Annotated in this window: 44 protein-coding genes (1 of these 44 only partly in view); 15 read left to right on the forward strand and 29 right to left on the reverse strand. The window is 46.0% G+C overall.

All coding sequences use genetic code 11. The annotated features are described in order from the left end of the window. A protein-coding gene (locus MSG34_RS19560) for a sodium:solute symporter family protein (protein ID WP_017062715.1) crosses the window boundary here: on the reverse strand, positions 1-1,283 show its 5' portion. Its footprint begins 421 nt before the window's first position; only the first 1,283 of its 1,704 coding nucleotides appear in the window; the start codon lies at positions 1,281-1,283; its stop codon lies off the left edge, out of view. A gap of 10 nt (positions 1,284-1,293) precedes the next feature. Then, positions 1,294-1,560 (reverse strand): DUF4212 domain-containing protein, encoded by a 267-nt coding sequence (locus MSG34_RS19565; RefSeq protein ID WP_010435433.1) that lies wholly within the window; start codon positions 1,558-1,560, stop codon positions 1,294-1,296. 413 nt (positions 1,561-1,973) lie between these two features. Here MSG34_RS19565 and MSG34_RS19570 point away from each other — a divergent pair, with 413 nt between their 5' ends. Continuing rightward, a complete protein-coding gene (locus MSG34_RS19570) occupies positions 1,974-3,725 on the forward strand; it encodes a potassium/proton antiporter (RefSeq protein ID WP_248339148.1) in 1,752 nt (583 codons plus the stop codon). Here the strand turns inward: MSG34_RS19570 and MSG34_RS19575 are convergent. The 11 genes from MSG34_RS19575 to aspA form a co-directional block, all read right to left on the reverse strand. After that, positions 3,722-4,351 carry a response regulator transcription factor gene (locus MSG34_RS19575; RefSeq protein WP_048605445.1) on the reverse strand — a complete coding sequence of 210 codons (630 nt, stop codon included), beginning with the start codon at positions 4,349-4,351 and terminating at the stop codon, positions 3,722-3,724. The genes MSG34_RS19570 and MSG34_RS19575 overlap by 4 nt on opposite strands. Positions 4,352-4,563: 212 nt before the next feature. Next, complete coding sequence (locus MSG34_RS19580) at positions 4,564-6,411, reverse strand: protein-disulfide reductase DsbD (RefSeq protein ID WP_061040439.1); 1,848 nt, start codon at positions 6,409-6,411, stop codon at positions 4,564-4,566. A 175-nt stretch (positions 6,412-6,586) separates the two neighbouring features. Beyond that, positions 6,587-7,075: an arginine repressor gene (locus tag MSG34_RS19585; protein WP_017063664.1), complete on the reverse strand. Its 489-nt coding sequence runs from the start codon at positions 7,073-7,075 to the stop codon at positions 6,587-6,589. A 327-nt stretch (positions 7,076-7,402) separates the two neighbouring features. Beyond that, positions 7,403-7,867, reverse strand: coding sequence for an aspartate carbamoyltransferase regulatory subunit (pyrI, locus tag MSG34_RS19590; protein ID WP_050647091.1), 465 nt, complete (start codon positions 7,865-7,867; stop codon positions 7,403-7,405). A gap of 15 nt (positions 7,868-7,882) precedes the next feature. Then, entirely contained in the window at positions 7,883-8,812 is a 930-nt protein-coding gene (gene pyrB / locus MSG34_RS19595; protein ID WP_004729720.1) for an aspartate carbamoyltransferase, read from the reverse strand. 491 nt (positions 8,813-9,303) lie between these two features. Next, on the reverse strand, positions 9,304-10,314 hold the full coding sequence (locus tag MSG34_RS19600; protein ID WP_004729719.1) for an ornithine carbamoyltransferase: 1,011 nt from the start codon (positions 10,312-10,314) through the stop codon (positions 9,304-9,306). A gap of 141 nt (positions 10,315-10,455) precedes the next feature. Next, entirely contained in the window at positions 10,456-11,367 is a 912-nt protein-coding gene (gene arcC, locus MSG34_RS19605) for a carbamate kinase (protein WP_019821541.1), read from the reverse strand. 73 nt (positions 11,368-11,440) lie between these two features. Continuing rightward, positions 11,441-12,664 (reverse strand): arginine deiminase, encoded by a 1,224-nt coding sequence (gene arcA / locus MSG34_RS19610; RefSeq protein WP_050647092.1) that lies wholly within the window; start codon positions 12,662-12,664, stop codon positions 11,441-11,443. Between the two features lie 806 nt (positions 12,665-13,470). Beyond that, entirely contained in the window at positions 13,471-14,919 is a 1,449-nt protein-coding gene (locus tag MSG34_RS19615) for a YfcC family protein (protein WP_052880307.1), read from the reverse strand. A 510-nt stretch (positions 14,920-15,429) separates the two neighbouring features. After that, positions 15,430-16,737 (reverse strand): anaerobic C4-dicarboxylate transporter, encoded by a 1,308-nt coding sequence (locus tag MSG34_RS19620; RefSeq protein ID WP_017061168.1) that lies wholly within the window; start codon positions 16,735-16,737, stop codon positions 15,430-15,432. Positions 16,738-16,917: 180 nt separating this feature from the next. Then, positions 16,918-18,369 (reverse strand): aspartate ammonia-lyase, encoded by a 1,452-nt coding sequence (gene aspA, locus MSG34_RS19625; protein WP_019821539.1) that lies wholly within the window; start codon positions 18,367-18,369, stop codon positions 16,918-16,920. Between the two features lie 284 nt (positions 18,370-18,653). On the opposite strand from aspA, the gene MSG34_RS19630 reads away from it, so the two are divergent. Next, on the forward strand, positions 18,654-19,178 hold the full coding sequence (locus MSG34_RS19630) for an FxsA family protein (RefSeq protein ID WP_012604974.1): 525 nt from the start codon (positions 18,654-18,656) through the stop codon (positions 19,176-19,178). A gap of 174 nt (positions 19,179-19,352) precedes the next feature. On the opposite strand, the gene trmL is transcribed toward MSG34_RS19630, so the two are convergent. The 4 genes from trmL to MSG34_RS19650 all read right to left on the reverse strand — a co-directional run bounded on the left by trmL (position 19,353) and on the right by MSG34_RS19650 (position 22,672). After that, the gene (gene trmL, locus MSG34_RS19635; protein ID WP_248339149.1) at positions 19,353-19,832 is read right to left on the reverse strand and encodes a tRNA (uridine(34)/cytosine(34)/5-carboxymethylaminomethyluridine(34)-2'-O)-methyltransferase TrmL; all 480 of its coding nucleotides are present in this window, start codon (positions 19,830-19,832) and stop codon (positions 19,353-19,355) included. A gap of 77 nt (positions 19,833-19,909) precedes the next feature. Next, entirely contained in the window at positions 19,910-20,527 is a 618-nt protein-coding gene (locus tag MSG34_RS19640; protein WP_248339150.1) for a superoxide dismutase, read from the reverse strand. A gap of 76 nt (positions 20,528-20,603) precedes the next feature. Continuing rightward, the gene (cpxA, locus tag MSG34_RS19645; RefSeq protein ID WP_050652559.1) at positions 20,604-21,983 is read right to left on the reverse strand and encodes an envelope stress sensor histidine kinase CpxA; all 1,380 of its coding nucleotides are present in this window, start codon (positions 21,981-21,983) and stop codon (positions 20,604-20,606) included. Continuing rightward, a complete protein-coding gene (locus MSG34_RS19650; protein ID WP_248339151.1) occupies positions 21,983-22,672 on the reverse strand; it encodes a response regulator in 690 nt (229 codons plus the stop codon). The genes cpxA and MSG34_RS19650 overlap by 1 nt, the downstream gene beginning before the upstream one ends. A gap of 447 nt (positions 22,673-23,119) precedes the next feature. Between MSG34_RS19650 and MSG34_RS19655 the strand changes: the two genes are divergently transcribed. The 3 genes from MSG34_RS19655 (at position 23,120) to pfkA (ending at position 25,982) form a co-directional block, all read left to right on the forward strand. Then, a complete protein-coding gene (locus tag MSG34_RS19655; RefSeq protein WP_017061162.1) occupies positions 23,120-23,629 on the forward strand; it encodes a CpxP family protein in 510 nt (169 codons plus the stop codon). A 164-nt stretch (positions 23,630-23,793) separates the two neighbouring features. Further along, entirely contained in the window at positions 23,794-24,702 is a 909-nt protein-coding gene (gene fieF / locus MSG34_RS19660; RefSeq protein WP_029235400.1) for a CDF family cation-efflux transporter FieF, read from the forward strand. Positions 24,703-25,019: 317 nt separating this feature from the next. After that, on the forward strand, positions 25,020-25,982 hold the full coding sequence (gene pfkA / locus MSG34_RS19665; RefSeq protein WP_017630912.1) for a 6-phosphofructokinase: 963 nt from the start codon (positions 25,020-25,022) through the stop codon (positions 25,980-25,982). Positions 25,983-26,132: 150 nt separating this feature from the next. Here the strand turns inward: pfkA and tpiA are convergent, their stop codons facing one another. Beyond that, positions 26,133-26,903 carry a triose-phosphate isomerase gene (gene tpiA, locus MSG34_RS19670; RefSeq protein WP_086715832.1) on the reverse strand — a complete coding sequence of 257 codons (771 nt, stop codon included), beginning with the start codon at positions 26,901-26,903 and terminating at the stop codon, positions 26,133-26,135. Between the two features lie 249 nt (positions 26,904-27,152). Here tpiA and MSG34_RS19675 point away from each other — a divergent pair, with 249 nt between their 5' ends. Both MSG34_RS19675 and MSG34_RS19680 read left to right on the forward strand, forming a co-directional pair. After that, a complete protein-coding gene (locus MSG34_RS19675) occupies positions 27,153-27,500 on the forward strand; it encodes a 5-carboxymethyl-2-hydroxymuconate isomerase (protein ID WP_176680545.1) in 348 nt (115 codons plus the stop codon). Positions 27,501-27,595: 95 nt separating this feature from the next. Next, complete coding sequence (locus MSG34_RS19680) at positions 27,596-28,018, forward strand: DUF805 domain-containing protein (protein ID WP_017630914.1); 423 nt, start codon at positions 27,596-27,598, stop codon at positions 28,016-28,018. 99 nt (positions 28,019-28,117) lie between these two features. Here MSG34_RS19680 and MSG34_RS19685 read toward each other — a convergent pair whose 3' ends face one another. Next, positions 28,118-28,465, reverse strand: a complete 348-nt coding sequence (locus MSG34_RS19685) for a DUF3135 domain-containing protein (RefSeq protein ID WP_017630915.1) — start codon at positions 28,463-28,465, stop codon at positions 28,118-28,120. Positions 28,466-28,602: 137 nt separating this feature from the next. After that, positions 28,603-29,229: a metalloregulator ArsR/SmtB family transcription factor gene (locus tag MSG34_RS19690; protein ID WP_017630916.1), complete on the reverse strand. Its 627-nt coding sequence runs from the start codon at positions 29,227-29,229 to the stop codon at positions 28,603-28,605. A gap of 182 nt (positions 29,230-29,411) precedes the next feature. Here MSG34_RS19690 and MSG34_RS19695 point away from each other — a divergent pair, with 182 nt between their 5' ends. Together MSG34_RS19695 and MSG34_RS19700 are read left to right on the forward strand one after the other, a co-directional pair. After that, entirely contained in the window at positions 29,412-30,059 is a 648-nt protein-coding gene (locus tag MSG34_RS19695) for an AcfA family outer membrane beta-barrel protein (protein WP_248339152.1), read from the forward strand. An 18-nt stretch (positions 30,060-30,077) separates the two neighbouring features. Then, entirely contained in the window at positions 30,078-30,413 is a 336-nt protein-coding gene (locus tag MSG34_RS19700) for a NirD/YgiW/YdeI family stress tolerance protein (RefSeq protein ID WP_248339153.1), read from the forward strand. 120 nt (positions 30,414-30,533) lie between these two features. Here MSG34_RS19700 and glpX read toward each other — a convergent pair whose 3' ends face one another. Then, entirely contained in the window at positions 30,534-31,541 is a 1,008-nt protein-coding gene (gene glpX, locus MSG34_RS19705) for a class II fructose-bisphosphatase (protein ID WP_017630917.1), read from the reverse strand. A gap of 324 nt (positions 31,542-31,865) precedes the next feature. On the opposite strand from glpX, the gene zapB reads away from it, so the two are divergent. Next, the gene (zapB, locus tag MSG34_RS19710; protein ID WP_008219652.1) at positions 31,866-32,108 is read left to right on the forward strand and encodes a cell division protein ZapB; all 243 of its coding nucleotides are present in this window, start codon (positions 31,866-31,868) and stop codon (positions 32,106-32,108) included. A 94-nt stretch (positions 32,109-32,202) separates the two neighbouring features. Here zapB and rraA read toward each other — a convergent pair whose 3' ends face one another. The 7 genes from rraA to priA form a co-directional block, all read right to left on the reverse strand. After that, the gene (gene rraA / locus MSG34_RS19715) at positions 32,203-32,718 is read right to left on the reverse strand and encodes a ribonuclease E activity regulator RraA (RefSeq protein WP_176680544.1); all 516 of its coding nucleotides are present in this window, start codon (positions 32,716-32,718) and stop codon (positions 32,203-32,205) included. A 73-nt stretch (positions 32,719-32,791) separates the two neighbouring features. Further along, positions 32,792-33,709, reverse strand: a complete 918-nt coding sequence (locus MSG34_RS19720; protein WP_248339154.1) for a 1,4-dihydroxy-2-naphthoate polyprenyltransferase — start codon at positions 33,707-33,709, stop codon at positions 32,792-32,794. Positions 33,710-33,864: 155 nt separating this feature from the next. Beyond that, positions 33,865-35,205, reverse strand: a complete 1,341-nt coding sequence (hslU, locus tag MSG34_RS19725; protein ID WP_176680542.1) for an HslU--HslV peptidase ATPase subunit — start codon at positions 35,203-35,205, stop codon at positions 33,865-33,867. A 57-nt stretch (positions 35,206-35,262) separates the two neighbouring features. Further along, entirely contained in the window at positions 35,263-35,811 is a 549-nt protein-coding gene (hslV, locus tag MSG34_RS19730; protein ID WP_017630920.1) for an ATP-dependent protease subunit HslV, read from the reverse strand. Between the two features lie 218 nt (positions 35,812-36,029). Beyond that, positions 36,030-36,569 (reverse strand): cell division protein FtsN, encoded by a 540-nt coding sequence (gene ftsN, locus MSG34_RS19735; protein WP_017630921.1) that lies wholly within the window; start codon positions 36,567-36,569, stop codon positions 36,030-36,032. Between the two features lie 122 nt (positions 36,570-36,691). Continuing rightward, positions 36,692-37,696, reverse strand: a complete 1,005-nt coding sequence (gene cytR / locus MSG34_RS19740) for a DNA-binding transcriptional regulator CytR (protein ID WP_017630922.1) — start codon at positions 37,694-37,696, stop codon at positions 36,692-36,694. A 240-nt stretch (positions 37,697-37,936) separates the two neighbouring features. Continuing rightward, the gene (gene priA / locus MSG34_RS19745) at positions 37,937-40,138 is read right to left on the reverse strand and encodes a primosomal protein N' (RefSeq protein WP_248339155.1); all 2,202 of its coding nucleotides are present in this window, start codon (positions 40,136-40,138) and stop codon (positions 37,937-37,939) included. 344 nt (positions 40,139-40,482) lie between these two features. Between priA and rpmE the strand changes: the two genes are divergently transcribed. Next, a complete protein-coding gene (gene rpmE, locus MSG34_RS19750) occupies positions 40,483-40,701 on the forward strand; it encodes a 50S ribosomal protein L31 (RefSeq protein ID WP_004737142.1) in 219 nt (72 codons plus the stop codon). Positions 40,702-41,034: 333 nt separating this feature from the next. Further along, complete coding sequence (locus MSG34_RS19755; RefSeq protein WP_048663011.1) at positions 41,035-42,324, forward strand: malic enzyme-like NAD(P)-binding protein; 1,290 nt, start codon at positions 41,035-41,037, stop codon at positions 42,322-42,324. Positions 42,325-42,507: 183 nt separating this feature from the next. On the opposite strand, the gene metJ is transcribed toward MSG34_RS19755, so the two are convergent. Further along, positions 42,508-42,828, reverse strand: coding sequence for a met regulon transcriptional regulator MetJ (metJ, locus tag MSG34_RS19760; RefSeq protein WP_004415993.1), 321 nt, complete (start codon positions 42,826-42,828; stop codon positions 42,508-42,510). Positions 42,829-43,036: 208 nt separating this feature from the next. Between metJ and MSG34_RS19765 the strand changes: the two genes are divergently transcribed. From MSG34_RS19765 to metF, 3 genes are all read left to right on the forward strand, one after another. Continuing rightward, complete coding sequence (locus MSG34_RS19765) at positions 43,037-44,218, forward strand: O-succinylhomoserine (thiol)-lyase (protein ID WP_017632080.1); 1,182 nt, start codon at positions 43,037-43,039, stop codon at positions 44,216-44,218. Positions 44,219-44,220: 2 nt separating this feature from the next. Next, complete coding sequence (locus MSG34_RS19770; RefSeq protein WP_248339156.1) at positions 44,221-46,632, forward strand: bifunctional aspartate kinase/homoserine dehydrogenase II; 2,412 nt, start codon at positions 44,221-44,223, stop codon at positions 46,630-46,632. Positions 46,633-46,929: 297 nt separating this feature from the next. Beyond that, a complete protein-coding gene (gene metF / locus MSG34_RS19775) occupies positions 46,930-47,829 on the forward strand; it encodes a methylenetetrahydrofolate reductase (RefSeq protein ID WP_004729683.1) in 900 nt (299 codons plus the stop codon). The last annotated feature ends 113 nt before the right edge of the window (positions 47,830-47,942 follow it).

Here is a 47,942-nt window from a genome sequence, read left to right on the forward strand (position 1 = left end):
CGAGCGGCTAACAGCTCCTGCTTGTCGGTCATGTTTGGTCTGAAGCCTTTCTTCAACAAGTCATGTGAAATCGACGTTGAGATTACCAATAGTAGACCCGCGGCTGTTGATAGTGCGGCTGCTAGGCCACCGGCGGCAAGCAGTGCTACAACCCAGTTTGGTAGTTTCGCTAGCTCTGGAGAAGCCAGTACGATGATGTCACGGTTAATCTTCATCTCGTTGCGCTCATCGCCCGAGTAGAACATTTTGCCATCGCCGTTCTTATCTTCCCAACCTACTAGGCCAGTGCTTTCCCAGTTTTTGTACCAGCTTGGTGCGTCTGCTGCTGCGACACCTTGCATGTCAGGGCCGTTGATTGTTTCGATCATGTTTACACGAGCGAATGCTGCAACGCCTGGTGCTGTTGTGTATAGCAATGAGATGAACAGTAGTGCCCAACCCGCTGAGATACGAGCATCACGTACTTTTGGTACCGTGAAGAAACGAATGATTACGTGTGGAAGACCCGCAGTACCGACCATTAGAGCCGCACAGATGAAGAATACATCTACCATGCTCTTGTTACCTTCGGTATAGGCGGTAAATCCGAGTTCTTCGGTCAGTCCATCCAGTTTATCGAGAAGGTAAACATCCGTGCCTGATAGCGTAGAGCCCATACCAACTTGTGGAAGTGGGTTACCTGTCATCATGATTGAGGTAAAGATTGCTGGAACAAGGAAGGCGAAAATGAGGACACAGAATTGAGCTACCTGCGTATAAGTGATGCCTTTCATGCCACCTAGTACTGCGTAGAAGAACACAATACCCATACCAATGATGATGCCTAGGTTAATATCAACTTCTAGGAAACGAGAGAATACAACGCCCACACCACGCATCTGGCCTGCAACGTACGTAAACGATACGAAGATTGCACAGAATACCGCTACCATACGTGCCGTTTTCGAGTAGTAACGCTCACCGATGAAATCAGGAACCGTAAACTGACCGAACTTACGTAGGTAAGGTGCTAAACATAGCGCAAGTAGTACATAACCACCTGTCCAACCCATTAGGTAAACCGCACCGTCGTAACCAACGAATGAGATGATACCTGCCATTGAGATGAATGATGCTGCCGACATCCAGTCAGCGGCGGTCGCCATGCCGTTTGCTACTGGGTGTACACCACCGCCAGCAACGTAGAACTCACTAGTAGACCCTGCACGAGCCCAGATTGCGATGCCGATATATACTGCGAAAGTAATACCGACGAGAATAAACGTCCAAGTTTGAATATCCATGTTCTAGCCTCTAGTCTTCCTGTACGTTGTATTTTTTGTCGAGCGCATTCATGCGGACAACGTAAATAAATATCAGCGCCACGAAGGTGTATATCGAACCTTGCTGAGCGAACCAAAATCCTAGCTTGAACCCGCCAAACTGAACGGTATTGAGGGCATCCACAAATAAGATGCCAGCGCCGTAAGACACTGCAAACCAAACCGCGAGCAGTGTTCCCATAATTCCCAAGTTTTCCTTCCAGTAGGCTTGAGCATGTTCCGTAGATTCGAACGCCATTGCCTTCTCCTTTATTCCGTTTTCGTAGAAACCGTTTTTGTAAATGGCTGTGTTAACGTAATGTTACGATTTAGAATGTAGCAAGGATAAGTAAAGGGATCTGTGCAACTTTAGTCGGGACACTATTAGCGCTAATTCACTGAAATATGGGCGTTGGAAGGAATAACCATAGAAAAATGTGATGTTACAATGTTGTTAAATTAGCCTAAGGTCTAACAAAAACGCATGAATTAGACTGCGAGTCATAAAATTTAACAACTAAATGACTGAGAAACGGTATTTAGTCCTGCATATGACACGAAGCGAAACATAAGTTTGTTATAGTATCAGCGGCACTTTTACCGACCGTGCCTTGCTTAACGGCAGAAGATCAACATGCTTAAAGCTCGGGTTTTATTCTTTGGGGGGACGAATTGGACGCAATAACTATTAACCACTTATTTTTAACTGGTGCGGTGCTCATCGCTATCAGTGTGCTTTTTTCGCAAGTGTCCTCTCGCTTGGGCGTTCCTATTCTTTTGATCTTCCTTTTCGTTGGCATGCTAGCCGGTGAAGATGGACCCGGTGGCATTAATTTTGATGATTACTCACTCACTTACTTGGTGAGTAACCTTGCGCTTGCTGTGATCTTGCTTGATGGCGGTATGCGAACCAAGGTTGCGAGTTTCAAGGTCGCATTTTGGCCGTCGCTCTCGCTCGCGACAATAGGCGTGGCATGTACCGCGACTCTTACTGGTTTGATGGCTGCGTGGCTGTTCGACTTATCATTGATGCAAGGCATCTTGGTTGGCGCGATTGTCGGCTCGACCGATGCGGCTGCGGTATTTTCTCTGCTGAAAGGGCAGAGCCTCAATGAGCGTGTTGGCTCAACCCTAGAAATTGAATCCGGTACCAACGACCCAATGGCGGTGTTCCTGACGGTAACCTTAATTGCGCTGTTGGGCACGCCTGATGCTGAAATGGGGATGAACTTCCTACTGAAAAGTTTCGCGATGCAGTTTGGTATCGGCACCCTTGTCGGCATTGGTGGTGGTTGGCTTCTATGGAGTCTTATCAATAGAGTACAACTAGCTGACGGCCTTTACTCTATTTTGGTGCTCAGTGGTGGTGTGGCGCTGTTTGCGTTCTCCAACATGCTTGGCGGCAGCGGTATCTTATCGATCTACCTTGTAGGCCTGTTCATTGGTAATCGTCCGACGCGCTCTCGACACTCTATTCTTAATGTTCTTGATGGTATGACGTGGCTAAGCCAGATCGTGATGTTCTTGGTATTGGGTTTATTGGTGACGCCATCAACGTTGATGGACATTGCTCTGCCTGCGCTAGCACTGGCCTTCGGTATGATTTTGTTTGCTCGTCCGCTGTCGGTTTGGTTGGGTTTACTGCCGTTCAGAAGCTTTACCACCAAAGAACGCTGGTTTGTTTCTTGGGTAGGTTTGCGTGGTGCAGTACCGATCATTTTAGCGGTATTCCCGATGATGGCTGGCCTGCCTAATGCTCAGCTGTATTTCAATATCGCCTTCTTCGTGGTTATGGTTTCGCTGATTGTTCAAGGTGGTAGCTTGATGAAAGTCGCAAGACTCGCTCAAGTGACTTTACCACCGACGCCAACACCGATTTCTCGTACCGGTATGGAGATTTATCCGACCAGTGAGTGGGAGATGTTTGTCTACAAATTGAAAGACGAGAAGTGGTGTGTCGGCGAGCCGCTTAAACGCTTATCTATACCAGAAGGGACGCGCATTACGGCACTGTTTCGACAAGATGCGATGCTTCACCCATCAGGCAGCACCGTGTTAGAGGCGAACGATATCTTATGTGTGCTTGGTCAAGACAAAGATTTGGACAGCTTAAGTTCGTTGTTCAGTGAGGCGCCTCTAGCAGAAGAAGCGGCACGATTCTTTGGTGACTTCTTCTTGGATGTTGAACTATCAGTTGCGGCAGTGAGTGATTGTTATGGTATTGAACTTGGCTCGGAAGAAGAGCGAGAAATGACGCTAAAACAATTGGTTGCTCAAGAGCTTGGTGCACACTCTGTATTGGGTGATAGCTTCGAGTGGCATGACATCACTTGGGTGGTTGCAGAGATAGATGATCATAAAGTCGTCAGGTTGGGTTTATGTTTACCTAAGACGACTTTAGAAGAGGATATCAGTGAAGCTTAATTGTGGACTTCTTGTAGCAAGATAACCGCTTGAGTACGATTTTTCACATCCAGTTTACGGAAGATGGCCGTCATATGTGCTTTGATGGTCGCTTCCGAAACATTCAATTCATACGCGATTTGCTTGTTCAGCAAGCCGTCAGAAAGCATCCCTAATACCTTGTATTGCTGAGGCGTCAGTGTGGAAATCTTTTCTGCAAGGTCGCTACACGCTGCATTATTGGTGATAAGCCCTTCAGGGAAGAACGGGTCGCCATTCAGCACTTGATTCAGTGCACTCACCAACTCACGCATATCACTCGACTTAGGAATAAAGCCAAAGGCGCCGTGGCTTTTCACCTGAGTGACCACGCTGGCATCTTCACTGGCAGAGACCACCACTATCGGTAAGTCTGGGTATTCAGCACGCAGTTGAATTAGGCCAGACATGCCGTTTGCACCCGGCATTTTCAGATCGAGCAGTAATAGATCCGGCTCGTCTTCCTTCTTTAGCAGAGTCAGTAAGGCATCGAGAGAATCGGCCTCAAGCAGGTTCGCACCACTGATCGCCATATGAACTGACTGAAACAGGGCGTTGCGAAAGAGAGGGTGGTCATCAGCAATGATGATGGTATAGGTCGAGTCCATGACGTTCATACTTTTAACAATTTAGTTAATATTTATTATCATCCTGATTGAGTGTGTGGACAATATCTATGCATTAAAAGTCTGAACCATATCGACTTTTATCCCCGGAATAAGAAAGCGTTACTCTTAATAGCAAAAAAGCCGCACTGCCATCTCGTTACGGAGGGGCGGTGCGGCTTTCTATTCGGCTTATATTTTAGTGAATATTGCCGTTATAGCTGGTGGTTTTGCATGTGTTTTAAGAATACATCAGCAGGCATAAAACCGGTTACACGAGCATTTGGAACATGGTTACCCTCGCCATCCCAGAACTCAATCGTCGGTAAACCAAGTACCTGTAATTGTTTAAGCAGTTCAATATCTTGAGGCATGTTTCTCGTTACATCGGCTTGTAGCAGTACGAAGTCAGAAAGCTTGTTTTCCACATCAGCTTGATGGAAGGTGTACTTCTCGAACTCTTTACACGCCACACACCAATCGGCGTAGAAGTCGAGCATTACAGGCTTACCGAGTTTCTTGGCTTCAATGAGCTGGATTTCTAGCTCTTCAACCGTGTTGATGCGTGCAAATTGGATGTGCTGTTCTACCGTTACGCTCTTTTCTGCAAACCAGTAATTGAGCGCAGGTTGAGCTGATGCGAACAGGCCAAGCATCGCAATGATGCCAACAGCGCTTTGTTTCCAGCCACCAAATGGCAGTGCATTCTTGCTGTGGTAAAGCCAACCAAAGGCGATAAAGCCAAGACCAGACCAAAGCACGGTTGCCCACAACTCAGGAATGATTCGCTCTAGCAGGAAGATAGGCGCGGCAAGCAAGATAAAGCCGAATACGATCTTCACCTTGTCCATCCAGCTGCCCGCTTTAGGCAGTAGCTTATTACCAAACACTGCCACTAAAATCAGCGGAATACCCATACCCATGGCTAACGCGTACAGAGCGATCGCACCAGTAAATAGGTCGCCACTCTGAGCCACATACAGCAGCGCGCCTGACAATGGCGCCGTGGTACAAGGTGAACACACCAAGCCAGAGATAGCGCCCATTGCGAACACGCCCAAGGTATTACCACCTTGCTGCTTGTTGCTTTGATTGTTGAGCCAAGTTTGAATGCTGCTTGGCAGCTGCAGGTTATAAACGCCAAACATCGACATTGCTAACGCCACGAACAGAACACTCAGCGCGATCAGCACGTAAGGGTGCTGCATAGCGGCTTGGAACTGCATGCCTGCTGAAGCAACCACTAAACCTAATAAGGTGTAGGTTAACGCCATGCCTTGCACGTAAATAAACGACAGCATTAACGCGCGACCTTGGCTGAGCTTGCCACCACCTAAAACGATACCCGTTAGAATCGGATACATCGGCAGCACACACGGCGTAAAGGCTAAACCAACACCGAGTGCTAAGAATAATAGAGGGGTCCACCAACTGTCACCGAGCTTATCGGCTAAGCCTGCTTCTTTTGAAACTGGGGCATTTGGCTGTTGAGTCGTGTTACTTACAACGTCTGCTTTCGGAGACGTTGGTTGCGTAGAAACATCGGTTTCGTTGCTAGCAGAAGATGAAGCTTGTGAGCCACTACCTTGCGAATTAGGAGAACCTGTTGCTGTGAACGGTTCAATGTCGATGACACGAATCTCTGGTGGGTAGCAGAACCCTGCGTCCGCACAGCCTTGATACTTAACGATCAGCTGTGAGCCATCTTGGTAACTCTGCAGAGGGACTTGCACGAATAACGGCTGAGTATAAATGCTCACCTCACCGAAGAATTCATCTTGGTGCGGCTTACCATCTTCTAATTCAACATTACCGATAGCGAGATTTTGCCCGGTGAACGAGAGGCTATGTTGATAGAGGTAGTAGCCCTCTTTTACTTGCCAGTCGAGAAGGACTTTGTCGTCTTGCTGGTAGTAATTGAAAGGGAAAGCTTGGTCTACAGGGACAAAACCATTGTTATTGCCTCCGAAGCTTGGCTCGGCGTTGTCGTTCCCAAATAGCGCCCACGCAGGCTGGGTGAATAGGGAAACACAAACAAAAAGTAATGTGGCAAGTCGTCGCATACTATTTAGTCATCAAAATGGAGTTGAAGGTATCTTAACTCAATCAGACCGTAATAGTTTGCTATTAGTTTCATCGGCAAACAAATATCCCCTAAGGCGGGATAGCGATTTTATTGGGTAATCGAGCGGGGATCTGCAATTCAACTTGAGTGACTTGCCCTTGTAAAAGAGACATTTAGGCAACACCCAAGCGTGCTTTTACGACTTGTTCGCAAGCATCAATATTCATCGTATCTTTTGGAATAATAAGCACAGTATCATTGCCGCCAACGGTGCCGATAATCTCGGTGTGTGGGTCGATGTCAACTAATCTTGCGACTAATTGTGCACAACCTGGATGAGTTTTTACGATGACCATCGCTTGGTTATGAGTGATGAATTCGATTTGCGATGAGATGGATGCATCGACACGAACCGGTGCACTTTCAACCGTGATGCAGTAAACCTTTTTACCGCAAGCATTCTGAATTTTGACAACGCCAAGCTGTGACAAAATACGAGATACGGTCGATTGGCTGATACCGGTATAGCCAATATCGACGAGTTTCTCTCGCAGTTGGTTTTGGGTTGAGAAGCTTTGTTGTTGTAGTAAGCGTTTGCACGCTGCAGTCAGTGTTTTATCTTCAGCTGAATACAAGCAACCGTGCTCAGTGATTGGGTTCATGAACAACTCCTTAAGGTCAACATGTGGTTATCGCTTGTCCATAGCGCCGAGCGTACTCCCAAAGCCGTAGAGTACGATTGTTAAATAGGGCTTACCGATGAATCCCGAAATAAAGAGGGAAGGTATGCGTGATGTATGATCGTCTATCCATTGAGTCTACCACTAAAGGATAGTTATCTTTTTGAAGGGGATCACCAAATAAAATTCTAGTTAATTGCTTTTATTTTGGAGTTTTATTCTTTTGTTAAATGGATATTTATTCCAAGTTTGGCATAAATATCCATCGGTATTAGGGTGCTTTGGAGACCGTGATAATGGCGCTAAGGGTTAGCGAATTTCACTCATGATCTCGCGAGAGAATACTTTTTCACAGTAGTGACATTTTAGCTGCACGTTTTCCTGTTTTAGCTGCACTTTAAAGCTGCTTTCGACTGGCTCACCGTGAGAAATACAGTTGCTATTCGGGCAAGAGTAGACACTGTTGATTTGCTCTGGCAGCACTAATGTTAGCTTGTTGACCACCTTGTACTCTTCAATCTGATTTACTGTCGCTTGCGGGGCGTACAGAGCCAATTGGTTGGCTTGTTCTTTGGTCAGGAAGATGTTCTCAATCTTGATAAGATCTTTATGGCCAAGCGCTGACGATGGCAGATTTAATCCCATGGTGATGCGCTGCTCGGTCTTGTGCAATTTAAACAACTTGAGGATTTTGATCCCAAGGTGAGCAGGGATGTGGTCAATGACGCTGCCGTTACGAATGGCTTCTACTTGTAGCTGAGTTTGTTTAACCATGACTGTTTCTCCTGCTTATAAAGTGTCGTTTAGAACTAGGGCTAATAGGGCTTCGCGAGCATACACACCGTTTTCCGCTTGCTCGAAGTAGTAAGCGTGTGGCGTTTTATCTACGTCGGTTGTGATTTCATCGACACGTGGTAGTGGGTGAAGCACCTTCATGTTTTGGCGTGCATCTTTCAGGGTATCGGCTGTTAGAATGTAAGCCGATTTCATGTGCGCGTATTCTGACGCATCAAAGCGTTCTTTCTGTACGCGAGTCATGTACAAAACATCAAGCTCAGGCACCACTTCTTCAATGCTGCTGTGGGTGCTGTATTGGATGCCCATCTCTTCCAGCTCTTCACAGATGTAATCCGGCATCGCTAACACTTCTGGCGCGATAAAGAAGAAACGCACGTTATTGAATTTTGATAGTGCTTGCGTCAATGAGTGTACGGTACGGCCATATTTTAGGTCGCCAACAAATGCCACATTGAGGTTGTCGAGCGTGCCTTGCGTCTCGTAAATCGAGAACAGATCCAACAAGGTTTGCGTTGGGTGCTGATTGGCACCGTCGCCACCATTCACAATTGGCACACCGTTAGAGAACTCAGAGGCTAAACGTGCTGCGCCTTCTTGTGGGTGGCGCATCACAAAGGCGTCAACGTAAGAAGAGATAACCTGCACTGAATCGGCAAGTGTTTCGCCTTTTTTCGCCAGCGATGTGTTACCGCCATTATCAAAACCGATGACCGTGCCACCTAGGCGTTGAACTGCGGTTTCAAATGAAAGGCGAGTTCGAGTTGACGGCTCAAAGAAGCAGCTCGCCACCACCTTATTTTTCAGCAGCTCTGGATTTGGCTCTGCTTTGAGTCTTGCGGCAGTATCGACAATAAGCTCCAGTTCATCACGAGAGAGTTCTGGAATGGAGATGATGTGCTTGTTAAATAACGAATGCGCCATAACGGGTCTTCCTTTTTCTATGCATACAGTCAAATTGCGGACAAAAAAAAGCCCCCTAAAAATAGGAGGCTTCGAAACGATCAATAGAGCAAAATAAAAATGACACCACCGCCACTCTTTGGCGTGTAGTTTGACAATTATGTGCGACAGAATTGCGGTTCATTTTTTGCTCTCTTTAGACAAATTGCGGAGGATTATACTCAGATAAAAAGGCCATGCAATACTTTCTGTAAAGTATTCATTTAATGGATTTTTATGCGAAATCACATCCATTTCTAGCTTCTATTTAAGCCTTTGTTGGAGCTGCGAATCTCAGGCTTTTTCAGGTAATAATCTTTTCTAGTACGTGAAAAAAAATGCGGGTTTTATCCAAGGTCAAAATCCCAAGAACGCCACCCGCATTTCCCTGTTACTGCACTGAACTTGTCAATATCTTGCGAACAAGTGCGTGCTTAACTTCTTAACTTCTTAACTTCTAACTTTTTAATTTATTAGCTGCCAAGTGTTGCAACCATTACTGCTTTGATGGTGTGCATGCGGTTTTCTGCTTCATCGAACACGATTGAGTATTCAGACTCGACCACTTCATCCGTCACTTCTACGCCATCTTTAAGCTGTGGATATTCAGCAGCAAGCTGTTTGCCGACTGTTGTATCTTCGCCGTGGAAAGCGGGTAGGCAGTGCATGAATTTCACATGTGGGTTGCCTGTTGCCTTGATCATGTCCATATTGACTTGGTAAGGCATCATTAGGTTGATGCGCTCAGCCCATGCTTCTTTCGCTTCGCCCATCGATACCCAAACGTCGGTGTATAGGAAGTCACAACCTTGCACGCCTTCTTGAACATCTTCAGTCAGTGTGATTTTGCCGCCAGTGTGTTCTGCGATTTCACGACATTGAGCCAGTAGCTCTTCTTGTGGCCAGAATTGTTTTGGAGCAACAAGGCGAATGTCCATACCCATTTTCGCAGCGCCAACCATTAGAGAGTTACCCATGTTGTTGCGAGCATCACCTAGGTAAGCAAAGCTGATTTCATGCAGTTGTTTACCACGGCCGTATTCCGTCATGGTTAGGAAGTCAGCTAGGATTTGTGTTGGGTGGAATTCGTCAGTCAGACCATTCCATACTGGAACTCCAGCGTAAGCGCCTAGCTCTTCAACAATCTCTTGACCGAAACCGCGGTATTCAATGCCATCGTACATACGGCCAAGAACGCGAGCGGTATCTTTCATTGATTCTTTGTGGCCAATTTGAGAGCCAGATGGGCCTAAGTAAGACACGCGAGCGCCTTGGTCGAATGCCGCTACTTCGAATGCACAACGAGTACGAGTTGAGGTTTTCTCAAAGATAAGCGCAATGTTTTTGCCAGTCAGTGTTGGCTGTTCGTAACCGTTGTACTTCGCTTTTTTTAGCTCCATAGAAAGATCTAACAAGTGTTGAATTTCGCGTGGAGTGAAATCTAGTAGTTTTAGGAAGTTACGATTGCGTAGGTTAAAAGCCATGATGTATTCCTTCTTAGATTTAGGCGCTTTCTTGTTACAGGGAAAGAAAATTCAAGAAAGCGCGATTCAATTTTTGTGTATTAATTTCAGTTCAAACGGTGATTCAGTTTTCTCGCAAGGTTTGAAAAGCTCGCGAGTAGATTAATCTTTGGTGATGTTGGTGCCCGCCAAGCCTTGCAGGATTTGCAAACCATCTTCGAGTGCGCCAATACCGACGACTTTGCCGCCTTGCTGAATGAACTCGCACGATGCTTCAATTTTTGGCCCCATTGAGCCTGCATCAAATTCGAATTGCGCCAGTTCACTTGGTGTGGTGCTGCGCAGTGCGTGTTGAGTCGGTTTGCCCCAATCAAGGTAAACAGCGTCCGCGTCGGTCAAAATAAGCAGTGCATCCGCATCCAGTTGTTTCGCTAAGAAAGCCGCAGACATGTCTTTGTCGATAACCGCTTCAACACCGACTAATTTTCCGTTCTCTTTTTTCACTGGGATGCCGCCGCCGCCAGTACAAATTACGAGGTGGCCTGCATCGATAAGTTGGGTGATCGCTTCGTGTTCAACAATGCCAGTAGGGCGTGGGCTTGGCACAACGCGACGGAAGTGTTGGCCGTCTGGTTTGACGATCCAGTGGAATTTCTCCGCTAGTTCACGCGCTTCCGCTTCTTCGTAGATCGGGCCAATCGGCTTAGTTGGATCTGCGAATGCAGGATCGTTTGGATCAACCGTCATTTGCGTCAACATGCACGAGATGTTGCGGTTTGGCAGATAGTTCTTGAACTCTTGCATCAGCATGTAGCCGATCATGCCTTGAGTCTCACTGCCCAATACATCTAGCGGATATGGATTTACTTTTTTGTATTCCAAACCTTGCAGAGCCAGTAAACCAACTTGTGGGCCATTACCGTGTACTAGAACCACGTTGTACACTTTCGCGATTTCAGAGATGGTTTTAACCGCTGTTTCAATATTACGGCGTTGAACATCGGCTTCTAACGGTTCACCGCGACGAAGTAGGGCGTTACCGCCGAGTGCAACAACAACAGTTTGCTTAGTCATAATTGTGTTCTCTCATTTTGGCCAAGCTGAGATTATTTAAGATCGTTCAGCTTGGCCGTTTTCGTCTTAGTGATTAGATACCATCACGCTCAATTGGGCAGCTCATGCAGCGTGCGCCACCGCGACCGCGGCCAAGTTCGTCTCCTGGAATCGGAAGAACCGTGATGCCTGCTTTGTCGTATTTTTCATTGGTGTATGTGTTGCCTTCGTAGCCAATCACGACGCCAGGTTTAACCGTTAGAACGTTGTTTGCATCGTTCCACTGCTCACGTTCTGCATGGAAGTTGTCACCACCGGTCGTGATTAGGTTTAGCTTGTCTACGCCAAGTGCTTTTTCGATAGCCGTTACGAAGTAGCCTTCTTCTTTCACTTTTACAGAGCCAGACTCATCGCCAGTTAGGTTCCAGCACTGCACGTCTTTACTCACCACTTCAGGGTAAACAGAGAACGTATCTTCGTTCATGTGCGTCATCACGGTGTCTAAGTGCATGCAAGAGCGGTGTTTTGGTAGCTGCATTGCGATAACTTGTTTCGCTTGACCGTGTTTGAATAGGCTAGATGCTAAGTGCTCAACACCTTGTGCTGTTGTACGCTCAGACATACCGATAAGAACCGTGCCACGACCGATTACAAGAACGTCACCGCCTTCAATCGTTGAGTTGTCATAGCTGATGTTTTCTTCATCGCCGAAGTATTTAATGAAGTCTTGGCCAGCGAATGTTGGGTGCCAGCGGTAAATAGCGCGAACGTGGTTGGTTTCACGTTGACGAGCAGGTTTCGCCATCGGGTTGATGGATACGCCACCGTATACCCAGCAAGATGTATCACGAGTAAATAGGTGGTTTGGTAGCGGTTCAATAATGAAGTCGGTTGGTGCGTGCATGCCTTGCATCATTGAAGATGATTTCATTGGCATTTCAGCGTAAGACAGACCGCCCGTTAGGATTTTTGCTAGCTCTAGGTTTGGTAAATCGCCCAAGTAGCAGCGCACATCGTTAGCAAAAGTTTTGCCTAAGCGGTAATCAGAAACTTGATGATTCAAAAGCCAATCTTTCGCTTCTGGCACTGCTAGCGTGTCTGCTAGTAGGTCAGTAAGAAGAAGAACTTCAACACCTTGATCACGAAGCGTTTGAGTAAATGCGTCATGCTCTTTACCTGCACGCTCAACAGCCAGTACGTCATCAAATAGTAAATCGTGACAGTTAGAGGGTGTTAGGTGAGTCAGTGCGCGTCTTGGACGGTGAACTAGAACGCGGCGTAATTGACCTATTTCAGAACCTACATAGAACTTACTCATGATCGTCTCTCTCTTATATATTTGAATTACTTTTATCGCTAAGAGTAATTATTTATTTTCAGTTGAGAAGAATGAATTATTTATTCATATCTCTTGTCTGGAATTAATATTACGCCTGCTAGTCAGGTATTCTTAGAGATCTATCACAAATCGTTTTTTATCCCGCAGCCCTTTAAAATTAAGGGTTTTAACAAACTTTATGCACTTTTAGTCATGACTAATACCTTCTAAATAGTTAGCGGTTAGGGAACTTTATGCACGCTTTTTTGATGAAACTTACTAGAATCTAATTTACGAGGGATTATATGCAGAATAGTTTTATTGATAAGAGTGTACTTAGCTTGGAAGTATGCAGTGTTTTTATTTAGATATTTAATTTTGGATGTGGAATTAATTATTTATTAACAAAGTAAATGCGAATAAAGCCGTTGTGATCACATTTTAAAATCGGCTATTTAAGTGTGTTTTTTGATAAAAAAGGGCATTAACCCTCGTCTATTTATTAGGCTATAAATTGCTTTAAATATAATTAACGCTAATAAGTGACTAACTATTTGTTTAAACATCATGGTTGAAAATAGAGTGTTATTTCATCAAGCTAATTTGATGTTTAAACCTAGGTTTGATTCTTCTATTGCGAGTGCTTTGAGTTTGGTAGAGCTTAGCTACGAACAGAAGATACCTTGAATATCGCGTGTATGGCTTTGAGGAGCTGTTTCAGTAGCAGAGGGTTACATTGAGGGAGTGCAATAAAAAAGCCGCTGTAAGAAGCGGCTTTGGATGAGAAAGGAGTGAAGTGCTGTTAGTTAGATAAGCGCACCAATACTCAGTACAACAATGCAGAACACCATCAAGATACCGACTAGTGGCATCACCCACTTAACCCAGCGCACGTAAGGGACGCGAGCAATCGCCAAGCCACCCATCACCACCGCTGAGGTTGGGGTGATTAGGTTCACCAAGCCAGATGCTGATTGGTACGCAGTGATAACCAGGTCACGACCTACACCGGCAAAGTCAGCCAATGGTGCCATGATTGGCATGGTAAGTACCGCTAAGCCAGAGGTTGATGGCACTAAGAACGACAGTAGAATCTCTAAGAAGAACATCACGTTAATGAAGATAACCGAAGAAAGCCCCGTTACCATCTGTTCTGCAGAGAAGAGAATAGTATCGGTGATCATACCGCGGTCCATCACCACCACAATACCACGTGCAATACCTATGATGAGCGCAACGCCAAGTAGGTCGCGGGCACCATCAATGAAGCTGGTGGTAAACTCTTCTTCGCTCATGCGAGCCACAATACCAACGATGATGGTTGCTGCTAAGAACATCGCTGAGATCTCAGCCATCCACCACCCAGCAACGGATACACCGTAAATCATCACAGCGAACGAGCCACCAAAAATGGTCAGAATCAGTTTGCGAGTCGCGGTGAATTCAAGTTTTTCGCCGCTCGCATTACCTAAGAAGTGCGCTTTGTTCTCTTCGTATTTGTCGTAGACAATTGATGTTGTTGGATCGGCTTGAACCATTCTTGCGTAGCGCATTACGTAGGCAACACAAATACCCCAACCAATAATCAACATCGCAATGCGCAACACGATACCGTCTGTAAATGGAATACCAGAGGCGTTGGCAGCGATCACGGTTGCGAATGGGTTAATCGTTGAACCCAGCACCCCAATACCTGCGCCAAGCAGCACGGTCGCAGCGGCAACTAGAGGGTCAAAGCGAGCTGCCATCATTACAGGCACTAGCAATGTATAGAAGGGCAGTGATTCTTCCGCCATGCCGTAGACGGTACCACCTGCGGCAAACAGTGCCATCAGTATTGGTATCATCAACTCTTCTCGCCCTTCTAAGCGGGCGGTAACGCGTTCGATACCGGCATCAATAGCTCCCGTTTTGGTTACTAGCCCTAAGAAGCCACCAATGATTAAGATGAACAGCGAAACGTCGATAGCCGCCGCTTCATAGCTATTGTGGTCGTAGAAGCCGTCAATAGGCGCTAGCAGTACATCAATCACGCCTTGAGGGTTACCTTCTACCGCTTGATAGGTTCCGGTTACAGGTACTTCTCGGCCTAGCTCTTCATTCATTGCACGGTCGTATTGGCCTGCTGGAACAATCCAGGTGAGCAGTGCGACGAACGCAATCAGAATAAATAGAATGGTGTAGGCAGAAGGGAATTTAAAGTTGGCAAAGAAGCCGCCCTTTTTTTTCTCGCTTGGTATCGTTTGAGCTGTCATGGCTATCTCCTTACATCATCTTAAATAGAAGTGATGTGAATTAGCGACTAATGATTTATAGATTGTAAATACACAGACACTTATAAAGCACTCAACGATATAAAGTTGCTGACTTTAAATTAAGTTTGTTTTTATATTTACTAATCCAAATGAAGTTAGATTTAATTTAGCTGCGGTTATTTTATTCCTTACTTTGGTATTTAAGTTTGGTGCTGTTCACAAAAATAATGGCTAATGAACGGGCTGAAAAATGGCAGAAGATCGTCTAGGTTTTTTGGTTAGTTAGCTTGGATTAATATTCGTTGTGGATTAACTGGAAGTGGGAGGAGATTGATTTGGTAGGTGTTGTTTATGATCGGTCTGAATAATCTTGGAATTTTATTCAAACTTTATTTTTAGGCGTTTTTTAAAGTTTATAATGGTTATTTGATGCGTATCAAATAACACATTGAGTAGAAAACAAAAAAGGAAGCCGAAGCTTCCTTTTTAATGTTCAATCACCAGCGAATGTTAGATAAACAGACCGCCGAATGCGAAGCCTAGTGCTACCGCAGTACTGATTGTTACCACACCTGGAATGAAGAATGGGTGGTTGAATACGTAGTTACCGATACGCGTTGAGCCTGTGTCATCCATCTCAACCGCTGCTAGTAGCGTAGGGTAAGTTGGAAGTACGAACAGCGCACTTACCGCAGCAAAAGAAGCAACGGCTGTTAGTGGTGCTACGCCAATCGCTAGTGCTGCAGGCATCAGTGCAACCGTTGTTGCGCCTTGAGAGTAAAGCAGCATAGAAGCGAAGAACAGAACAAGAGCCAGCATCCAAGGGTAGTCAGCAAGTAGAGCACCAGCAACGTCTTTGATTTCAGCAACGTGTGCGTTTACAAACGTTGAACCTAACCAAGCTACACCAAGTACACATACACACGCCGTCATACCAGAGCGGAATGTTGGTGCTGAAGAAATCTTAGCTGCGTCAATCTTAGTGAACATCACGATAGCCGCTGCTGCTGCTAGCATCACAGACATGATTGCTTCGTTACGACCTAGTGCTGGGTTTTCAATTAGGCCAACAGAGCTAGAGATAGCCGCTGCGTAACAAACCACGAAACCAATTGCTGCTAGGAAGATGTACGTTGCTTTCTTCGCTGTAGGTAGAATTTCGCGTTTCTCTTCTGTCGCCAGTTTGATTAGGCCTTTCTCTAGACGCTCTTGGTAAACAGGATCGTCTTTCAGTTCGCTACCCATGTAGTTAGCAACAACTGCACCAACCATACAAGCGATGAAGGTTGTTGGGATACAAACCATCAATAGCGTTAGGTAATCAACACCAAATGGTGCCAGCATTGCTGCGAAAGCCACAACCGCAGCCGAGATTGGCGAAGCTGTAATAGCAATTTGAGAAGCGACAACTGCGATAGACAGTGGACGAGAAGGACGAACGCCTTGGCCTTTCGCTACTTCTGCAATAACAGGAAGCGTAGAGAATGCTGTGTGACCAGTACCCGCCATCAGTGTCATTACAAAGGTCACAATCGGCGCGTAAAAGGTGATGCGTTCAGGGTGTTTACGCAAAAAGTTTTCGGCAATTTGTACCAACCAGTCCATACCGCCAGCAACTTGCATTGCAGCAATTGCGGTGATAACTGACATGATGATCAAGATTACGTCGATCGGGATGAAAGATTGGCTTGTTGGAACGCCAAGAATAAGTGAAAGGGCAATAACACCAGCACCACCGGCAAAACCAATACCGATACCGCCAATTCTGGCCCCCAAAAAGATAAAGAGCAGGACGACAAACAGTTCTACTGCAATCATAAGTAACACCTCATTTAGATTTTATTATGTGAACATTCGCCGCTGGAATGTTCACATAATAGTTCTATGGTTTAGATTCAATTTGGCAAAAGCGCAACCAACAGAAATCCACAAAATAATCATGGTTAACCGTATTGGAGCCTAAAAAAGGGCTCCGTTTGGAGCCCTTTCTCGCTAACTTTATTCGTAGCGCTTCGCTTTATACTGAGGATGCATCAAATTTTCAACAGAGAAAATGTCATCAAGTTCTTCTTCGGTTAATAAACCGCGCTCTAGAACCACATCACGCACGCTCTTACCTGTCTCAGCACAGATCTTACCAACAATGTCACCCTCGTGGTGGCCAATGTATGGGTTTAGGTAAGTGACGATACCGATAGAGTTAAATACGTGTGATTCACATACTTCTTTGTTTACAGTAATGCCGTCTACACACTTGTCGCGTAGGTTCACACAAGCGTTTGTTAGGATGTCTAGAGACTCAAACATGCTTTGTGCAATAACGGGTTCCATTACGTTCAGTTGCAGTTGACCACCTTCTGCAGCGAAAGAAACCGTGTTGTCGTTACCTAGAACTTTAAAGCAAACTTGGTTTACTACTTCTGGCACAACTGGGTTTACTTTAGCAGGCATGATTGAAGAACCTGCTTGCAGTTCAGGTAGGTTTAGCTCGTTCAGACCAGTACGAGGGCCAGAAGAAAGCAGACGTAAATCGTTACAAATTTTAGACAGTTTCACGGCTAGACGCTTAAGTGCGCCGTGCGTCATTACGTATGCGCCACAGTCAGATGTTGCTTCGATTAAATCTTCAGCCGCAACACACTCTAGGCCCGTTACTTCTGCTAGGTGTTTAACTGCTAGGCCTTGGTAACCCGGTGCTGCGTTCAGACCTGTACCGATAGCCGTTGCGCCTAGGTTAACTTCAAGCAGTAGTTTTGAAGTGTATTCTAGGTTTTTGATTTCTTCATTGATGGTTACAGCCCAAGCGTGGAACTCTTGGCCAACCGTCATTGGAACTGCGTCTTGAAGCTGAGTACGACCCATCTTCAAAATCGTGTTGAATTCTTGGCTCTTAAGCTCGAATGCACCTTTTAGGTATTCGATCGCATCAATCAGTTTACGAACGCTGTTGTAAACAGAGATACGGAAGCCAGTTGGGTAAGCACAGTTTGTCGATTGGCTGCGGTTTACGTGGTCATTCGGGTTGATGAACTCGTATTGGCCTTTTTCTTTGCCCATAAGTTCAAGAGCCACGTTCGCAACAACTTCGTTTGCGTTCATGTTCACAGAAGTACCAGCACCACCTTGGAAAACGTCCGATGGGAACTGATCCATGCACTTGCCCGTGTCTAGAATTAGGTCACAAGCTTGGATGATGTATTTAGCCACTTCGCTTGGAATTACACCTAACTCTTTGTTTGCTAAAGCCGCCGCTTTCTTAGTCATCACCATACCGCGAACGAATTCAGGTACATCTGAGATGGTTACATTTGAGATGTTGAAGTTTTCAACTGCGCGTAGAGTGTGGATGCCGTAGTAAGCATCAGCCGGAACATGACGTTGACCTAATAGATCTTCTTCGAGACGAGTAGCTTGAGGAGCTTCAACTTGAGCTTCTGATTGAGTAGCCATAACAGGATCCTTAGAGAATTATTCTGATTATATAGTTAGTTATTAGCCTATTCTGTGTGCAAATACTCCGTTCGCTAGAATATTGGGCTGATAAATCCGTCCTGACTTATGTGGCACATGATACTGTACTTAGCGCATAAAAATATTAAGTGGATCACCTTTTTCGGTTTTGTTTAGTCAATATTTTGCAAAGTTATTCTTGGTCAATAAACACGCTTATTTACAGGATAAATTTGAGATTGTTAGGGCTTTCAGCGTAAACTGCAAGTAACAAAGGAGGGCGTGTGTTTCCTATCTTATTATTACTATTTATCTTCGTACCCATCATTGAGATTGGGCTATTTATTCAAGTTGGTGGCTTCTTAGGATTGTGGCCAACTATTGCGTTGGTTCTGATCACTGCATTTGTGGGTGCATCGCTGGTTCGTAGCCAAGGTATTCAGACACTTATGTCTGTGCAAGGTCGTTTGCAACAAGGCGAAATGCCAGCACAACAGATTCTTGAAGGCGTGATGCTTGCAGTTGCCGGTGTATTGCTGCTGACTCCGGGCTTTATGACGGACGCACTTGGTATGTTGGTACTGCTGCCAGCACCAAGAGCGATGATTGCCAAGAAAATGATGGAAAAAATGGTGGTGACCAATATGTCTGGCGGTTTCCATGCGGGTGGACAAGCTGGTTTTGGCCAGAGCCCATTTGGACAAGACCCATTCAATCGCGATCCATCTGACCAATCAAAAGACGGCAACACCTTTGAAGGTGAGTTTGAGAAGAAAGACGACGACAACGATCGTAACCGCTTAAACTAATTAATTTTTCTCTCTTTATACAGAGGAAAAACAGAAAAGGCTCTTACCTTTATCCTTCGCAAGAAAGTGATAATGGTAAGAGCCTTTTTTATTGTCTGTCGTCTGCTGTTACTTACTTTTTACTGTTGATAACAGATAACAGATAACAGATAACAGATTAGTTTGAGGGTTAGGTTATACCGCGCCTTCAAAACCCATTTGTCGCCATGCTTCAAAAGCAATGATTGCCACTGCGTTAGATAGGTTGAGGCTGCGTGCGTCTGGCATCATTGGAATGCGAATGCGTTGTTCCATTGGCATGCTCTCGATGAACTCAGCAGGCAGGCCGCGAGTCTCAGGGCCAAACATCAACACATCACCTTGTTGGAATTTCGCATCAATGTGGTGGCCTGTCGTTTTAGTGGTGCAAGCAAAGATGCGGAAATCACCCTCGCGTTCATTCTCTAGATACTCAAGGAAAGCTTCTAGGTTCTTGTGACGCTTTACTCGTGCAAGGTCGTGGTAATCCAAGCCAGCACGACGGACCTTCTTCTCTTCAAAATCAAAGCCTAGCGGTTCAATCAGGTGCAGGTTTGCGCCGCAGTTAGCACATAGGCGGATGATGTTACCCGTATTGGGTGCAATTTCTGGTTCGTATAGAGCGATATCAAACATGTTGGTTCACAAGAGTAATCAAAGATAGCCCGAGTATACGGTGGCAAGCTGAGTGAGTACAGTTCGCCACCCTCAGCTTAGGCTTGGTTCGCTAGGGCTTGCGCGTAGTTTTCAGATACGGCATTCCAATTCACCACGTTCCACCATGCATTGATGTAATCAGGGCGACGGTTCTGGTAGCTGATGTAGTAGGCGTGTTCCCAAACGTCGAGCGCAAGAATCGGTTCGCCATCACTGGCTACGGTATCCATCCACGGATTGTCTTGGTTCGAGGTTGAGACGATTTTCAGTTGTCCTTGCTCTACCACTAGCCAAGCAAAGCCCGAGCCAAAGGTATTGATCGCCGCTTGAGCGAACTGATCTTGGAATGTCTCGAAATCTCCGAAGGTACTCTTGATAGCCTCACCAAGCTCGCCCGTCGGTTCACCACCGCCGTCTTGCGACATGCAGTTCCAATACAAGATGTGATTGTAGTAGCCGCCGCCATTGTTACGCACGGCCGGGCTGTGCTGAGAGATGTTGGCGAAGATCTCGGTCAGAGATTGCTGTTCTAGCTCGCTGCCAGAAACCGCTGCAACAAACTTATCGTAGTAGGTTCTATGGTGCTTGCTGTAGTGTACTTCCATCGTCTTAGCGTCAATGTAAGGCTCTAGGGCATCGTAAGCGTAGGGTAAAGCAGGGAAAGTGTGTGACATGGTAAATCCTCCTTAATTAGAGGATTCACCATAATGATAATAACAATCATTATCAACTGTGATCTTTGTGGGGGTATTACACCGGTAAGATAGGCAGGGTGATTTCGAGCTGTAATCCACCTAACTGGCTACGGGTTGCGGTGATGGTTCCGCTGTGTTGGCGAATCGCGCTTTCAGTAATGGTTAATCCAAGACCTGTGCCGCCGGTATTACGATCACGGGCAGTGGAAACGCGATAGAAAGGTCTGAAGATAGAATCTAATTCATCATCAGGTACACCATCACCATTATCATTGACGCAAATTGTTAGCTGATCTTGAACCACATGGAATTGCACATCGACTTGGTCTTTACCGTAGTAGATGGCATTGCGTGTAATGTTGTCTAGCGCACTCATCAGCAGCTTAGGGTTGCCCGAAATAGAGCGTTCTGGGATCTCCGAAAACGTCAGTTGTTTACCCATCTGTTCGGCTTCAAACTCTGCGTCCTTTAAGATCTCTTCCCATAGGCTCGAGATAGGCTGAACCTCACGAGTAATATGGCTGTCGACCTGCATACGAGATAGCGTCAGCAACTCACTGATCATCTGTTCCAAACGCTGTGCTTCGGTATCAATGCGTTCTAACTCTTGGCTCTCACCTTGTTTACGAATCGCCAGTGCATTGGCCATGCGAAGGCGTGTCAGTGGGGAGCGGAGCTCGTGTGAGATATCAGAGAGCAGGCGTTGTTGCCCCGAAATCATCTGGTTTACCGCTTCGACCATCTGGTTAAAGCTTTCACCGGCTTGTCTGAACTCTGAAGTACCTTTCTCGAGTGTTGGATCGACCTCGAATTGACCTTTCGCCACACGTTGTGCCGCGCGTTCTAGCCTGCGAGCGGGTTGACTCAGTGCCCAAGCTAGCCAAAGCAATAGCGGGGTACTCGCCAGCATAACCGCAAGCAGTAACTGCAGAGGTCTATCAAACAGGCGTAACAAGAATGGCGGTGGTTGAGTCCACTTTATTCCGGCGTACATCAACAGCTCTTCACCCGCGAGTTTGATCGGTACTGGACCTGCCACCATGTAGTGTCCGTACAGTTTTTGTTTCGGCACTTCAGGGTTATCTATCGAGGTAACAAAGTTGCGAATCGCTTTAAGTTTGTAGTCTGAATGCCTTTTCGAGGTAAGGACTGCGCCCTCAAGATCGGTCAGGTAGATGCGAGCGCGAGAATCTTTGCGGCTGCGTGGAGCCTCAAGTTGGAAGACAATTTTGCCCAGATTTGGTTCTTTGGTGTAGCGTTTCTCTGTGATTTTAGCGATACGTTCGAGTTTATCGAGGTGATCTGCGGGCACATCTCGCGCGACTCGAGGGTCTAAATGGGGAAGTGACAGCACCGACAAAAGCACCAGTAACATGGTGAACCAAAAGATAGCAAAGATACGTCCATATAAGCTGGTGATTTTAGGTATACGCATTAATCTTCCTCTACCAATAAGTAGCCACGGCCTCGTAAGGTTTTGATGCGTGATTTACCGTCAGTGCGCTCAGGAATCTTCTTACGCAGATTGGAGATGTGCATGTCTATCGCACGGTCAAATGCTGCGAGCCTTTTACCTAATACATCTAGGCTCAATGCTTCTTTGGTGATCACTTGCCCTGGGTTTTGGATAAGGTGGCTCAGTAGTGCGAACTCGGTTGTGGTGAGGTCGATGAGCTCACCATTGCAGTAGGCTTCTTGTTTGCCAGGGAAGACTTCGATGTCTTGATATTGAACTCTATCACTGGCCGCTTTAGGCGTGGTGGCGGTTTGAGTTCGACGCAAGATAGCTCGAATACGCGCTAACAACTCTCGGTCACTGAAGGGTTTAGGCAGGTAATCGTCCGCGCCAAGCTCAAGACCAATCACACGATCGATCTCTTCACCTTTAGCAGTCAGCATTAATACTGGTGTTTCCCAATTTTCTCTCAGTTTCTTTAGTGTTTCCATGCCATTAAGACGCGGCATCATCACATCCAAAAGAATCAGGTCTATCTCATCATTGATAGCTTCAAGTCCTGCATAGCCATCATTGGCTTCGGAAACAGTGAAGCCCTCAAAGCTCAGAATGTCTTTGAGTAAGCTGGTTAACTCGGTGTCGTCATCAATAAGAAGAATGTTCGCCATTGGGAAGCCTTAATTGGTTATTTACACTTTAGGGCATGTTGGCCTTTCGCGGTTAAATTTTGTTCGAGATAAAAGCGTTTTAATCGCGGCGAGGGGGAAGTAGCCTAGTCATTCTAAGCAAATTCCCCTCAACAAAGAGTAAAACGCTTTTAGCCGAACCCTTCGGGCAGCATTTGCTGGTCATTTCTACTGCGTTATCGGCTTCTCATGTAGGCTAGCTACACATCAAAGCCTCTGTCTTGTAGAAATACCCAGGCAACTCGCTGCAAAAATCAGCTCGAAAGATCAACATGCCCTCATAATACTGCTAATTATTCGTCAACTTTCACTCTTTACGATTCTTTACGCTTTCTAAACGTCACTTTACGAGGGAAAGACTAATCTATATCTAAGCGCTGAGAAACAGACGCAACACATGACTTATTATACCGAATTGAGGCAACAATTATGAAAATGACTAAGAAACTTGTACTAGCAGCTGCGGCACTTCCACTAATGTTAGGTACAGCAAGCGCGTTCGCATATGGCGGCGGCGATAAAGGCGACCACAAAGGCATGCACGGTAAATGTGGTGGCTTCGATAAGAAAGTGATGCGTCAACTAGACCTGACTGATGCACAAAAAACAGAATTGAAAGAGATGCGCGAAGCCAACCGCGCTGAGATGAAAGAAAAACACGCTGGCAATAAAGCCGATAAAATGGCGAAAATGAAAGCGCACCAAGAGAAAGTTCAAGCATTGGTACTGGCTGACAACTTCGATGAAGCAGCAGCAAACGACCTAGCAAGCCAAATGGTCGAGAAGCAAACTGAGCGTCGCGTAGCAATGCTTAAGAAGCAACACGAAATGATGAGCGTACTAACGGCTGAGCAAAAGACTCAACTGAAAGAAATCCAACAAGAGCGCATGACTAAGTGTGCTGACAAAATGGAAAAACGCATGAACAAAGACAAGTAATTCATTGTTTGAGAAATCAGCGTTGAATGAAAGTGTTTAGAAAGAAGCGGCCGAGTGCCGCTTTTTTTGATCCTTAAAAATGAATGCTTTACATCATGGCTGTCATATTCAATTGGTTGTTTGCAGGTTATACTTTGTGCTATCAGTCACTTTATAGCCAAGTTATGAAACAAGAATACGCACGTTTAGTTACGCTCGCCGCTTGGGCAGCCACCACCATCGCCACTATTTTATTGATAGTGAAAGTCGCAGCGTGGTGGGTGACAGGTTCTGTGAGTCTGTTGGCTTCCGTCGTGGATTCAATGCTGGATATCGCGGCCTCTGTCGTTAACCTTATCGTGGTTCGTTATTCTCTGCAGCCTGCCGACAAAGAGCACACCTTTGGTCATGGTAAAGCTGAATCGCTTGCTGCATTAGCGCAGGCGATGTTTATTTCAGGCTCTGCATGTTTCCTTATTCTCAATGGTATTGAGCGCTTCTTCCGACCTCATGAACTGAACTCTCCAGAGATTGGTATCTACGTCAGCTTATTTGCGATGGTGATGACCTTCGGTTTGGTTCGATTCCAAAAGCATGTGGTCAACAAAACAGGCAGCCAAGCTATTGCGGCCGACTCTCTGCACTATCAATCAGACCTTTATATGAATGCCGCGATCATGTTGGCACTGGCATTGAGCTGGTTTGGGATTGGTCAGGCGGACTCAGTATTCGCGGTCGGTATTGGTATCTACATTCTGTACAGCGCTTATCAAATGGCGATGGAAGCGGTTCAGTCTCTGCTTGACCATAAGCTGCCAGATGATGAGCTGAAACAGATTAAAGAGACATCATTGAGCGTGGAAGGCGTGTTGGGTGTGCATCAATTACGAACGCGTCGTTCGGGGCCAATTCGCTTCATTCAACTGCATCTAGAATTGGAAGATAATATCCCACTTATTGAAGCGCATCGCATTTCTGACGAAGTAGAGGCTAAGCTTATCTCCGTGTTCCCTGATGCTGATGTATTAATTCACCAAGACCCGTATTCGGTGGTATTTGGACCAGAGAAGCAGCAGAAATTCCACTCGTGGTAATGCGTGCTAAAAATCAGCGGGCAAATGGTAAGTGAGTGGCTTTTGAACTAAAGTGAGTAAAAATTATTAACTGTTAGGTGATTCAAAAACCACCTTAGTAACAATTAATGTTGATTCTGATGTGAATCAACAAAGTTATTGAGTAAAACTGTAATACTCTTACAGAAGTAGAAATGTTACATAATTTTACGCGATTTGAGTGCTATTCCTGTTGAGGAAATGTAACATAACGCACAAATATAGATTTAAAATCTTGTTGATATACAATCAGCAAGAACAAGAATTGAATAATAGATTCCCAAAAATCGAGGGTGAGCATGATTAAGAAGATCGGTGTTTTGACCAGTGGTGGTGACGCTCCAGGTATGAACGCAGCAGTTCGCGGCGTTGTTCGTACTGCGTTATCAGTTGGCATTGAAGTTTACGGTATTTACGATGGCTACCAAGGCCTTGTTGAAGACCGTATCGAAAAGCTTGACCGTTCAAGCGTATCTGACGTAATCAACCGTGGTGGTACCTTCTTAGGTTCTGCACGTTTCCCTGAATTTAAAGACGTTGCTGTTCGTGAGAAAGGCATCGAGAACCTTAAGAAACACGGCATCGAAGCACTTGTTGTTATCGGTGGTGACGGTTCTTACATGGGTGCTAAGAAGCTAACTGAGATGGGTTACCCATGTATCGGTCTTCCAGGCACAATCGATAACGATATCGCAGGTACTGACTACACAATCGGTTACCTAACTGCGCTTAACACAGTTATCGATTCAATCGACCGTCTACGTGACACGTCTTCTTCTCACCAACGTATTTCTATTGTTGAAATCATGGGCCGTCACTGTGGTGACCTTACGCTTATGTCAGCAATCGCGGGTGGTTGTGAGTACATCATTACTCCAGAGACTGGCCTAGATAAAGAGCAGCTTATCGGCAACATCCAAGATGGAATTGCTAAAGGTAAGAAGCACGCAATCATCGCTCTAACTGAGCTTATGATGGACGCAAACGAGCTTGCTAAAGAGATCGAAACAGCAACAGGTCGTGAGACTCGTGCAACGGTTCTTGGTCACATCCAACGTGGTGGTCGTCCTACTGCGTTTGACCGTGTATTGGCTTCTCGCATGGGTAACTACGCTGTTCACCTTCTTCAAGAAGGTCACGGTGGTCGTTGTGTTGGTATCGAGAAAGAAGAACTTGTTCACCACGACATCATCGATTGTATCGAGAACATGCAGAACCCAGACCGTTCTGAGCTGTTCCGCGTTGCAGAAGAGTTGTTCTAAGCTACGCTTAGCGTTCGCTTAAAGAATTTAAAAACCGCTGATCTATCAGCGGTTTTTTTGTGCCTATTATTTGAGGTTTCAGGAATGACAGGCAATAAAAAAGGCCAACCTGAGTTGACCTTTCATTCAATTTAAACGGTGAAGTTTAAATTAAGCTTTTGCTTCAGCTGCTGCTTTAGCGATAGCTGCGAAGCTTTTCGCGTCAAGAGCTGCGCCGCCAACTAGAGCACCGTCGATGTCTGGTTGTGCGAAGTAAGCTGCTGCGTTGTCTGGCTTAACAGAACCGCCGTATTGGATAACAACTTTCTTAGCAACTTCTTCAGATTTCTCTGCGATGTGTGCACGGATTTGAGCGTGGATGCGTTGTGCATCTTCAGCTGTAGCTGCTTTACCAGTACCGATAGCCCAGATTGGTTCGTAAGCGATGATAGCGCCTTCAAGAGCTTCAACACCTTGAGTGTTGATAACAGCGTCAAGTTGACGTGCACATACTGCAACAGTTTCGCCTGCTTCGTTTTGTGCTTCAGATTCACCGATACAAAGAACTGGAGTTAGGCCGTTCTCTTTTAGGAATGCGAATTTCTTAGCTACGAACTCGTCTGATTCGTTGTGGTATTCACGACGCTCAGAGTGACCGATGATGATGTGAGATGCGCCGAACTCTTTAAGCATTGCTGGAGACATGTCGCCAGTGAATGCACCGCTGTTGTTTAGGTCAGAGTTTTGAGCACCTAGGATGATCGCGCTGCCCGCTTCAGTAAGCGTACGCTCTGCAAGATCAACGAAAAGTGCTGGTGGAGCAACTGCTACGTCTACGCCTGTTACGCCTTCAAGTTCAGCGTTAAGACCGTTTAGTAGATCAACAACCATTTCTTTGCTGCCGTTTAGTTTCCAGTTACCCATAACTACAGGATGACGCATAGGAATATCTCCAAAGTATTTAAATAAATCGAATGTAAAAAAGTAAACTTTATTACGAAATAATATAACAGATTAATATCAACAGATCATGACTGTGGTCATGACTTTCTTGGATCTTACTCAATGGTCAGAGTAGATTTTGAGCATATATCAGTGATCCGGCAGACAGAATAATAGCTAACTTCTCGGATTTTTCATCGTTAGTTGGTATTAAGGGACAAACGATTGCGTTAACAATAGGAAGTAATAATGCCGAATCTAGTTCTAGAGTACTCAAATTCAGTGGACGAGCGAGTGAATATCCAAGGTTTACTAGAAGATCTTCATAAAGTTGCATTAAACTGTGGCTTGTTTGATGTGCCTTCTGTGAAGTCGCGTTCACTGCGTTGTCATAACTGGCTAGTCGGTGATGAAGAAGACAGTGTGGATTTTATTCACATTAGCTTCGAGTTACTTTCAGGGCGTACCGAAGAACAGAAAAGAGAACTGTCGCGTTCGTTAATGCAAACCTTACAAGAACAGGCGAGCCATATCCGCAGCCTTACGGTGAACATAAGAGATATGGATAAAAGCTGCTTTCAGAAAGTGATTAACTGATTTTTTTAATAAAAGTGATTAACTTAATAAAAGTGATTAACGAGCAATTTGCTGCTAACTTTTTTGGTAGCGTATTAATTTTTGAGTATTTTTAGATGTCGATGAAAGATTTACTGCTCTCTTTCAAAGGGAGAATTGGTCGTAAGACTTACTGGATGTGGAACATTTTCTACTACATTGCGATTACTGGTTTTGCTTCTGGTATCTCGGTTTTGTTCCCTGCGTACTCTTACATTCTACTACCAATCTTCCTACTGATGCTGGTTATCCCAGATCTTGCGGTAACCGCCAAGCGTTGGCACGACCGTAACAAATCGAACTACTGGTTACTGCTGAATGTACCGCTGGTGTTAGGTCGTTTGGCTTCACCAATGGCTGCGACGACAACAGAGTCGGTATCGCCAGTTCATATGGTGGCAACCGTTGCAGCATTAGTGTGTGGTTTATGGATTCTGATTGAATGTGGCTTGATGAAAGGCACTGAAGGTCGCAATGATTACGGCGAAGACCCGGTGTAATCGCGTAATGATGAATGAACAAAAGGGAGCATTGCGCTCCCTTTTTTGTTTTATAACAGTCTGATTGTCATCTGTATCTTCTGTTAACTTATATTCGCTTTAATACATTTTCGGCTCTGTATTGGGTCTAAAAGGCACCACATTTTCTGGTAGAGTTTCTTCAAAACCGCAGCGGCCTTCGAGTGCGTCTTGGAACTTACAAACCTGACAGCGCAACTCCTGCATAAGTACGACATTGGCATGGTGCGGGTTCTTACAACGGCTCACCACTAAGTCGATGTGGCTTTGCTGAGCGCGGAGTCGGTCTTGCATGGTTTCAGAAGCCGAACAAATCATCTGTTCGCACATCTCGTGTTTGAATTGATTGAATGCTTTAGGATCGCTTTTCGCGAGTTGGACAAGTTCATCAAAGGGTGGCAGTTTTTGATTGGGTTGTGGATGTGCCATCATTCCTTCCTTAGCATTAAGCATGTTTCATATGCTTTAAGCTTAAGAAAGAATTCTGTACAAATTTTGTTCTATTGGTGTTTTCTCAATATTGAGACGAGATCAGTGGCCTAGCGCTAGGTTTTAGGCGCTTGGAGTTACGATGAAGGCGTGGGCGTTAACGTGTAAGTGCAACGTCGCTCGCCAGCAATAATGTGCTCAGTGCGGCTTACGTGGCATTCGTCTTTGAGTAGTTCTGTGAAAACATTGAGCTCTGACTGGCATAGGCTAGGGCAACGAGTCGCTGCTTTGCAGATAGGGCAGTGGTTTTCGATCAAGATGTAATGATCATCATGTTCTTGAAGTTCTGCCATGTACCCCTCTTCTTCACGAAGTTGAGTTAGTTTTTCGAGCTTACTGATCAGGTCATTGCAGCCAGATAGGGCAGATTGATATTGCTTGAGGGTGTGCTGTTCACGCTCGGCAGCGACCTTAGCGAGCCCTTCTTTACCAAACAGGTTCTCGACTGCATCAATGACTTGAATGGTCAGTTCACCGTGTCGGTCTGAAAATTGTCCGTGGCCGTGTTGAGTAAGGGACCAGTGACGAGTCGGGCGACCCACTTTTACTTTCACGTCATGAAACGCAAGAATGCCATCATCTTCCAGACTTTGCAGATGCTGCCTCGCACCCATTGTCGTCATGCCAAATTCTTCTGACAGTTGTTTCGCAGTTACTGCGCCTTGACGCTTAATGGTCTGTAAGATTTTGTCGCTTGTTTTCATACTATCCCTACCTCATGAACCTTACTATTATGAGGCAAGGTGTTTATAAAGCAAACCATTTACTATTTTGTCATTTTCTCTACGCTGTGTTTATAAATATCTGAGAATTTTCTTTTTCTTCACGATCACTTCACGAGCGTTTTCAGATAATGCCTCTATCGAAATAAAGAGGTAGAAACACAGTGAAAAAAACAATCCTAGTAGCCCTTGCCCTAAACTCATTTTCAGTTGCCGCTGCGCCTTATGTTGGTTTGGAATACGGATTTGGTTCGACAGACCACGATTTTGAAACGTCTTTTCAGGCCGACGGTGTGAACCTTAACCCTGAACTAGAAGACGGTATTTTAGGTGGCTTTGTTGGTTATGCTATCAATGAATCATGGGCAATTGAATTAGGTTACAGCCAATTCGAACTTGATGATGAGCGTTCAAAAAACATGGGTATCGCTGATATTGAAGGTCAGATGTACCAGCATGAAATGGAGTGGGACTCTTCAATCAAAGCCAAACAAATCACGTTAGCGCCGGTATTCAGCTATGCCGTCAGCGACAAATGGACCACGAAAATTAAGGCGGGCGTGACTTACACACAATACGAGTCTTCGGTACGTAAATCAGAAGAGTTCGAGCTTGTAGTCAACGATGATGTCGAACTGAATAACACGCTTTTCCATCGTTCAGAAAAAAATAATGAGTTTGGCGCTGTGGTTTCGATTGGTGCGGAATACGAAATCACTTCTGGTTTTACTGTGGGTGCCAACGCCAAATACCAACTGGATAGCTATGCTAATACCGCTTCACTGAATGTTAGTTCGACTTACTACTTTTAACTCTAGGGAATCATCAGTATGAACAAACTACTTTTCACAATGACACTTGCTCTGATGTCGAGTTCGGTAATGGCTGCGTTTAATGGCCCGAGCGCTCCGGCGGTGAGTAATGTTGAACAAGCTAAGAGCGCGGCAGATGATAGTTTTGTCGTGCTAACTGGCCGTATTGTGCAATCTCTAGGAGGCGAGCTCTACTTGTTTAAAGACGCGAGTGGTGAGATTGAAGTGGAGATCGATCATGAAAACTGGATGGGACAAGAGGTCTCGCCACAAGATACCGTGACAATCCGTGGTGAGGTCGATTCTGAATGGACGACGACTCAGATTGATGTCGATATGATCCAAAAAATCTAATCGCTATTCGCTATCCATTAAAAAATCCCCATTAACTCAGCTAATGGGGATTTTTGCATTAACCGAAGAGGCGCTAGCGTTCTTCAGGTTATTATCTACTCGCTGTGAACCGGAGGTGGTTTACAGGATGTGACCCACTACTTCAGGATCTTTACGCTCTAGGTAGTGGATTGATTTGATGCGGCGGATCGTGCGGCAGCGGCCACGGATAAGTAGTGTTTCCGTTGTCGCGATATTACCTTGACGAGAAATGCCTTCTAGCAAGTCACCCTTAGTGATGCCTGTTGCTGAGAATACAACGTTGTCGCTGCGAGCCATGTCTTCCATCTTCAACACGATACCAGCGGTTACGCCCATTTCTGCACAACGCTCTAGTTCAAGTTCACCGTGTTTGCGGTTCTCTTCTGTGTCGCCTTTTACTTCGTGACGAGGAAGAAGACGACCGTGCATGTCACCGTCAAGTGCACGAATAACAGCAGCAGAAACTACACCTTCAGGTGCGCCGCCGATGCAGTACATTACGTCTACTTCGCTGTCTGGCATACAGGTTAGGATAGAAGCTGCAACATCGCCATCTGGCACTGCGAATACACGAACGCCCATTGCTTGCATGTCGGCGATAACTTGATCGTGACGTGGCTTAGCCAGTGTCGTTACTACTAATGTATCGAGTGTTTTGCCTAGAGCCTTAGCAATGTTTTCTAGGTTTTCTTTCAGTGGTAGCTCTAGGTCGATAACGCCTTTAGCGCCCGGGCCTACAACTAACTTTTCCATGTACATATCAGGCGCTTTAAGGAAGCTGCCTTTTTCGCCTGCAGCCAATACTGCCAATGCATTTGATTGGCCCATTGCTGTCATGCGTGTCCCTTCAATTGGGTCAACTGCGATGTCGACAGCGTCGCCGCCTACACCTACGTTTTCGCCGATGTATAGCATAGGTGCATCATCGATTTCACCTTCGCCAATAACAATCTCACCGCTGATTTCGGTTTTGTTAAGTAGGCTACGCATGACTTCTACAGCAGCGCCATCTGCAGCGTTTTTGTCGCCACGGCCAAGCCACTTGTAACCAGCTAGTGCTGCACCTTCTGTGACACGAGAGAATGACATTGCTAAATCGCGTTTCATGCGGACTCCAAAATTTTCAAAGGGGGAATAGAAATTTCGCGGCGGATTTTACCATATCCAAAAGGAAACGTTTGCCTTTTTGTTTTTTCGGGATTGCTCTCGATCAATTTGCAGTGGAAAACCGCTAATATTCATCAAAATAATTGGTTTGCCGTTGTGGCAGTAATCATTCACGTCAATATTCGGTAAAAAGCGCTGTTTTTTTCATCGAATGGCGCAAAATATCGAATATATTGAGTGTTTATCCTTGCTCTGCTGAGTAGAATGGGGAAATAAGTGGAGTGAACCTTCACCATCAAATGGATAACTTAAAGGTAGGCCAGAATGTCTTTTGAAGTACTAGAGCAGCTAGAAGCAAAAATTCAAACAGCAGTAGATACAATTGCACTTCTTCAAATGGAAGTGGAAGAGCTTAAAGAAGAGAAACAAGCACTAGCAACTGAAGCTGGTGAGCTTAAAGCAAGCCGTCACGAGTTAGAGCAAAAAACTCAGCAGATGCAAGAAGAGCATTCAGCATGGCAAGATCGCATCCGTAACCTTCTTGGTAAAATGGATGAAGTAGAGTAATTCACTCTTTAGATTTAAAAAACGCCCGCTACTCAGTAGCGGGCGTTTTTGTTTGTTCTTAATTTTGGAAAGGGTAGTTTGGAGTTAACAGGGTTTACTCAACCTCTTCTTCAACATCCAAATCAAGCTCAACATCCAAAGGCTCAGCAGAAAGAATAATGCCTGTGTTGTCGGCGTAGAGGTAATCTTCCGGTAAGAAGGTTACGCTGCCAAAGTTCACTGGTACGTCTATCTCACCGACACCTTCTTGGCTTGCACCAACCGGAATTGAAGCTAGGGCTTGGATGCCTAGGTTCATGTCTTCAAGTTCATCGACTTCGCGAACGCAGCCGTAAACCACAATCCCTTCCCACTCATTGTCTTCGGCAAGTAAGGCCATCTCAGCGTCGATCAGCGCTTTACGCAGTGAGCCGCCACCATCGATTAACAACACACGCCCTAGACCATCTTGCTCTAATACCGATCGAATCAAAGCGTTGTCTTCAAAGCACTTTAATGTCGTGATCTGTCCTGCGAAGGATGCACGTCCACCGAAGTTGCTGAACATTGGCTCCACGACATCAACTTGATCCAAATATATGTCGCACAGTGCTGAAGTGTTGTATTCCATTCGTATACCTTTTGAACAATGAGCTTACTTTGAGTATATCGGTGCTTGATCCCTTTGCAATGATTAGTCTCAATTAACTCAATAGAGTTTGAGCTACGACAACCCCTGCAAACAATAGGTTAGTGACCAATGAGCATTTCACAATCACAGGCATCATTGGCGCGATTTGTGCTGGTTTCTCTGTTTCCCAAACCGCCTTGCCATGCTTGTAGACAATAACAATGCTCAGTAAAAACGGCAGGCTGATCCAAACTGGCTTTTCTTGAATCAGTAGGTAAATAGCAAAAGAGACGAGCGCTAAACCAAGCAGTGCAAAGTGGTAGTGTTTGGCTTTGCGTTGACCAAGGCGAACTGCCATGGTGCGTTTGCCACATTCACTGTCGTTTTCGATGTCACGCATGTTGTTGATATTGAGTACCGCAACCGCCATCAAGCCACAGCCTAATGCCGGAAGGAACAGGCTTGGTTCAACATGACCTGTGTGTAGGAAGTAAGTCCCCGACACGCCTAACAAGCCAAAGAAGATAAACACCGATAAGTCGCCAAGACCAATGTAACCATAAGGCTTATTACCCACGGTGTAAGCAATGGCTGCCACAATCGCTAATACGCCTAATGCGATGAAAGATAAGATACTTTCAATTGAGGTCAGCGCATGAAAAATCAGAATCAGTCCAACAATCATGGTAAACACGATGTTGAGGATGATGGCTTGCTTCATGGTTTTAGCGGTGACCGCGCCAGACTGCATCGCACGTGTTGGACCAAGACGGTTTTCGTTGTCTGTGCCTTTAACTGCATCACCGTAGTCATTGGCTAGGTTCGACAGAATCTGCAATAGGGTGGCGGTTAAAAAAGCCAGTAGTGCTATCGATAAAGAAAACTGATCGCTGGCGAACGCTAAACTACTTCCTGTAAGAATAGAGACGAGTGCGAGAGGCAGAGTTTTCGGTCGTGCGGCATCAAGCCAAATCAGTAGAGATTGTTTCATCGTAGGTCTATTTCGTTGTAAGTCTTCGTTTCATACTGTGATTTGAGTATACGCCCATTTTTCGGGTAATAAAAAGCCCACTCGAAAGTGGGCCTTGAATTCGCTTATTAGCTGCTATTTCTTTGAGTTAGAGCAATAAGTTGGAGTTTCGTGTGCTACAGGATAAAGCGGCTTAGGTCTTCGTCTTCAACGAACTCACCAAGCTTCGCTGTTACGTAAGCTTCATCAATCACTAGCTTGCTGCCAGCCTTGTCTGTTGCGTCGAATGAAATCTCATCCATCAGGCGCTCCATTACTGTGTGTAGGCGACGTGCACCGATGTTTTCAGTGGTTTCGTTCACGCGCCATGCAGCGTCAGCAATCTGGTTGATGCCATCTTCAGTGAACTCAATGCTCACATCTTCTGTTTTCATTAGGGCAATGTATTGCTCTGTTAGAGATGCTTTTGGTTCAGTTAGGATGCGTTTGAAGTCATTCGCTGAAAGCGCTTCAAGTTCTACACGAATTGGCAGACGACCTTGTAGCTCAGGGATCAGGTCAGATGGCTTAGCCACTTGGAATGCACCTGATGTGATAAACAAGATGTGGTCAGTTTTAACCATGCCGTGCTTAGTTGATACTGTGCTGCCTTCGATAAGAGGCAGTAGGTCACGTTGAACACCTTCACGAGATACGTCTGGGCCTGAGCTGTCGCCACGCTTACAGATCTTGTCGATCTCATCGATGAATACGATACCGTTGTTTTCAGCGTTGAAGATCGCGTTCTCTTTTAGCTCTTCTTGGTTCACAAGCTTCGAAGCTTCTTCTTCAGTCAGTGCTTTGAATGCGTCTTTGATTTTCATCTTACGCTTTTTCTTGGTGTCGCCCGCTAGGTTTTGGAACATGCCTTGTAGCTGGTTGGTCATCTCTTCCATGCCAGGAGGTGACATGATTTCAACGCCCATTTGCGGTGCGGCTACATCAACTTCGATCTCTTTGTCGTCTAGCTTACCTTCGCGTAGTTTCTTGCGGAAAATCTGACGAGTGTTTGAAGAAGTAGCATCTTCGTTTGATTGCTCGTTCTGACCCCAAGCATCGCGTGCTGGTGGCAGTAGGGCATCAAGAATGCGTTCTTCAGCTTGCTCTTCAGCGCGGTATTGTACTTTTTCCATCGCTTGCTGGTGCGTCATCTTGATCGCAACGTCCGTTAGGTCACGGATGATGGTTTCAACTTCTTTACCCACGTAGCCCACTTCGGTGAACTTAGTCGCTTCTACCTTGATGAACGGCGCGTTTGCTAGTTTCGCTAGGCGGCGAGCAATCTCTGTTTTACCAACACCGGTTGGACCGATCATCAGGATGTTCTTTGGTGATACTTCAACACGCAGGCTTTCTTCAAGCTGCATACGACGCCAGCGGTTACGTAGTGCGATAGCCACTGAACGCTTAGCGTTGTCTTGGCCGATAATGTGGCGATTGAGTTCGTGAACGATTTCGCGAGGAGTCATCTCAGACATGGTTTTTCCTTAATTCTTTAATCACTGTTGATACAAGGTCTTGGGTAGAAGCGTTTGTTATTCTGGCTTTGGCAGCTCAACAGTGCTTTCTAGCTCTTCAACAGTGTGATGATGGTTGGTGAACACACAGATATCGCCAGCAATATTCAGCGACTTCTCTGCGATTTCACGCGCATCTAAATCAGTATTTTCTAGTAACGCGATAGCAGCGGCTTGTGCATAGTTACCACCCGAACCGATAGCAATCAGGTCGTTCTCTGGTTGAACTACATCACCGTTACCCGTAATGATCAGTGAAGCGGTTTCATCCGCTACTGCAAGCAGTGCTTCTAATTTTCGTAGAGCACGGTCGCTACGCCAATCCTTCGCCAGCTCAACGGCAGCTTTGGTAAGGTGGCCTTGGTGCATTTGTAGCTTGCTTTCAAATTTTTCGAATAGCGTGAAAGCATCAGCGGTACCGCCAGCAAAACCTGCCAGTACTTTGTTGTTGTATAGGCGACGTACTTTACGGGCATTGCCCTTCATTACAGTATTGCCTAGAGATACTTGTCCATCACCCGCGATGACGACTTTATTATTACGACGTACAGATACAATGGTAGTCACGAGTAGGGCCTCTTAATATTCTTATCTTTGGGTATAAAAAGTATATGAGGATGGCACTCGGATAATTCAAGGAAGGGCGAGTGATGTCGCGCAACTTATCGGTGGAAGTTGTAAGGAAATTTGGCGAAAGGGAGTAAATAAAAGAAAACCTCCACAATGGGAGGCTTTCAGTGTTTGTTGCGAGTCTAGCGGTTACACAACTGCGCTATTGCTTGTCACTACTCGGTATCTTTCCAAATAGCACAAGGTTCGATTTTCGCGCGTTGTAGCTTGTGGCGATCTCGCTCGGCATCACGCTTCAACTTGTATGGTCCTAGAACCACGCGGTACCAGCTACTGCCGTCTTTCTTGCGGATTTCACTCGAGATACCTTGGAAGGCAATATCCAACTTACGTGCTTCTGCCTGTGCTGAGGTTTTGTAAGCGCCACACTGCATGATGTAAGGGATCTTAGAGATCTCTTGCTCTTTGGCTTTGACTTCAATCTCGCGGCTCGGCAGCGTTTCAACGTAGTCCCACTTCTCTTCTGGAGGTGGCGGAATCACTTTCGCTGGTTTTGGCTTAGGCTTTGGTTTGCTCACGACTGGAGCCGGCGCTGGTGGCTCAGGGTCATTACTCAATAAGTAAAGTCCGTAACCAAATCCGCCAACAAGGAGGATCGCCAAAAGACCACTACGCCATGGTTTACGGCGAGGGGCTTGCTTCTTGGTCGGTCTCTTCGTGCCACGACCGCGCTTTACATAATCTCTATTAGCCACAAGACAATTCAGTAGTTGGTAATTCTGCTCTCATGGTAATCCAGATTGCGCGAGGATAATAGTGCAGAAATGGAAGCGGCACATCAAAATGTGCCGCAGATTTATATCGGTATTTCTAAGGCTTACATTCGAGGTGGCGCAGTACTGCCTCGAACCACTAATTTGGCTTCTAGCAGACGCGAACCTGCTTGCACATCGTTGCCTTTCAGTAGATCCAACATCATCAACATCGCTTGGCGTCCAATCTCATAACGAGGTTGAGAAATGGTGGTTAGCGGTGGATCGCAGTATTGAGCGAATTGAATGTCATCGAAACCAACAATTGATAGGTCTTGAGGAACACGTAAACCTAACTTCTTCGCTTCTTGAATCGCACCAATAGCCATCGCATCGTTGTGACAGAAGATAGCGGTTGGTTGTTCAGGCAGTGCCAGTAATTGACGAACCGCTTGAGCACCGGCTTCGAAGGTGAAATCGCCGACAGTGCTGTAGGCTGGGTTCATTGCCACACCTGCACGACGCAGTGCTTGTTGGTAGCCTTGTTGGCGGAACTTACACAGGGTTGCTGAGACTGGGCCTGAGATTTGAGCGATACGTTTATGGCCTAACTGAGCTAGGTAATTCACTGCTTCAAATGCAGAGGTCAGGTTATCGATGTGTACTGTTGGGAGTTCAAGCTCAGGAGCGAACTCACACGCCATTACCATCGGTGGTAAGTTCTTTTGCTCAGGCTTGCTGACATCAAACGGGTGGTCAGTGCCAAGCAATAACATGCCGTCAGCTTGTTTAGTGAAGACAAGGTTAACAAAGGAAGATTCACGCTTTTTTTGCTGACCGCTGTCACCCAGTAGAACAAGGTAGTCATTCTCTACTGCGGCATCTTCGATACCACGAATGATCTCGGCGAAATATGGGTCACAGATATCAGGAACGATAGTGATGATGGTTTTTGATTCGTTGCGACGTAAGTTTCTAGCTAATGTGTTGGGTGAGTATCCAGCTTCAAGTACTGCTGTCTCCACTCGCTTACGAGTTGAAACTGAGACTTTCTCAGGGTTCATCAATGCACGTGATACAGTGGCTGTTGAGACGCCTGCTAGCTGGGCAACATCCTTCATTGTCGCCATAAATTAAACCCTCTTTTAAGTTCCTTTGTCGCCTAAGTATCTAAGGCGTGAATAATAAATGTAATCGGATAGATATTGTGAAAGTGTTGCTAACACTTTTTTTATTGCAATATTTTATTCGTTTAATCCGTGTAAAGTTACGGCTAGATTAACAAAAATCACATGACTAGTGTGAAGTTGCTCACGAGAAATATGAAATATTTGTGAACAAACTTATCATTAGTTTTAACCCGCGTGGGTTTAGCTTAAATCTTGCGGCTCGATATCTAGTGACCAACGGACTTTTTTCGCAGCGGGTAACATATTGATTGCCGGCTTCGCGCTCATTAATAGCTTCTGCATCAATGAACGAGTTTGGGTTTGCAAGATCAGCTGCCAGCGAGATTTACCTGCTCGCTTCGCCAGTGGCGCAGGAGTTGGCCCCAACACCATGCAATATTGGTCAAACAGTGGGTGTGATTCCAATGTATGACGAACCTGACGTAAGAACTCTTCCACCAAGCGTGTGTCGTTCGCTTCTGCTCTGAACAGCGTCATAAAGGTGTAAGGAGGCAGCATCGCCTGTTTACGCTCTGCTAAGGCCGTTTGAGCAAAGTGGTTATAGTCTTTGTGCAGCAGTGCTTGCAGTAATCCGTGCTCTGGGTGATGGGTTTGTAAGATCACCTCACCAGGCTTACTCGCACGGCCTGCACGACCTGCCACTTGAATAAACAGCTGAGCAAGACGTTCTGAGGCTCGGAAATCACTGCTGTATAAAGAGCCATCGACATCCAATAACGCCACGAGTGTCACGTCAGGGAAGTGGTGGCCTTTAGCTAACATCTGGGTGCCGATAAGAATCTGGTATTCACCTTTGCGAATCGATTCAAGCGCGCTCTCTAGGCTACCTTTACGGCGAGTGCTGTCGCGGTCAATACGAATGGTTTTGTATTCTGGGAATAATTGACCAAGCTGCGCTTCCAATTGTTCGGTACCTACACCGACCGTGACCAAGTTTGCTGATCCACAGCCTTGGCAGTTATGCACAATATGCTGTTGCGAGCCACAATGGTGACAGCGCATTTCGTTGCTGTATTGGTGATAGGTGTAGTAGGCATCGCAACGTTTACACTCGGCTGTCCAACCACAGTCGTGACACATTAATGCCGGAGAGAACCCACGGCGATTGAGGAACAACATCACTTGGTTGCCTGCTTTCAGATGTCGTTGCATTTCTGCAATGAGTGACGCCGATAAACCACTTTCCAGATATTCGCCTTTCACATCCAACACTTTATTGGTGGTCGGCAAAGCGACCCCCGCACGTGAAGTAAGGGTGAGATAACTGTACTTGCCTATCTGAGCGTTATGCAGCGTTTCAAAAGCGGGTGTTGCTGACCCTAACACAACCGGAATCTGCGCTTTATGAGCTCGCATGATCGCCACATCACGAGCATGGTAGCGCAGGCTGTCTTGCTGTTTATAAGAGGCATCGTGCTCTTCATCGACAATGATGATGCCTAAATTCGCAAACGGTGTGAACAGAGCGGAACGGGTGCCAATCACGATGCCCGCTATTTTATCGCGCGCCGATAACCACGCATTCAGTCGCTCAGAATCGTTTAAACCAGAGTGGATAACTTCAACAGGCACATTAAAGCGTCGCTTAAAGCGATTGATGGTTTGTGGAGTAAGGCCGATCTCAGGTACCAAGACCAATGCCTGTTTACCCTTATCGAGTATCGGCTTGATCATATTCAGGTAGACCTCTGTCTTACCTGAGCCTGTCACGCCCTCTAATAAGAAGCAGCCGAAATCGGTCTGGCTATTGACGGTCGCAATCGCGATGGCTTGCTCTGCATTGAGTTTTGGCTTGTCTTGGTCGTTCTCAAGATCTTCAGGCCAAGGTTGGCGTTTCGGCTTTTTCTCTACCGATTCAATCCAGCCTTTTTCTTCTAGCGTTTTGAGTACTGCACTGCCAACCTCTTCATCAATGAACTCTTGATGAGGAACGGGGCCGTGCTCAAGCATATGCATCACTTTGGCTTGTTTGACGGCGCGACCAAAGCCTTGCATCAGCTGATCTCTGCCTGACGGCGTCAATTGCCACTCGACCAGTGTCGCGAAGTCTGCCGCTTTGCCTTTGCGTAACGCACTCGGTAGGGCATTGGCAAGGGTTTCACCAAGCGGGTATTGATAGAACTGACTGCACCACGTTAATAGTGAGTAGACAGATTCCGGCCAAACCGGTTGGTTATCCAATAGCGCTTTAATTGGCTTGAGCTTGTCTAGCTCGAATTCGGATTCGTTAACCAGAGCCGTAACTATTCCGGTTAAGGTTTGTCGTCCAAAAGGCACAGAGACTCGTCCACCAATAATCGGAAATAGGTGGTTTGGAATCTTGTAATCGAACTGCTTGTCGAGTGGAACAGGCAGTGCCACACGGGCAATCATTGGACGCATAAAGGGACGGCTTTATCTGAGTTGACGAGAGCGAATAGTCTAAAGGATAAGGCGGTTAAATTCGAGGAGCAGTTTGAATGAGAGAGGGCAAGCTAACGCATGAAGGCAGCTATCATCCCCAAATTTCAATCAACGCTTCTGTTTAAAAAGGAAATAAAGACACAATTGGTGAAAAATGTATCAAATCAGTTGATCCTGCCTTATAGATTCATTACTATACTGCGCCTTAAAGGTATGGCTTCGTCACTCTTTTGTGCGAATGCGGTGTCTTTATTTCTTTTTTAAACTACGTGTGGTGTGCGGCTTAGAATCGTATAGCGACACGGCCTACTTGAGGTTATCCCATGAAAGCTGGAATCCACCCAGAATACAAAGCAGTTACTGCTACTTGTTCTTGCGGCAACACATTTGAGTTCAACTCAACGCTAGCAAAAGAATCAATCCACCTAGACGTATGTGACAAATGTCACCCGTTCTACACTGGTAAGCAACGTATCGTAGATACTGGCGGCCGTGTTGATCGCTTCAACAAGCGTTTCGGTGCTCTTTCTAGCAAGAAGTAATTCTCGCTATTTAGACATAAAAAGGACACTTCGGTGTCCTTTTTTGTTGCCTGCAATTTGTAAAATCACTGACTCCCACTCAAGTATCCATCCCACCTAACGATAAGTTGCCTCTTTATTCTATTGCAGGGCAATTCCTTGCTTATCATTCATCACCAAAATTCCGCATGAAAGTTCAACAAGCGATAGTAATTTCAACTGCTCACTGGTCTTATTAGTAGTGAAATCTCGTTTTTTAATGAGACAGAGGCTTCAACCACCTAGGAACTTTGAAGTACATCCATTAACATGAACAAGATCCCCCAAATAATAATATCCTAGGAACCTACACCTATGTCTGAAGACAGCAGCCAAGCTCAATCCTCTCAAGAATTATCGCCTCAAGAACAATTCCGTCAGCAAGCTCTTGATTATCATGAGTTCCCGATTCCAGGCAAAATTGCCGTAGAACTGACGAAGCCTGCAAACTCTGCAGAAGACCTAGCACTTGCATACAGCCCAGGCGTGGCTGAGCCTGTTCGCGAGATCGCACAGAACGTTGATAACGTTTATAAGTACACAGGTAAAGGCAACATGGTTGCTGTTATCTCTAACGGTACTGCGATTCTTGGCCTAGGTAACCTTGGTCCTATTGCTTCTAAACCAGTAATGGAAGGTAAAGCGCTACTGTTTAAGCGTTTTGCTGGTTTAGATTCTATCGATATTGAAGTAAAACACCGCACAATCGATGAGTTCGTTGATACAGTTGCGAACATTGCAGATACATTCGGCGGTATTAACCTAGAAGACATCAAAGCACCAGACTGTTTTGAGATTGAACGTCGTCTGATTGAGCGTTGTGATGTACCAGTATTCCACGATGACCAACACGGTACTGCGATTGTAACAGCAGCAGGTATGCTGAACGCGATCGAGCTTCAAGGTAAGAAACTGGAAGAGTGTAAGATCGTTTGTCTAGGTGCTGGCGCAGCAGCGGTTGCATGTATGGAACTACTGATTAAGTGTGGCGCTCAGCGTGAGAAGATCTACATGCTTGACCGTAAAGGTGTGATCCACACTCGTCGTGACGACCTAAATGAATACAAAGAGCTGTTCGCAAACAACACCGATAAGCGCACGCTTGAAGATGTTATCGAAGGCGCTGACCTGTTCTTGGGTGTATCGGGTCCTAACCTGCTTCCAGCTGAAGCACTGACGCTAATGGCAGATAAGCCAGTTGTGTTTGCATGTTCAAACCCAGATCCAGAGATCAAGCCAGAGCTTGCTCACGAAGTTCGTTCTGACCTTATCATGGGTACAGGCCGCAGTGATTACCCTAACCAAGTAAACAACGTACTTTGTTTCCCATTCATTTTCCGTGGTGCGCTAGATGTGCGTGCAAGCGAAATCAATGACGAAATGAAGCTAGCGGCGGTTAAAGCGATTCGTGAACTGGCGAAAGAAGAAGTTCCAGCTGAAGTACTAGCAGCGGCGGGTGAGACTGCACTGGAATTTGGTAAAGGCTACATCATTCCTAAGCCAATGGACCCACGTCTACTTCCTCGCGTAGCAAAAGCAGTAGCAGAAGCGGCTGTTGAATCTGGCGTTGCTCGTATCGAGATGCCTGCTAACTACATGGCTTAATAGCTTGTTATAGTTTTATAGCGACTGCTCTATTGAGCGAAAAAGAATAATAAAAAACCGACTCATCTGGAGTCGGTTTTTTTATGTCTATCATTCACAGCACAGTCATAAAAACAATGCGCGATGTGATAAATAAGGTTCAGCTAGAGCGAATCAATATTGAAGGCAGTGACTGAGTTGTTTTTATTCTTCGTCAAACGCTTCGAACTCGATACCCATCTCTGTCATCAGCTTTTTCACTTCAGCAGGAATATCGTCTGGGCGGTCTTTACGAAGGTCTTCATCCGTTGGTAGTGGTTGGCCTGTGTACGCATGTAGAAAGGCTTCGCACAGTAGCTCACTGTTTGTTGCATGGCGTAGGTTGTTAATCTGGCGGCGAGTACGCTCGTCAGTAAGAACCTTTAACACTTTTAGAGGGATAGAAACTGTAATCTTCTTTACTTGTTCGCTTTTCTTTCCATGCTCAGCATATGGGCTTATGTATTCACCATTCCAGTCGGCCATTGCGTACCTTCATCACTTTAGTTGTTAGAATAAATTAATAGTGGTGATTTTAGCGGGATTTACCGCCATAAGCAAAGACATATAGACGTCTAGAAGTGTTGACGTCTCACGTTTATGAAAGTAAAGTGAATAACATATATCTAACACAGCCGCAAAATGCCGACAAGCAGCTGTGATTCTCAGACGCAAAACTTGTAAGGAAGCATCTATGAGCAGCCGGAAGCCAGCAACAATCGCAGTACGTACTGGTATCGAGTCAGACACGCAACACCATGCCGTTGTCCCACCTATTTATCTTTCGACTAACTATGGGTTTCCCGCTTTTGGCGAAGTGCCAAAGTACGATTACACCCGTTCTGGTAACCCAAACCGCGGTTTATTAGAAACGGCACTGTTTGAGCTTGAATCGGGCAAAGGCGCGGTTGTTACTAACTGTGGCACCTCGGCGCTAAACTTATGGGTTTCTGCTTTCTTAGGCGGCGATGATCTTATTATCGCACCACACGACTGCTACGGCGGTACTTACCGTCTGTTTAACACTCGCTCACTGAAAGGTGACTTCAAAGTTCTGTTCGTTGATCAATCGGATCAAGCGGCACTGGATGCGGCGATCGCGCTTAAGCCAAAGTTGATCTTAATTGAAACACCATCGAATCCTTTGGTTCGTGTAGTTGATATTGCAGAAACTTGTCGTAAAGCGAAAGAGGTTGGTGCTCTGGTTGCTGTCGACAACACGTTTTTGACTCCTGTGTTCCAAAAGCCTTTAGAGCTGGGTGCGGATTTTGTTATTCACTCAACCACTAAGTACATCAACGGACACTCGGACGTTATTGGTGGCGTTGTCGTCACGAAAACGGAAGAGCACGCTGAAGAGCTAGCGTGGTGGGGTAACTGTATTGGTGCGACCGGCACACCATTTGATAGCTACATGACTCTACGTGGTATTCGTACGCTAGGTGCGCGTATGCGAGTTCACGAAGAAAGCTCACGTGAAATTTTGGCGTCTCTGCAGCAACAAGATCTCGTCGGCACGATTTACCACCCAAGCCTTCCTGAACATCCGGGTCATGATATCGCGAAGAAGCAGCAGTCTGGCTTTGGCTCAATGCTGAGCTTTGAGTTTGCAGGCTCATTCGAGGCGCTTAAGTACTTTGTCGATAAATTAGAGCTGTTCTCTTTGGCGGAATCACTGGGCGGTGTAGAAAGCTTAATTTGCCACCCTGCGTCGATGACTCACCGTGCGATGGGCGAAGAAGCACTGGCAGAAGCGGGCGTTTCTCAACAGTTACTGCGCCTTTCTGTTGGCCTTGAAGATGCTGAAGACTTGATTGATGACCTTAAGCAAGCGTTTGAAAAGACACAAGGCTTTATCGCTGAAGGGGAGGGTTAATAATGGCAACCTTTCGCCAGCTACATAAATTTGGTGGCAGCAGCTTAGCGAATCCTGAGTGTTACCAACGCGTGGTCAACATTCTTAGAGAATACTCATCAGCCACTGACTTGGTCGTGGTATCGGCAGCGGGTAAAACCACTAACCGCTTGATTGAGTTTGTTGAAGCGCTCGACAAAGATGGTCGTATCGCTCACGAATGTTTGCAAGCACTTCGTCAGTTCCAACTTGAGCTGATTGAAGCGCTGCTTGAAGGTGAGTCTGCGGCTCAGCTAACGGCTACCATTCAACAAGAATTTACCGCTTTGGGTGAGCTAACAGCTCCTCTAAGCGAAGCGCAAAAAGCACAAGTGCTAGGACATGGTGAGGTTTGGTCTTCACGCCTGCTAGCCGCTTTGTTGTGCCAACATGATTTACAAGCGGTAGCTCAAGATGCTCGTGCCTTTTTGCGTGCAGAAGTGGGTGCTCAACCTGAAGTTGACCGCGCACGTTCTTATCCTCTGATTAAAGAAGCCTTGGCGCAGCATGCACATTGCCGTGTCGTGATTACTGGCTTTATGGCTCAAAACACTGAGGGTGAAACGGTACTACTTGGCCGTAACGGTTCGGATTACTCTGCAACTGTGATTGGTGCTTTGGCTGAGGTTGAACGCGTGACGATTTGGAGTGATGTAGCTGGTGTATACAGCGCTGACCCTCGTTTGGTTTCGGATGCGTGTCTATTGCCTCTGCTTCGCCTTGATGAAGCGAGTGAGTTAGCTCGTTTAGCGGCTCCAGTGCTTCACAGCCGAACGCTACAGCCCGTCGCTCAAAGTGCTATGGACTTAAGCTTGCGCTGCAGCTATCAGCCAGAGGCCGGCTCTACACAGATAGAGCGTGTACTCGCATCAGGTCGCGGTGCAAAAATCATTACTTCTTTGGATGAAGTGCTTATCGTGCAGCTGACGTTTGGTCACGGCCATGACTTCGACCGTCTAGAGAGCGAAGTGCTTGAAGGACTTAAGCGCGCTCAACTTGAGCCTCTTGCTTATGAACTAGAACCGGATCAGCACTGTTTGCGTCTTGCTTACACTGAAGAGATCGCTGGTGGCGCATTAGAATATCTGCAAGATCACGCGATTGAAGCTGAGATTAAGCTTAAAGAGGGTTTCTCTTTGATTGCTGCCGTAGGAGCTGGCGTGACTAAGAACCCGAACCATTGTTACGGTTTCTACCAGCAGCTTAAGAGCTCGCCAGTTGAGTTCATCTCAGAAGCTAACTCTGGCTTGAGCTTAGTGGCTGTGATTCGTAAGAGTGAAACCTCAAGCTTAGTGAAAGGTATTCACTCTCAACTATTCCAAGCGCAGAAGCGTGTTGCGATTGTTTTGTGTGGTAAGGGCAACATTGGTTCAAGCTGGTTAAGCCTGTTTGCTGAGCAAAAAGCGGAACTCGAAAAGCGTCGTGGAATGAACTTTGAATTGGTTGCGGTGGTTGATAGCCAAACTTATTGGTTCGACGACCAAGGTATTGATGCGACTTCGGTAGGTAAGCGCTTTGACGACGAAGCGATTGCCAACAATGGTAACGACTGGTTAGAGCGTTTAGGCTCTATTCAAGGTTATGACGAAGCAGTGGTTCTCGATGTGACTGCGAGCCCAGTGCTTGCGGCAAAATATCTGCAAATCGCGCAACAAGGTATTCATCTGATTTCGGCTAACAAGGTGGCCGGCTCTGCGTCAAGCGAGTACTACCATCAGGTGCAAGATGCCTTCGCGAAGATCAGCCGTCACTGGTTGTACAACGCGACAGTGGGTGCAGGTCTACCGATTAACCACACGGTACGTGACTTGCGTGAAAGTGGCGATGACATTATTGCGTTGTCAGGTATTTTCTCGGGTACGTTGTCTTGGTTGTTCCAACAGTTTGATGGCACCGTGCCATTCAGTGAGTTGGTTGACTTAGCGTGGCAACAAGGCCTGACTGAACCAGACCCACGTGCTGACCTCGATGGTTCAGACGTAATGCGTAAGCTGGTGATTCTGGCGCGTGAATCGGGTTTAGACATCGAGCCTGAAAACGTAAAAGTGGAATCATTGGTACCTGAAGAGTTGCAAGATCTGTCGGTAGATGACTTCTTTGATAAGGCTTCTGTGTTAAGCGAAGAGTTGGCTGAGCGTTTAGAGAAAGCGCACTCTCAACAGAAGGTACTGCGTTACGTAGCGCGTTTAGAGAAGAATGGTAAGGCAACGGTAGGCGTTGAAGCCCTATCTAAAGAACACGCCCTAGCGAACTTACTGCCTTGCGATAACATCTTTGCGATTGAGAGCAAATGGTACAAAGATAATCCATTGGTTATTCGTGGCCCGGGTGCAGGTCGTGAAGTAACGGCGGGTGCAATTCAGTCGGACCTAAACAGAATGTCTAGTCTGTTCTGATACTCAGAACGGTTGGTTTAATACTTAGATCAATTGTTTTAGTACGTAAATAGCATACTATTCACTAAGATAAATAAGGCTGAAAGCACGATGTGTTTTTCAGCCTTTTTTCTACATTATTTCTGCTTTGCGAGTCATCTAACTACTTGAGTTTTACTCACGATCTACTTGAGAAAAATTCATAATGGATCTGTTGACATTAAATCGTATTCAATACATTCTACAGACATATAGACGTCTAAACGTCGTTTAAGGATTTGAGATTTTAGTGGTCGCTTTTGCCACAGGGAGAGTAAGATGGGATACACACACGCTAGTCATATCGACGCTTTAAATCAGAATATCGCTGAGCTTTCTGACAACATCAATGTGTCATTTGAGTTTTTTCCACCAAGCAGTGAGAAGATGGAAGAGACCCTGTGGAATTCTGTTCACCGTCTTAAAACACTTCAACCAAAATTTGTATCAGTAACCTACGGTGCAAACTCGGGTGAACGTGATCGTACCCACTCAATCATTAAAGAAATCAAAAACCAAACCGGTCTAGTAGCAGCGCCACACCTAACGTGTATTGATGCTAGCCGCGAGGAGCTGATTCAAATCGCCGACGATTACTGGGCAAATGGTATCGAGAGCATCGTTGCTCTGCGTGGTGACATTCCAGCAGGCGGCGGCGCGCCAGAGATGTACGCATCTGACCTAGTTGAGCTGCTTAAATCTCGTCACGACTTTGATATCTCAGTAGCGGCATTCCCAGAGGTTCACCCTGAAGCAAAAAGCGCTCAATCGGATCTTATTAACCTAAAACGTAAAGTGGATGCCGGTGCTAACCGTGCCATCACTCAGTTCTTCTTTGATGTAGAGAGCTACCTACGTTTTCGTGACCGTTGTGTAGCGGCTGGTGTTGATGTTGAGATTGTACCGGGCATTCTGCCAGTTTCTAACTTCAAGCAAGCGTCTCGCTTTGCTGCGATGAACAACGTAAAAGTACCGGGTTGGATGGCGAAGCAGTTTGAAGGCTTGGATGATGATCCAACGACTCGTCAGCTTGTTGGTGCTAGCCAAGCAATTGATATGGTTCGTACACTGAGCCGCGAAGGTGTGAAAGACTTCCACTTCTACACGCTAAACCGTGCAGAAATGACTTACGCACTTTGCCACACATTAGGTGTTCGCCCACAAGTTGCTGCGCTTTAATCAAAGTCTAGAAGTAAAGCCGCCGCGCTTGTAAAAAGCCTCTGGCTGTAAAATTTCAAACCCTATAGATACAAAAAAGGCTTGGACTCTAAGAGTTCAAGCCTTTTGCTTTT

The organism is Vibrio sp. 1CM2L (genome assembly GCF_023161695.1).
GTDB lineage: Bacteria > Pseudomonadota > Gammaproteobacteria > Enterobacterales > Vibrionaceae > Vibrio > Vibrio coralliirubri.

What these genes read in the sequence shown, in the direction of transcription:
- MSG34_RS19565 (WP_010435433.1), bottom strand. Translation starts at nt 1,560, where the DNA reads ATGGCGTTCGAATCTACGGAACATGCTCAAGCCTACTGGAAGGAAAAC.
- MSG34_RS19575 (WP_048605445.1), bottom strand. Translation starts at nt 4,351, where the DNA reads ATGGACTCGACCTATACCATCATCATTGCTGATGACCACCCTCTCTTT.
- MSG34_RS19580 (WP_061040439.1), bottom strand. Translation starts at nt 6,411, where the DNA reads ATGCGACGACTTGCCACATTACTTTTTGTTTGTGTTTCCCTATTCACC.
- MSG34_RS19585 (WP_017063664.1), bottom strand. Translation starts at nt 7,075, where the DNA reads ATGAACCCAATCACTGAGCACGGTTGCTTGTATTCAGCTGAAGATAAA.
- pyrI (WP_050647091.1), bottom strand. Translation starts at nt 7,867, where the DNA reads ATGGTTAAACAAACTCAGCTACAAGTAGAAGCCATTCGTAACGGCAGC.
- pyrB (WP_004729720.1), bottom strand. Translation starts at nt 8,812, where the DNA reads ATGGCGCATTCGTTATTTAACAAGCACATCATCTCCATTCCAGAACTC.
- MSG34_RS19600 (WP_004729719.1), bottom strand. Translation starts at nt 10,314, where the DNA reads ATGGCTTTTAACCTACGCAATCGTAACTTCCTAAAACTACTAGATTTC.
- arcC (WP_019821541.1), bottom strand. Translation starts at nt 11,367, where the DNA reads ATGACTAAGCAAACTGTTGTTGTTGCACTCGGCGGTAACGCCCTACTT.
- arcA (WP_050647092.1), bottom strand. Translation starts at nt 12,664, where the DNA reads ATGAGTAAGTTCTATGTAGGTTCTGAAATAGGTCAATTACGCCGCGTT.
- MSG34_RS19615 (WP_052880307.1), bottom strand. Translation starts at nt 14,919, where the DNA reads ATGACAGCTCAAACGATACCAAGCGAGAAAAAAAAGGGCGGCTTCTTT.
- MSG34_RS19620 (WP_017061168.1), bottom strand. Translation starts at nt 16,737, where the DNA reads ATGATTGCAGTAGAACTGTTTGTCGTCCTGCTCTTTATCTTTTTGGGG.
- aspA (WP_019821539.1), bottom strand. Translation starts at nt 18,369, where the DNA reads ATGGCTACTCAATCAGAAGCTCAAGTTGAAGCTCCTCAAGCTACTCGT.
- trmL (WP_248339149.1), bottom strand. Translation starts at nt 19,832, where the DNA reads ATGTTTGATATCGCTCTATACGAACCAGAAATTGCACCCAATACGGGT.
- MSG34_RS19640 (WP_248339150.1), bottom strand. Translation starts at nt 20,527, where the DNA reads ATGTCACACACTTTCCCTGCTTTACCCTACGCTTACGATGCCCTAGAG.
- cpxA (WP_050652559.1), bottom strand. Translation starts at nt 21,983, where the DNA reads ATGCGTATACCTAAAATCACCAGCTTATATGGACGTATCTTTGCTATC.
- MSG34_RS19650 (WP_248339151.1), bottom strand. Translation starts at nt 22,672, where the DNA reads ATGGCGAACATTCTTCTTATTGATGACGACACCGAGTTAACCAGCTTA.
- MSG34_RS19655 (WP_017061162.1), top strand. Translation starts at nt 23,120, where the DNA reads ATGAAAATGACTAAGAAACTTGTACTAGCAGCTGCGGCACTTCCACTA.
- fieF (WP_029235400.1), top strand. Translation starts at nt 23,794, where the DNA reads ATGAAACAAGAATACGCACGTTTAGTTACGCTCGCCGCTTGGGCAGCC.
- pfkA (WP_017630912.1), top strand. Translation starts at nt 25,020, where the DNA reads ATGATTAAGAAGATCGGTGTTTTGACCAGTGGTGGTGACGCTCCAGGT.
- tpiA (WP_086715832.1), bottom strand. Translation starts at nt 26,903, where the DNA reads ATGCGTCATCCTGTAGTTATGGGTAACTGGAAACTAAACGGCAGCAAA.
- MSG34_RS19675 (WP_176680545.1), top strand. Translation starts at nt 27,153, where the DNA reads ATGCCGAATCTAGTTCTAGAGTACTCAAATTCAGTGGACGAGCGAGTG.
- MSG34_RS19680 (WP_017630914.1), top strand. Translation starts at nt 27,596, where the DNA reads ATGTCGATGAAAGATTTACTGCTCTCTTTCAAAGGGAGAATTGGTCGT.
- MSG34_RS19685 (WP_017630915.1), bottom strand. Translation starts at nt 28,465, where the DNA reads ATGGCACATCCACAACCCAATCAAAAACTGCCACCCTTTGATGAACTT.
- MSG34_RS19690 (WP_017630916.1), bottom strand. Translation starts at nt 29,229, where the DNA reads ATGAAAACAAGCGACAAAATCTTACAGACCATTAAGCGTCAAGGCGCA.
- MSG34_RS19700 (WP_248339153.1), top strand. Translation starts at nt 30,078, where the DNA reads ATGAACAAACTACTTTTCACAATGACACTTGCTCTGATGTCGAGTTCG.
- glpX (WP_017630917.1), bottom strand. Translation starts at nt 31,541, where the DNA reads ATGAAACGCGATTTAGCAATGTCATTCTCTCGTGTCACAGAAGGTGCA.
- zapB (WP_008219652.1), top strand. Translation starts at nt 31,866, where the DNA reads ATGTCTTTTGAAGTACTAGAGCAGCTAGAAGCAAAAATTCAAACAGCA.
- rraA (WP_176680544.1), bottom strand. Translation starts at nt 32,718, where the DNA reads ATGGAATACAACACTTCAGCACTGTGCGACATATATTTGGATCAAGTT.
- MSG34_RS19720 (WP_248339154.1), bottom strand. Translation starts at nt 33,709, where the DNA reads ATGAAACAATCTCTACTGATTTGGCTTGATGCCGCACGACCGAAAACT.
- hslU (WP_176680542.1), bottom strand. Translation starts at nt 35,205, where the DNA reads ATGTCTGAGATGACTCCTCGCGAAATCGTTCACGAACTCAATCGCCAC.
- cytR (WP_017630922.1), bottom strand. Translation starts at nt 37,696, where the DNA reads ATGGCGACAATGAAGGATGTTGCCCAGCTAGCAGGCGTCTCAACAGCC.
- priA (WP_248339155.1), bottom strand. Translation starts at nt 40,138, where the DNA reads ATGCGTCCAATGATTGCCCGTGTGGCACTGCCTGTTCCACTCGACAAG.
- rpmE (WP_004737142.1), top strand. Translation starts at nt 40,483, where the DNA reads ATGAAAGCTGGAATCCACCCAGAATACAAAGCAGTTACTGCTACTTGT.
- MSG34_RS19755 (WP_048663011.1), top strand. Translation starts at nt 41,035, where the DNA reads ATGTCTGAAGACAGCAGCCAAGCTCAATCCTCTCAAGAATTATCGCCT.
- metJ (WP_004415993.1), bottom strand. Translation starts at nt 42,828, where the DNA reads ATGGCCGACTGGAATGGTGAATACATAAGCCCATATGCTGAGCATGGA.
- MSG34_RS19765 (WP_017632080.1), top strand. Translation starts at nt 43,037, where the DNA reads ATGAGCAGCCGGAAGCCAGCAACAATCGCAGTACGTACTGGTATCGAG.
- MSG34_RS19770 (WP_248339156.1), top strand. Translation starts at nt 44,221, where the DNA reads ATGGCAACCTTTCGCCAGCTACATAAATTTGGTGGCAGCAGCTTAGCG.
- metF (WP_004729683.1), top strand. Translation starts at nt 46,930, where the DNA reads ATGGGATACACACACGCTAGTCATATCGACGCTTTAAATCAGAATATC.